We start from the raw sequence: 57671 nt of genomic DNA on the forward strand, positions 1-57671 counted from the left end.
ATACCTCCGGTGTTATCTCGTCTGCCTTGATATTATCCGCGTTGATAGAAGCCGGCGTAATCGTAAACCGTTCCTGATGTGTTCCTTTATAATTTCCCATTCCGCGTACAATAACCACTGCACTGTTCGTTCCTACCTTCACATTCCCGCTGTACTCAACCTCGTAGTCCGTTCCCTGAATCAGAGAGGCGCCATCTCTTGTGAGCACCATAGGCGGGCATAAGGCTGTTCCATCATATGGCTGGTCTGCTATGGAGGAAAATGTAATTGAGGAATCTGTAATACTTAAAGGCACAATGGAAAATGGGATTTCTACACGGTTCCCGAAATTCCCTTTTCCTATAAAAATTGCTTTTGCGGTTCCCACATTCATATTATCGCTGTACTCAATCTCATAATCTGGTCCTTCTTCAAGCTGTCTGCCATTGAAGTATACCTTAGGCTTTGGCCGAATGGCCTGCCCGGTATAGGTTTGCTGGCGGATTGTCTCTACCGTAGCCTTCTCTATGGACTGGCCTGTAACGGTTATCTCACCACTGATCGCCTCCGCCCCGTTATAATTCTGCCCCTCACTTACCTGGGCCTTTAATCTGATGGGCTCAGCCTTTGTAGGGGTAACCTGTATACTGCCGTTAGACAGCTCCTTAATGGTTCCTTCCCCCTGTATAAACTGCCATCCAGTCACCGGATTGCCTTCCGTATTACCTTCGACACTTGCGATAAAGGCCGCTCCAAACTCCACATGATCCGCAGCCTGAATACTCGGCGTGATATCCCCCTTTGTGATATCAAAATTAAAGGTTTTGGAGCCAAAGGCCGTGTAGGTGGTATCCGTTAAATTCTTCTGATTATAGAGCCCCTCGATTTTTACTTCTGCCCGCCCTACGTTTTGGTTGCCTGAATATGTATAAAGAAAATTCTTCTGTTCAAGCTTCTTTCCGTTCCAGTAAACATCAGGCTTCGGAGTGATGTAATGGCCGCTATATTGCTGTGGATCTATGGAATCTACCGTTATCTTGGAATCGTCCATATCGTAGATGGTAATATAACTGTGATCATCCGGTTCGGAATCTGCCAATTTGGAATGATTAAAGATTTTGCCATCCTGTATATTGCAGGCCGTTGTTAACCATACGGCCTGGCCGCGCATTCCCGCACCGCCGCACTGTCCCCCCTTCGCAGTCTTACCTCCATTATCACCTGAAACCTCATATTCATTGCTCCTTGCGCCGTTTACTCCCGACCCACCGCCTGATCCGCCTCTTTCATAGAATAATTTAACTCCATCGAAGCCGGCTCCGCCGCCGCCTCCGCCTCCTCCGCCACAGCTTTTGCCGGAACCGTTATACCCGTATCCCCCATCACCCCCGTATCCGCCTCCCCTATTCTTGGTTAGCCCAGATAAAGCTATATCCAAGTTACTACCATCTGCCCCATCTCCGCCTCCGCCTCCGCCTGCTCCTCCGCCTCCAATCGGAGCCGCGGCAAATCCTCCTGCGCCGCCTCCGCCTCCGCCTGCTCCAGTTTTCAGGCGGGTATACAGGACAACGGTAAATGAAGCGCCCTGGCACCCGTTTCCTCCTTTACCACCGGTTCCACCGGTTCCGCCCTGGACATCGAGGCTGTTCAAACCATAAATGTAAATACTGCCGGCGGACTCGCCAGCCCCTCCGTTTCCAGTTGAGAAATGGCTGTAAGCAGAGTATCTGCTTCCCCCAGCTCCCCCATTACCGCCAATTCCGGCTCCGGCTCCGCCACCGCCATTGCCTCCCCGTCCTCCAATATTTTCGGAGCCTTCAATGTAGTTGCCAGTTGCATCAGCGTTAGCACCAGCGGTTCCGTTGGCTGCGTTACCGCCAATCGCGGTCAGATTTCCATTTCCTTTCAAGATCAGTGTTGAACCGGCCGGAACTCTGATCGCCGCACTGCCTGGTGTCGTTCCGCTGCCGTTGCAGCCTTTCAGTTTTACCTTGCCGTCGATGTACAGTGTGACCGTACCATTGATGGAAACCGCCTCCTTGGAGGTCGACGTGAAATCAATATCTCTAAAATGGTACTCTCCTGTCGACAGATATAACGTCCCGCCTTCCACAGGCCCGCTGGTATAATAGTATTGATCGGCCGCATGATACTGTATACCGGTGGCAGCCAGAGCTGTCATACGATAGGTGGCGACATTGGCCGTCTGAGCGGAATCCCTAACACTGTCGGTACCGGACGCAGGTTCTTCCAGCGGGGAGGAAGGGGCCTCCAGCCCCTGTTCCTTTTCCGCAAGACCGTATATCTTCTCCATCAGTTCCATCTCTATAGGACCGGCTTCTCCGCTGAATTCCTGTACTTCATCCGCATCCGTGGACTTCATAGCCTCAAATGCGGCGTCTATGGAATCCATCAGGTCCTGCCAGCGCTGCCTCAGAGACTCGCCCTTAGCCGAATCAGATGGCGTGGCCGTGGCCGGCTGCTCTATAACCGCAGCCATCACTTCCACAGCCGGCTGTGCGCTGAGCAATACTGCCATCAGCAGCGCTGTCAATTTCAACCATCTTCTTCTCATTATTTCATCTCCTGTCCGCCATCTGTGGCGTTTTCTTCATCATTGTTCCTGTTCAGGCGTTTGCGTCTTCGGTTTCTGCGCTTTACATTTTCGCAGTACGCCGTATAGAGCAACACACCTGCCAGGCATACTGCTGCGATGATCAATATGGGAATCCAGTTCCATAAGGTATGGATTGTATCATTTTGAAGCGCAGTGTCTGTCTGAGCAGCCTCCCGCTCATCTTGCGGCCCGCCAAACGCAGCCGGCTCGTCTTTTTCCTGTTCCATCTGAATTGCCATCGTGTCTAATTCATCCAGGCTTTTGTTGCTGCATACCAGGACATATTCAGAGAAACAATCCGTTGTTATGGACAGCCTCTGGCCCTCCTCCTGGATAACCGGCCGGATTGATGTGATTTCATCCTCATAGAAGCGCAGCACCCGGTAATCCTGATAACGCTGCTCCAGACCGAAGCTCAGATGAATCTCCGTCTCCAGCCTTTTGACCTGTTCTCTGCTGGTTCCACCATGCACGGATTCCTCTTTTATCAGATAAATATCCATTGGTCGTACCACCGTATCATCCGGCATATATGCTTCCAGCCCCTCCATGGATTCCCGGCCTTCTTCTGACAATCCTTCCGTCTGCCATAATTCCAGTACCACGCTGATCCCCTGCAGGTCCTGTCCGCCGGACAGCTCCGCCAGATTCAGGCACCCCAGTATCTCTTCCCGATCCACTGCGGGCATAAAATCGCCTCTGGCTTCTACCTTTATATCCGCCAGCTGTATCTTAAGTTCATACTCCTCCTTCGTGTCCTGATGATACAGATATAGAGTATCTTCTCTTGTTCCTGCCGGTATGGTTACCTGGAATTTCCCGTCCTGTCCCGTTTCGACCTGCGTTGTACCGGAGGCGGCCTTTAGCTTCCAGCTATTCCCCGGTTGTTCCGTATACAAGGGCCGTATATCCAACCGGGCTGTCAGCCTTCCATCCGGCTCCCGGTAGGCCGGCGCCGTAATAAAGCTGTGCTTGTACGCCAAGCTGCTGTCCGGTTGCGCCGTCAGGCTGATCTTCCGGTTGCGCCGGCTGTCGCCGGATACGACATCAATGCTGTATCCGCTTATACTATGCGCAGTCTGCTTCTCTCCGGTCGTAAAGGACCAGCGGCCCAGCCCAGCCAGAGCCTGGCTGGCATTGCCTGCATAATCTCTTGCGAATCCACTGTCGACCTCCACATAATAAGTTGTATCTTTCTCCAGCGGACCTGGCAGTACCGCGTGGACAAGCTTATCTTCATCCGTCAAGTATACCTGGCCTTCCATCTGGGGATTCATACTGGCTACCAGCGTGCCGTCCATGGTATACAGGTTAATCAATCCGTATGCAAACTCCAGATCAAGTCCGCGGTCCGCTCTTAGCACCAGTTCCGTATTGACAGGCACATCCTCAGAACGATGGATTGGTACAACCGGTTCCAAAAGCGGTGCTTGCGTATCGCGCAGCACACTGATTTCCCGGCTGACCGCCGTATTGCCTGCAAGGTCTTTTACTTTAAAGCAGCACTTCTGAGACGGCAGACGGTCTGTCTCCAGATAAAACTGGTTATCCTCCTGCCATGCCATCCACTGGCTCCAAGTTTTCCCTCCATCCACAGAGTAGCTCCAGGCGGTCAGTTCTGTTCCCCTGGGCTCAGCATCCACGGACACCACGGGGTCCTCATCGGTCCACCACTCCGGATCGCTTTCTATGGACAGGTTCTCCGGAGTCCGGGTATCTACTTTAAATACTCCTTCAAAGCTCTCCGTCCGTACATCCAGGCTGTTCCTGGACCAGACCTTTAGATGCCAGATTCCATCCTGATCCACGGAAGGCCATGTTTCCGGTCTGCCCGTCTCAAAATGTACCGCGGTTGCTGTATCTGGTACTTTGGATGGTTCCTGCCCCGGTACATAGTCCTCACGCCAGAGGATATACCAGGTTTCCAGGGAGATCACCCCTGTATGCGCCGGCTCTTTAATCGTAATCTTTGGTCTCGTCACATACCAGCCGTTCTCACCGTCCGGAGCAGATGGCTCTACCGCTACGGAGGCTTCCTCAACCTGCGCGGTGTCTATCACCTCCACGGTTCTTGTGGCTACGTCTGAAGCATTGCCTGCCATGTCCCGTACCTGGAACGTATAGGATCCGTTTTCAAGCATTTCAAATGTACCAGTATAGTTCCTGGTTCCTTCCACCGGCTTCATGGTAACGCTCATGACATGGATTCCATCCTTTTTTACAAGCAGCGTATCCGGATTTATTCCGCTTAAATTGTCTTCCATATGGATGGTTACCATATGGGCCGCATTGGTCAATTTGTCCGGTATCCCTTCAATTGCCGTGATCTCAGGCTTCGTCTTGTCCAGGCTGTAGGAGCCGGTTACTGTGGATTTATTCTTTGCAAGATCTGAGGCTTTTGCGGTAAAGATCATATCCTCCCCCTCTATGCTCAATGTATCCTTCCACTCATAGGTATCCTGTGCCTGTGATGGAGTCGCAATAAAGTTGGACTCTACTTCCCCTCCCTTGGCTGCATCTCCTGATTTGCTACCATCCAGCGAGACAATTCCTTCACTGCCTTCGACCCAGCCTATTACATGGGATAAATGGCTGCCTGTGTCTTCTGCTGTTACGGTCAGCTCCACATCCTTCCTGTACCAGCTGCCGGAATCCGGCCCCCGGTCCGCTATGGGACCTGCCAATATGGGCGGTGTGTTCTCAACCCGCCAGAAATGATTGCTGCCATCCCCGGAAAGTGTCATAACCTGTGTCTCATTGCCCGCCATATCTGTACAATAGAGGAAGATATACCCCTTTATTCCAAGCGGGAGTGTGAATTTCTTATCTTTTATCTCCATGCGTTCGGACTCTTGCCCGCCTTCCATCTGCACCGTATAGGCGAGCGATTGGATTCCACTCGCGGACTCCCGTCCAAAGTGATTGAGGTTCGTGTCCTCAATATGCAGATAAACCTCTACCTCCTTGTTGAAAAAGTTGCCGAATGTCAGCGTATTGCCGAATTCCGCCCAGCCGCTGTCATTCCTGATCGCGTAGGTCACCGCAGGATCGCCGTATACCGGACAGGTTCCATCATAGCGCAGGGTTGCCGCCACAGCGGCCGTGCTGTTCCCGGCTTCATCTTGTGTATAATATTCCAATGTATAGATACCCTCCGCTGCCGACTGATCCGGTCCAAGCGATGGGGTTCCGTCCATATTCCAACTGCCCTTTGCAGCCTCGTCTTCTGCCCCCAGAGCATAAAGTCTCCAGTATACATGATTATTTGACGCATATATACCGGAATTCTTCACACTTAGCGATATCTGCGGAGGTGTCTGACCAGTATACCAGCCATCCTCATCCACAGGGCTCACACCACTGGATATAACTTCCAGGTCTGCCGCCGGAGGCTGGCTCTTGTCCAGTTTCAGTTCCAGAAGTTCACCTCCCGCGGCCTTTGTGGTATGTATGTTCCCGGCATGATCCCATAACTGTATGACCAGTTGTCTGTCCGCACTGCTGTCATCCTCCGCTCCGTACACGCCTTCCTTGTCTATGGTAAAGGTGTTGGCCTCATCCTCATCCGCAGCCCAGACATAGTCCCCGGACCAGGATGTTCCATTGTCAAGGGAATAGCGGTAACCGGCTATTCCACTGGTCTGTGCCAATGGATCCGTGCCGCTTCCCGGGCCGTCTTTGGCCATAATGGTTACTGTTACATCCCGGTTGATATAATTCCCGTAATTCCATTCGGACGGCAGATCTGTCGTCAGGGATATGAGCTCTGGTTCCGTCTTATCCAGAAGGAACTCCTGCTCCAACCAGGATGTATTGCCAGATCTGTCCGCTGCTTCCAGCCGTACGGTCACCTTTCCCTCTTTGGTCAGGGTCTCTCCCCAGATATAGGACAGCGTATCTGTCTGATCCCAATCATCGGCGCCGCCGTCCGTACTTCTTCCATAGACAGACTCTGCCTTCCCGTCAATCTGGTATGTCAGATCTGATAATCCGCTTTCTTCGTCCCTCACCTCAGCTTTAAGCACAATATCGCGGTTATACCACTGCGCAGCCCCCAGACCCTTCTCCGGTGTAATTCCTCCAATAAAGGGCGGTTTATCCTCTACAATCCATAACTGCCCATTTTCAGTACCAAGTACCTGAACCTGCGTCCTGTTGCCAAGGGTGTCCGCCGCCTGTACATACACGAGGGTCTTTGTTCCCACCGGCAGTGTAAATGTGTAGGCATGGTTCAATTTGCTGCAATCTGCGGTCTGCCAGGTCACCTGGTCAAATGAATACTCTACCCCGTCCTGGCCAATGCCGCTCTGACCATCTGATACATGAACCGTTACCTGGATTGCTTCATTAAAGAAGCTTCCATTTGACAAGTAATTGATTGCTTTTGATACCGATGAATCATTCACCGGCTTAAAGGTAAATGCCGTCGCTTCATAAACAGGCGAAGTCTGATCCCACCGGATAAACCGGCTTTCCTCCTTCCCCTTGTTTCCCGCCTCGTCCTCCACATACCAGGTAAGAGAATAAGCGCCTTCCTTGGCAGGTTCAAACTGGGTCTGAATGTCACTTCCGCTCTGGGTTACCGCGGTCCAGCTGCCGTCTGCGGCACTTCCCTCGTCATGAAGCTGGTAATACAAGGTAAGCCCTGCTTCGGCAGCGGTATCTGCTCCCGGAACCATGAAATGGATAACCGGCGCATTTCCGCCATACCACCCTGTCTCCTGGTTATATCTTCCATACCCATCTATATAGACCGAGGCCTCCGGCGGCATGGATGTATCTTGCTTGATTATGCGGTCAAGCGGGTATATAACTTCCTTTCCTGCCGTATCATACACACGGAATGAAATATCCCCCTTCTGATAAATACCATCCTCCAGGTTCAACTCAAACCGGACTACCTGCTGAGGTGTATCATATGTTTCCTCTCTCCATGAATCCCAGTTATTAACGGTATATTGTATCTTCTCGACACCGCTCTGCCTGTCGGCTGCTTTTAATGTCAGGATAACCGGCTGGCTGCTCCAGCTATCTCCCTCATATCCGCCGGGCGATGTGATCTGCACGTCCTCCACTTCAGGCACTGTATGATCCAGTACCCATTCAAAGGTTCTCTCCGTGACATTTCCCGCGTTATCCGTGACCTTCACAGTCAAGCTGTTTGCGCCTTCTGCGCTAATCGTCCTAGATACGGTATGGGATTTGACCTGGATGCTGTCATTACCCAGATCCTCCGTTTGGATTTCGGGTCCCCCGGCATCCTTCTGAGTTGTAAGGCTGGTAGTGACTGTGCGTAGCCCGCTGTCCAGATCAGAAACCCGTATCTCCACGTGAATCGTTCCAGGATATATTCCGGTAGAGCCTGCGGCCGTGCCACCGACAATAACCGGATTGCCCACAGCCGGCGGCGTATCCTCCAGCTGCCACTGTGTATCGCCAAGATTGACCAGCACCTCATTCGTATCATTTCCAGCTTTATCCACCGCAGTCAGTGTAATGGAACCGGTCGTACCCACAGGAATCCAAAAGGTACGGCTCAACGTATCAATCTCCACGGCCGGGCTTCCATTTATGCTGTAGCTGAGTGAAGCCAGCCCGCTTCCTTCCTCTGTGATATCAGCCGTCACCTTAAGTTCCTCATTATGGAACACGCGGTCATAGAGACCAGTTACCACATTGCCGTCCCCATCAGATACCTGGAAGCCTTCCACCCGCGGAGCCGTATGATCCCATCGGATCAGGCTGCTTCCTGTTCCCGAACGGTTTCCCGCCTCATCCTGGGCATAATATTCCAGCGTCCATACACCGTCAGCTCCGATACCTGGCACGGTTCCGGGAAGGAAATCACCAGGCGTCTCCCCGCTTTTATACACGCGGTACCACACGCTCACCGGCGCTTCCTGCTCTGTGTACGCAGGTACGGTCAAACGGACTGCCGGGCTGTCATTCCTGTACCAGATTACGCCCCGGTCTTCTGCCTGGCCATATGGCTGGATACTGCATTCCGGCGTCTGGGGCGCTGTGCGGTCCAGAAGGACTGTGATATCTCCTGTTTTTGTAGAGACCTCATTTCCTGCTAAATCCTTTATGCGCACCTGGATATCATCATACTTATATGCGCCCTCCAGGCTTACCTGAAGGGAGACAGAAGCGATACCATCTATCCCGGTCTGCTCTCCTTCAATGGGTATCTCCGCAGACCAGTTCAATCCTCCATCTGTTGTATACCTCCAGGAATCCAGCCCGCTCAGTGCATCCTCCACCCGAAGCGTGACAGATACTTCCTTTCCGTTCTGCCAGCCGCTTTCACCGTCCACACGGATATCATGTACAATCGGCGCCGTGCGGTCCAGCATTACATGGATCTCGTTCTCCCCTGTCGTGTCCAGGGTATTGCCCGCGCGGTCGGACGCTTTAAAGATTACATGGTAATCCCCCTCTGTCAGTTCGTTCACTGCAAAGCTTCCATCCGTATCCGTCCGTATCATCTGAGGCTGCCCGCTTCCGCCTATCCAGCTCACATACCGGTCCGGGATTCCCGACAGGCTGTCTCTCACAGTACCGCGGATAACAGGGCGGCCATTGGTCCACAGTCCGTCAGCACTGTTCCCATCCTCTTTCATATACTCCAGGGCGATTACGGGCTGGTCCCGGTCAATGACAATCCCGTCACTGCTGTAATAGTCCACATTTCCTGCATAATCCTCCACACGGACATAGACAATACTATGGGCTGAGGACAGTTCAAATTTACAGGAGGACGCCCGCTCATCCAGCAAAGTCCAGTCACCGGCCCGTTCCAGCTCCTCGCGGGTCATCGCCTCCGTTCCAATATCATCCACACGGTAAGACAACCGGCGTATTCCGCTGGTGTAGTCCGTGCCGGTGAGGCTGACAGTCTGGTTTTCCTTAAAAAATGTGCCGAAGGTAACTTTATTCCAAAACTTATGCCACACCTTCTGGCCGATTATGATATTGGCTGACGGGTTTGTTGTATCCTGGCGCAGCGGGCGTTCTACGCCGCCTACCGTACTGCCGTTCAGGGTCATATCCACGGTTATTGCCTTATACTCCGCGCTCGAACTGTCATTGTTCCTGAGATAGTAGGTCACCGGATTCTTGGAATAATCGCCATCCGTGTAAGCAACGCTGTCTCCATTCCATGTGGCAGCCTCCAACACGTCCGTGCGGCTGATCAGGTAATCTGCCGGCGGTTCCAGGAGTACGGGGCGCTTCCAATACCATTCTGTATCCGGATTCCATTCTCCGTCCACAGACGCCTGAATTCCGGTTGGGCTGTATGGTTTAATCGTGAAGATCTGCGGTGCCAGTTTCAGCTGGTAATTGCTGCTGACACTGTCATTCTTAAGAGCCAGGGTTCCCATGTTAATGGCATAAGTCTTGACGGATTCTCCCTCCGCCCGTTCCAGCTCCCCGCCGTCCGCCGTATTTAAGACTGGACTTTCTGCGGTTCCCGCAACTACAATCTGCCCGCTTACATCATAAGTAATCGTTGCCGGGTCGTCCTGGCCATAATACTTCCATTGGCCCGCGGACGGAGTGATGGTCAGCGTAGCCGGTGAGATGGCAAAGCTGTCCTCTATGGTGCCTCCAAAATTGCCTTTTCCGGTGATTTTGATGATGCTGCCCGCTTCTCCCGTTACATTTTGGTTATCTGAATAGCCAAGCTCATAGTCTGTTCCTTTGACAAGAGATATCTCCTGGCTATTTCCGTTGATATAGGCTAAGGATGGTTCCGGTTTCTGTTCCTTTCCGTTATAAACAACTGAGTCGGCATGGTTCTTGATATGGACTGCCGCGTCCAGTTGGAGAGGATTGATTGTAAATTCTACTTTCTTTTCGCCTGTATAGTTCGTCCCTTCCCCGGTTATGTACATGACAGCCTTGCTGGATGGAGTTGTGGCGTTCCTGTGATTCTCATACCGGTCAATCTTGAAATCTGTGTTCTTGGTGAGAGTTACGTTATTCCCGGCATTGTTGGTATATACTACAGAACCCACATCCTGCTCCTGTTCAATCCCGTTATACGTGGGGGCATCCAAAAGCGTAACCGATATCTGGCCGTCATTTATATTCTTCGGATTAATTTGGAATATATTGGAAACTGTATATTCCGTTTCGGCAATGCAGGACCCCTTCATTCCTTTTAGGGTGAGAGAACTTAATCCAGCGTTCACGTTATCACTGTATTTACTGATCGTATAGGTAGATCCAAGCTTCTGAACCAGTTTCTGCTCTCCGACCTTCAGCGTAATGTCACTGTCCGCGAGACTGATCGCCTCTCCCTGATACGTCTTTGGTGTAACGCTGATGGTTGTATTCGTCTCGCTTAGAACAATGGGGTTGATGGTAATCGGTCCAACGGTATACGTTTTATCATTATAATTGTTCCCACCTTTTACTGAAACCGATATGCTGAACGATTTACAGTCCACAGCTGTTGGGGAGATCTTCACTCCGGTGACATCATCCGATGAGGTATTGGTGGATTCAATCTTAGCTGCCGCCGCGGTGTCCGCCTCCCAGTCTCCCAAAGTCACCTTAACCCGTTTATTCGCTGTGGCAGGCAGGCCGGTAATATTTGCGCTTATGGTATCGGCGTAAGTAATGGCATTGGCCGTGACGCCCGTCAGTGACAGAGTGCCTGTCATATCGGCTTTCTTGATTGTAAATGTGGTATCGGCATGGCCAATCCATAAGGGATCCGTCTCGCTTTCCGTCACTGTGACTGTGGCCGTACCAGCTTCCACGTTGTTGGAATATGTACTCTTATACAGACTTGATGATACTGTGGAGCCTGACACCGCAACCTTAGAAACTCCTGGTTTTTGTTCACTTCCGTTATAAGTTGTCTCCGTGAAGGACAGGGTAACGGTCGCGGTGGACAGGTCTGTTATATCTGCTTTAGCGGTTCCTGCCTTGCCACTGCCGTTGGACGAACCCGCGTTACTGATTGACATTCCTTTTGTGTAGTGGTAGGTACCGCCGGAAGCAGAGTCTGTGTTGGCTGGGCCGCCGGAACCGCTGTCGTAAACGGGGTCGGCACCTGCTGAACCATCCCCCGGCCCTTGTGCTCCTTTCTGATAGCCTTCTCCGCCACCAGCTCCTAAAACACTGCCGTTTGCCGGACTTCCCGCTCCCGCTCCTCCACCTCCGCTTCCACCGTTTCCTCCACTTCCTATACCAGCTCCTGGATATCCGCCTCCGCCTCCGGCCCCACCTAATGACATGGTTTTGATAGTACTTATAAATCCCTCTTTAATTACATTTTCACCCGCACTACCACCGCTTCCGCCTACACCTCCCTTAGCAGTTATTTCTAATTTGTTTCTTTCTCCCATGATATATACTGTTCCTGATGAATTAGCCTTTTCACCCTTCTTACCATCCGTTGCTGAAGTAAGCACTTCCGTGGTGATATCAAAACCAGTTCCTCCATTTCCTCCAACACCTCCTGAAGTACCGATTCCAGCTCCTGCTCCACCGCCGCCTGCTCCACCATCACCTCCTGGTCCCATGATTACATAAGCTTTAGGGTCCCAAGAATCATAAGTTTCTCCTTTAACTCCTGACGCAGCGTTTCCACCATATACATATAGATGATTAACCTTATCCAGTGAAGCCGGTCTGATTTTCAAGGTAGCGCCTGAGCGTACCTCAATACCAGCACCTCCACCAGTTTTTCCGCTACCATTTCCCCCATAGATATAAACATCACCATCAATTTTAAGCGTAGCCGTACCGGAGGCCAGAGTAATTGCACTTTTGCCTGACGCCGCCTTGTAGGTTCCCGCGGTCAAGATAAAGGTTTCCCCATTGGAAAGCGTTTTAGAATAATTATTCTGTGTGGCAGCCAGACTGACTGCTCCCCGGTTCTGCTCCGCGGAAAGTACACGATTAGCCGGAGCTTCCGGAGCTGACGGTAATTCTTCCTGGATTTCCTGGGTTGTCGGGGTCTCCTGCGGTATTTCCGTTTGTTCTGCTGTTGTCTCCAATTCCGGCGGGTATTTACCGCCTTGATTCTCTGCCAGCTTAGAAGCGATACCAGTAAACACTCCTCCCCCTACTTCTTCCGACAAAGCCTGCTGTTCCTCCTCATCTGCAGTAAACCATGCCGCGATAAAGGCAGTTGCCGCCTGAATAAAATTCCTCCATGCCCTGGAAAAACTGGTGTGGCTTTTGTCTAAAGTGGCACTTTCCTCGGATATAGAAACATATTCCGGGTTCTCATGGCTATACATTGCATACAGCTGAGGGTAAACTTCGCCTGTCACATACCACGCACCAGACAGATCCACTGCCTCCATCTCTGTCAGTTCACTGGTGACCGCGCCATATGCAAACGCATCCTCACATCCGCTGATTTCCTTATCATATACACAGTCATTGATACTGCGGTTTGCCGCGATCCAAGAGCGCAGCGCTCCCTCCACCTGGTTCTCCAATGCGTCGGATGGCGTAGCATCGGACGGAATGGCCTCAGACGGGGTGGCGACAGGCGGCGCTACGGTCGTCTCTCCGCCAGGGATATCCGGGGTTGACGGTTCCGATGGGGCGTCATTGCCTGTGGACTCCTGGCTGGGGGCGGTCTCTGGTTCTGTCTCCTGACTCTGGTTAGCGTCTGTCTCCGGCTCCTGGCTGGGAGTGGTCTCCTGGCTCTGGCTGGGGGCGGTCTCCTGGCTCTGGCTGGAATCCGTCTCCGGCTCCTGGCTGGGGGCGGTCTCCTGGCTCTGGCTGGAGTCTGTCTCCGGCTCCTGGCTGGGGGCGGTCTCCTGGCTCTGGCTGGAATCCGTCTCCGGCCCCTGGCCCTGGACCGGCTCCGTTGCTTCATCTTCTGCTGGTTTTCCTGCGTTGTCATCGGGTGTCTTAGTATCTATATTGTCTGCTTTTTCTGTATGTTCGGTCCTGCCGGCTTCTTCTGCTTCCCAAACCGCCTTGCGGCCGGTTTCCACCGCTTCTGCTGTTGTCTGCGGTTCTGTCTGGGACGCCTCCTCCTGACGGTCAGACTCCTTCACAGGCTGTGTTGCTTCCTGTTCAGAAGGATCCTGCGAAGCCGTATGATCTTCTTCCGGTTGATCCGACGGTTCACTTTCTTCACCAGAAGCTTCGGTTCCTATCTCCTCTTCCTGCTTCCCGCTCTCTTCATTTTCCTCTTCTTCCTCATCCAACGCCTTCTGGCGGAGGCTCTCTTCTATGGATTCCTGTTCCTGCTCCACGGATTCCTGTTCTTCGTTTTCCCTGTGCAGTTCCTCCATGTCCACCCGATCTTTTCCTCTGGCTTCCGGCATCACGGACACAAATGCCGCCGTGTCCTCTCCCACCTGTTCCATAGTCACTGTGGCATAGCAGCTGGTGATTTCTCCATAGTTTCTGGCCGCAAATCCGCCCGCAATCCCTTTGGCATCCACAAATCCGGTGGCATAGCTGCTGATCACGCCGCTGTCACGGCCGATGACGGCCGCCATTCCTCCAGCCTCCACCGCCATATGTTCCCCGCCGTCCGCAGCCAGGGTCATATAGGCATAGCTTCCGCTGATCCGTGTCCCGGACATGATTTCACCAAACAGCCCACCCGCATAGAGACGCTGGGCTGAACTGTCCTTTAAGGTCCCTTCACCTGCCTTGGAACCGGACTTCACGGTGATTTCACCCTGGGCTGCGCAGTTCTCAATTACCGCGCCCTGGGCATAGGCCGCGATTGCCCCGGTTCCTGCCCGCAGGACAGAGCTTCCGTTTTCACGCACCGTTCCTTCCTCGCTGCCTTCTTTCACGGCATAGAGAACCGCACGTTTGATGGCTGCGTCTTCCAGCAGGAGATTTTCGACCCTGGCGCCGTTTCCGAGTACGCCAAACAGAGGCGCCGTCTGGTTGTGAATTACATAACCTGCGCCATCCAATGTTCCTGTATAGGGTTCCTCCATGGTTCCCGGGCTGACTGTAATGTCTGAAAAATCCATATCGCCTGCCAAGGTGATGTGATAGGACAGGAACCTGGTTTTATCCTCTTCCTCCGTTTTCCCAAAGAGACGCTCCCAGCCTTCTTCTGAATATACGGCGGCTGTCTTTGCCAGATCATTGACCAGAATCACATTTTCCTCATAGATTCCCCTGGCGGTTGGATATTCCTGTCCGCGGGCGGCAAACACATCCAGCTGCGGGAAATAGTATACAAACCCGCCGGGCTCGGTCATGGAAACGGATGAGCCTGCCTCGTTTGTACCTTCTGATTCTGCCGCCTCTGACTCTGTGGCAGTGCCCGGCCCGCCGGACGTACCTTCCCGTCTGTATTCTTCGCTTGAAGCGCTCCATGCCTCCTCGTCAAATCCCATATAGGAGACACAGTCCTCATCAATCATATGGACCAGTTCCGCCTTCTGGATTCCGGATCCATCCTCCTCGCCGTGGACTCCATTCCAGGCCGTTCCTTCCAGATACCAGAAGTTATCCACACCGCCGCTTAAGTTCCGTCCGGCGGCGGCTCCCAGCCCCCAGCCGTCATGTGCCGCTCCTATGCAGCCAATCTGATAGCTTTCAGAGATGGTTCCATCGTTATAGCCAGCGATTCCTCCTGCGTACCCGCTGATCCGGTCCTGCCCGGAAAAGGATTCCATGAAATCGCTCAGACTGATCCACCGTTTGCTTTTAGCGGCCGCTCCACTACGTACCTGGTCTCCCGGCTCGTAGCTGCCGCCAATGGTTCCGCTGTTGTAGGAGCGGGAGATATCACCATAGTTGTACCCTGCAATACCGCCTAACATATCCTTTCGTCCGTAGACGTCGCCGCTCTGAAAGCAGGAGTCAATGGAGCCATAGTTGAGTCCCGCGATTGCGCCCACATTCCGTTTGCCGTATATGGTGGAATCCGTAATCCCCAGGTTCTTGATCTGCGCCCCGGTTCCTACTACGCCAAAGAGACCTATATCCACACCATCCGGCTGGTTGATGTGCAGGCCTTTTATCACATACCCGTTCCCGTCAAAAATGCCTGCAAACGGATACCGTTCACTTCCGATGGGAGTCAGGTTATTCTTTTTTTCTGATTTGAAGTGTATATTCGCTGTGAGAATATAGCAGCTGTTGTTGTACTCATCATCCCCATCTGCAATCAGGTCTGCCAGCTGTTCCAGGTCCCGGACCGTACTGATTTCATAAGGGTCTTCTTCTGATCCTTCCCCTTCAAAGTAAGAGGCTTTTTTTACTTCTGTCACAATAATGGGAACAGACGGAAGTTCCTCCGGGGCGGCTCCGCTCCCGGCACTGCCGGAACCTGTGCCTCCCGCACCGGTATTGCCGTCATCCGGCGTCACTTCGCCATTGCCGGAAGAGCTGTCTCCGCTGCCGGGCTTGCTTCCGCTTCCGTCTTCTGAACCGCCGGCAGTGTCTCCACTTCCGCTGTCCGTACCGCCAGTAGTGTCTCCACTTCCGCTGTCTGAACCACCAGTAGTGTCTCCACTTCCGCTGTCCGTACCGCTGGAGTTCTCTCCACTTCCGCTGTCTGAACCGCCAGCAGCGTCTCCGCTTCCGCTGTCCGTACCGCCGGAGTTCTCTCCGCTTCCACCTTCCGTACCGCCGGAGTTCTCTCCGCTTCCGCTGTCCGTACCGCCAGCAGTGCCTCCGCTTCCACTATCCGCACCGCCGGAATTACCACCGTTCTCACTGCCGCTTCCGCCGTTGGAGCTTCCCCCGTTCTCTGCCGAGCTGCCGCCGGAATTTCCTCCGCTTCCTGCCGAGCCGCTGTCGGAGCCTCCAGAACTTCCTCCGCTCCCCGCCGAGCTGCCGCCTCCGCTTTGGTCCGAACCTCCGGAGCTTCCCCCGCTGTCCGCACCTGCTCCGCCGTTTCCGCCGGAATGATCTGCTGCCGCCTCCTGGCCTGCCTGGGCTGCAAAACTGATGGACGGCGATGAACCCGCAATCGCTGCTGCCAGCACGACTGCCGCTGCTCTTATCCCTAATGTCCTTTTTCTCATAGTGTTTCCCTGCCTTTTTATCTCTCTTATTCGTTCACGGACGGCTGTACGGACACAATGATGTCTGTCTCCACCTTCCCGATATATTCATAGTTATTCTGCCGGTACCCATATACATATGCCTTGCAGGGATAATCCCCTGGTTCCGGCACTGTATCGAGTGTTTCCTCCGCGATGTAATATCCCGGCTTAATGTATCCTGATTCATAAATGCTCTCTCCGCTGTCCAGCCGGCAGATTTCCAGTCGTACCAACTTCTGATTTTCCGCCGGATTCTCAAACAGAATGTTTCCCTTACCCGTATCTGCAGCAAACACCTGGTTGGTGTTGATTGAGAACAGGATTTCCGTCTCCTCCACCTGGGCCTGCACATTGTTGTGGTCCGCCCCGGGCATCTGGCCGGCAACCACATCCCGCTCCATCCGTTTTTTCTCCCCGTCTCTGTTTCCGGTCAGGAGGACAACACCGCCTGCTATGGCAAGAATAAACAGAGCCAGTATCACCAGCCTCCTGCTGCTGCGGATATGCCGTTCCTTTTGCTGTATCCGGCTTCCTCCCATCCTTTTCCTGGATCTTTTTCTGTTTTCCTTCTGATCGTCCTTCATTTTTTCCATATCCCTATTCCACCTGTCCTGTCCAAAATCTATTTCTTAATGCCCGCCCTTAAGACGGTTCTTTTGATACTCTTCCATATATTTCATCTGCTGCTCATCATCCGTTTTCCGGTCCAAATCTGTTTTCCCCTGTACAAGGTAAAATAAACAGCCAATCACCAGAACCGCTCCTGTGATACCTGCCGCAATCCATAACAATCCCATTCCGTGCCTTCCTTCCATCTATCTATTTTTCAACAATCAGGGTAATCCCTACTGCAATCTCTCCGATATAGCTCTGGTCTTCCAGCCGGTAGGCCAAAACGTGAGCGGTACATACATAACTGCCCTTTTTGAGCCTCACATCCAACATATCCTCCGCCACATAACTACCTGGCTTTAACAGTCCTGTCTCATAAATCAGTTCCCCGGTATCATCCCGGTACAGCTTCAGCCGGGTCAGCTTCCCATTCCGGGAGGGATTCTCAAACAAAATGTTTCCTTTGGAAGCCCCATCCGGGAATACGGGAGTGGAATTGATTGACATGGCAATCATGTTCTCCGACACCTGGCGGTTTAACTCCTTTTGCAGCTGCTCCTTTTCTGTCCCCGGCATGACTCCCGCCACTGCCTCATCTTCCCAGCCATTTCCCGGCTCTGTTCCGGCCGTTAAAGCCACCCGTTCCCGGCTGCTTCTCAATGTCACAGTTACCGCCAGGACTACAACGCCCAGTACGGCCAGAAGAATCACTCCAGCCACAACCGCGGCTGTGTGCCTTCTGTGCCATCGCGGTTCGTCCCCTGTTTGTCCCGTCCTTTCGGGTTCTGCCCCTGGCTGTCCTATCCTTCCGGGTTCTGCCCCTGGCTGTCCTATCCTTCCCTGTTTCGTCCCTGTATATTTGACTTCTGTATGATTCTCCCGCATTACCGTGTTTCCTCATGTCTCTTCCGCCATACCAGCCAGACCGTCCCCAAAAGCAGGACAAGCAGAGCCGCCGGGACCGCAATCACCCACCACCATAGATTGCCTGTCAGGGCATAGCTGGAACAGTGGGTCATTTCCCCGATTGTGACAAAGCCATCCTTGTCAAAGGACAGGTCCCGGTACAGTACGTCCCGGCCCGCGTCCTCATCAAATGTCAGAAAGTCCACCTTCTCATTTTCTCCAAATCCGAACTGGTCGCGGATCCGCAGGGTTGCCGCGCCCGGCAAAGGGCCGTGGTGGGTGATGGATAAGGGCTGTGAATGTCTCCACCAGAGATAGTTCCCCAAACCGTCCCCGTCCGGTAACTCCGGGGATATGTACAGGTTCGTGTCCACTGCGTTCTGGCGGTCCATATTCTGGGGAGCAAAGGACCATTCATACCACAGTTCCTCCTGATCCTCCGGGTTATAAATCCGGGCCTTTAACGGCAGCTTGTGTTCCGAGGCATAATCAAACGCCGCCTTGGGCGCAGTCAGGGACTGCTCTGCGTGTGAACCTTTCAGGGTGTACAGCAGGCTGACCGCGCCTGTCTCAATGTCGTGCTCAACTCCGAAATCCAGTCTGCCGTAGGTCTCATGGATAAACAGGCCGGAGGGGAGCAGAAGCTTCTGGTCCGTTCCCTGGATCACCACCCGGATATCTGCCGGCCACTGGACGGCTGCTTCTGAATAGTTATGTGGGACATATGCCTCCGACTTCCCGTCCGGGCGGTCCGGCACCTGGATCACCAGCTCTACGCCGTTCTCTCCGCTCATAACCCATAGCTCGCTGCTTCCGTATAAGCTCTTATCATGGTCGGTAAAAGGCGGCAGGGAGACTTCTACCTGTTTCCCATCCGGGGCAGTCAGCTCCACCACAACCATGGCATTTTTCTCTATGGATTCTCCTACCACCGGATCCTGGATCTGCACCGCGTTGACACCGTAAGGGGAGGATATATGGATGGGCTGTCCCTGGACGGGCGCCTGTCCCCCACCGGCTTCTCCAGCCTGAGGATTTTCCTCATAGCCAGAGGGAAGGGGCTGCCGGGCGGGCACGTCCGCCGCCGCTGTTGTCCCGTCTGCTATCTCCGGCCTTACCAGGGAGGATGGGGGCTGTTCTGCGGTTCCGCCCGGGACCGTCTGATCCGCGGGTTCCTGGGACGGCGCCGGGTTGCCTGGGCCATAGCCTCCGCTTGGCTTCACGGCGCTGCTGGGTTTACTGCTGTTCTCTCCGCCGCCGGAGGAACGTCTCCGCAGCATCAGCGTGACCGCCCCTTCATCCTCTGTCACATGGTATTCCAGGCTGTTTGAGCTGTAACCAATCAGGGAGGCCTCTATCTGATGGGTCTCTCCTAAGTCAAAACCGTCAAATTCTACGGTCCCATTGGGTCCGGTGGTGAGGGTCCGTTTGTCCACAGTGACCGCGGCTCCTTCAAGAGCGCTGTTGTTCTGATCTGTCACGGTAACCGTAACCTTACAATCCGATATGGACACGACTTCCCCGGACAGAACAACGGGGCTCCCCGTATCCGCCAGGGCGGTTACGGGCACAAGCGCGCACATTCCCGCGGCCAGGGCTGTTGACAGCTGCTTCTTCCATTGCTTCATCTCTATCTCAACCTTTCTTCATGTTCTTGTATTTCTTCATGTTCTGGCATTTATGCTTCTGCATGGCAGAGCACAGGACCGCCGGTGGAACCTTCTCTGGGTCCTGTATTCTGCCATGCAGGCGGAACGCATCCGCCCGCACATAAAATCTATGTATAAGGCTTCACGGCTACCGTGAAGGTGGGGGTGATGGTAAACTGGTCTCCGGCGCTCCAGCCCTGCCCGATCTGGCCAAAGATCTTCATGGTGACGGAGTTTCCTGTCTTTCCGGTGGCCGCCAGCTTTCCCTGGCTGCTGTCAAGATAGTAATTGCCGCTGATTGCACCGGATTTCAGCCAGTCTGTTGCCGTGGAAAAGTTGGTCGGTTCCGTGGTTTTCAGCGCAAACATCATGTTCTGATCACTGTCGACCCATGATGTAACCAGGTTCGGTGCTTTACCCCCTGTACTCGCCGCCACATCCACATTGGAAACCTTCACGTAAATGGGAACAATAGATTGATTCGTGATGGTGATGTTGCTGGACTGGGCCGTAACCTGGCTGGAGGGCTTTGCTGCCGTGATGGTGGGGTCAATATCGAATCCGACCGTGGTGGGCACCGTTACCTTTAACTGGGTCGCCACGATGGTCCCGGTAATGGTGGTTGTGCTGTTTCCCTCTCCCGCTCCCTTACCGTTCACTGTGGTTGTGGACTTACTGTCGGTGACGCTCATTGTCACATCGGGTTTCGTTGTCGCGGCGGGGTATCCTCCGTCTGCCCATGCGGTTCCTCCCGCTGACAGCGTCAGCGCCATGGCCAGAGCCATAAGCTTTGCGTTTCTGTGCTTCATCTCGTTGTTACCTCCTGCTATTTTTTGTATTTTTATTGCATTTACCAGTCTTTTATAATGGACTCACCTTCAGGTACGGTGTGACCTGGAAGCTGAAATTCCCAAAACTGCTGCCACTCATGAGCCGCCCATATATTTGAAGGGCTGTTTCTTCCCCCGGTTTAATCTCCGCCACCAGAACGGGCAGATTCCCGGCCGCGCCGCCAACCCCCAGGGGCTCCGAATCACCGGGCAGAATCGCGTACTGTTCAAAGGCTTCCTCTGTCTCAAAGGTCTCCCCGGCGCTTCGCAGGGCCATGATGGCGGTTCCCGGCTCCGATACCTCGGCCAATGTCCCTACCAGACGGATTTCCTGGGGCGCTCCGGTTACAGGATGGTTCCTGATTTCCGATTCCACCGGATCCACCCTTATAATCTCCACTTTGACCGGGACAATGGAGTTGTTAATCACCATGGCCTCCGTTGGGCCGGTGAACTGGGACGAAACCTGGCTGGTGACCGTGTCCTCCTCCCCCTCTTTCCCCGGCTCCACACGAAATCCGATCCGGCACGGAAGCTCCACGGACAGGATGCTGGCCTGAACGGTTCCTGTGAATTCCACGGAAGCGCTTCCTCCGTCCGGCAGTGTCTCATCCCGGAGAGACGCCGGCTCCTCCGGGATATCCGGCGCTTCATCGGTGCCGGACTCCTGGGGTGCGGCTTCCCGGGCCTTCATTTCCCGGGGGCCGGTTTCCTGGGCGCCGGCCGTCAGGGGAACGGCGCCCACAAGCAGGAGGGCCGACACTGCCAGAATGCGGATCCGTTTCCTGATATTCTTTTTTCCGGTAAACCGTTGCATTTATGCGGTCTCCTCCTTTCACTGGACCAGGGTCAGGGTGATTTCCGCCGCTGCCTGTCCGATATATTCCTCTGTGTCCATGTTGTAGGTGTAAAATATAGCGGTGCAGTCATAACGTCCCGCTTCCAGGGAAGACTTCAGGGGCGCGGATTCCACATAGGTTCCCGGCCGCAGGGCGCCTGTCTCATAGATCAGCTCCCCGTCCTCAAGCCGGATCTCCACCCGGATCAGTTTTCCCTGGTTGGACGGATTCTCAATCAGCCAGTTGACCGCCCCGCCGTCTGTTCCCAAGCTTCCAAAGGGCGTTGCGTTCACGGACATGGATAGCATTCCCTCCGCCACCACCTGGTCTAACTCTGCCTGCCGCTCCTCCATGCTCTTTCCGGGCAGGTCTCCAACAACCACATTGGCCTCGTAGGCAAGCCCTCCTGCTGTCCCCTCCTGCTTCCCATGTCTCATCCACAGGACGGCCAACGCCAATACGGCGGCAAGCAGCAGGAACAGGAGCGCATAAACCATCCGTCCTCTTCCCCGCTTTCCATCCGGGCCGTCCCGTATGGCCTGGGGTATTCCCTCTGGGGTAGTTCTCTTTAATTCCACGGTTTCCTTCTCTCCTTAGGATGTATTTAATTCAGTATGTAGACGGTTATCTCGGCCGCGGCCTGTCCTATGTAGCTGCTGTCCGTGAGCCGGTACGTCTCAAATACGGCGGTGCAGTCATAAATGCCCTTCTCCAGCGCCACATCTAACGGGGCTGATTCTATATATTGTTCCGGGTCCAGATAGCCGGACTGGTAAATCTTCTCCCCCGTATCCTTCCGGTATACGGCCACGGTAAAACGGTTGTGGTTTTCCGGCGGATTCCCGATCATCAGATTGCCTTCCGACGTTCCATCTGCAAAGCAGGGGGTAGCGTTTACGGAAAATGTCACAAGGCCCTCATCTACGATCTGATCCAGCTCCCCCTGGCGTTCGGCCGGGTCCTTTAAGCTGCCAATCTGTACATTGGGGTCCGCCGCCAGCACCGGCTGTGGTACTTCCCCGGGTTTTCGAAGAAGCCATACCGTACAAAGAGCGGCCGCCGCCAGCAGAAGGATGAAAAGGATCCGCCATGCCGCTTGGCTGTTTTGTTTTTGTTTCACTGCGTCCCACCTCCTGTCTCCGTAACCCGGATGTTGATTTCAATCTGCAGGCTGCCCGCAGGTTCCTTTCCCGTAAACAGTTCAATACGGGCAATGACCGGATATTCCCCCACCGGCAGCTCCTGGTTTAAATCAAGGGTTTCGATGTACTGCCCCGGCTTCACCAGCCTGGTATTGCCCAGAAGATCGCCGGACTCCTTCAGATACAACCCCAGACGGCTGGAATATTGGTTCCCCTCCGGATTCTCAAACTGGATGTTGCAGGCGCGGGTCTGGCTGGGAAATGTGGGAATCTGATTTAAGATAACCTGATAGCTCCCCTCCTCCACCTCCCTGCCCTCCTGGGCATGAAGCGTCCCGTTTTTTGCCCTGCTGTCCGGCAGAATGTCCATCTGTGCCTGCAATGGATCCGGCAGGCGCAGAATGCGGTAGTAGGACGCCAGGAAGATTCCGCCCGCCGCCAATGCGATAAGTAGCGCCGCAAGGAGAATCCGCCTCTTCCAGGTCCCGGCCCGCACTACCTTCCGGGGGCTTCTGCGGCTTCTTCCGGTTCTTCTGTTTTCATTTTCTTCCGATGTCATGTTCCTCTCCTGACGTCATCTTCTATTTTGCCTCAACCTTAACTGATGCATTATCCGCGTCCTCTTTTGATATGCTGTACTCATACAGCACATCGTAGCCGAACTTCCCGTTGTTATCCGACAGGACTGCGCCGTAGTCCATGCAATACTGATAGGAAAAGACTCCGCTGGCGCCCAGTTTTCCGCCGAACGGTATGGTTCCCTTTGCCGGATCGTAATAATATTTAATGCTTGGGTAGATGTAACCGCCATAGCTTACATTGCCCAGCCACAGGTGCACATTTTCCTTGTATGCTTCATCTCCGGTCACTGTCACGCTTTGGGCTACCGGCGCCAGCTTATGAGTAGCGCCGTTGGTTCCCTTTTCCCACGGTGTGACCTTGGATATGTTGAAATCTATGGGATATGGGTTCTCATTCTTCCACGTCATGGTGGCAGAGCTGGCCTGATCCTCCTGTCCGGGCTTGAGCTGCATGGTAGCGGCTACCGGCAGGGTCACGTTCAGCGTCTTTCCGGTGACGGCATTTATGGTTATGGTATACTCGTATACCGTCCCGTCCTGGTCTATTCCAAGGACAAAGTACCGGGGGCTAGAGCAGTTGTAGGCGGCCGCGTTATAGAAACTGAGCGTCGGGCTTGCGCTTACGGAATCGTTCCTGTTAGCAAGGCTTAATTCTTTCCCGGCCAGACCGAACGCCACATTTTGATTGGCATTATCCGTGCCGTATTTGTAGTAATTTGCAGTGATATCCGTCGTCCGTCCGAGGGTGAGTGTATCATCACTCCCCAGGAGAGCCAAATCTGCGCTTCCCACCTGTTCCAGATACAGGAACATACCTCCGGTTACCGTTGTGGTTCCGTAGGAAAGAGCTGTCCCCTCCACCGGTGTAAATGCTTTTGCCGCCGCCTGAGTCGCTACAAAGCAGGGATAACCCAACGTGGGTGAATCATCGCTGGCGGTATACCAGATCCGGCCGGTTCCGGTGTGTTCGCTGGTGTTGAGCAGCTGGGTGGCCCGGAAGGTCTTCATCTGGGCCGTGGTCCTACCGGTGACGTTGGATACGGGATTGCTGTTCGCTCCCGCTTTATCCGAATCATAGTAGCAGGCTGTCACGGCGGCGTTCAGGCCTCTGGGAGACACAATGTGGCCGGAACCTGCGCGGTATGTGCTTGTAGCAGCCGACGCGGCGGCCGCGTTATAACAGCCTTTCACGGTTGAACCGTTCTCGGCGCTTCCGGCTATTCCTCCGTTGTGGAGCGCATTGGTCCAGTTTGAATCTGAGATGTCCGCAAAGTTGGCGCAGTATTCCACCGTGGACGCAGTAAGCTGTCCTACGATACCGCCTGTGTAGTTATTCCCCGCCTGTCTTGCAGCACTGACCGGTATCCAGTTCATACAATACCGGATACTGGCATTATTCTGGGCCCGGGCAACGATCCCCGCCATGTGGTCAGTCTGATCACCAGTAGCGGTGATTTTGCCCCGGACCGAAAGTCCGCTTACGCTTCCCCCGTTCAACACCTGTATAAAGCTCACCGAAGTACTGCCGCCCGGTATATACAGATTGTCCAGCTCTCCATCTGCCAGGCTTCCTGAATACGTTCCAATGGGGATCCAGGTCAGGGCCTTGGTTACGTCCCCCGTGTTGGCGCGGCCTGAAAAACGGCTTCCGAACAGATCCAGCTTGTTCTTTCCTATATCCGCATTCCGTTTGCTGTAGTTGCTGGAATCCGTGTTCACCTTGTATGCCAGCCAGGCAAGCTGCTCCGGGCTGGTAATCTTATAAGCGGTTGTGCTGCCGTCTCCTTCGGGTTTCGTCCCATATGCGTCCACCCAGGCCCCAGGCTCGCTCCAGTTAGCTGCCGCGTCCATCTTCCCATTGGTTTCCGCAAACACCGGATAGCCGTTATTTTCACTTTCGCTTGCTGCCTCACGCCAGACAGTACTTGATACGGCGCTTAGATCCGGCGCTCCGTTCAGCTGATAGGCCAGGCCCCACTGCTTCATCTGCGCGGTTGTGCGTCCTCCATGCATAAAGCTGTCCGCGACGGCGGTCGTATTCAGCTTGTCCTCATCAAAGAAGTTATTGCTGGCTGTGCCGCCATTTTCTAATCCGAACACGCCCTGCGATACACTAGAACCCATGCCCGCCCCACAGGAGTAGTTGCTGGTAACGCTTCCGCTCGTGATTGTGCCTGCCACACCGCCGCAGTATACCTTGTTAGATCCGCCGGTGGTAGCGCCCGTGTTGTAATTGTTTCGTAATGTACCTCCGTTTACGATTCCCACCAAGCCTCCGGCATAGATAGTATTCGTGCTGTTCCCAACACTCACGGTTCCTGTATTATGGTTCTTTTCTATGGTACCGTTCGACAGCCTGCCCAGTATTCCTCCAACATAATTATTGGTAAGCATCTGTGTAAGCCCGACTGCCCCGGTATTTTCACAGCCGCTTACGGTACTTGTTCCCGTAGCCTCACCCGCAATCCCTCCGGAGCGGACTGCATTGGCTGAGCTGCCGGCATTTACCGGACCTGTATTCTTACAGTCTTTTATTGTGCCTGCGTTTACATACCCGGCAATTCCTCCGGACCACTCTCCATCGCTAACCGTTTCCCCATTGTCACAGGAATCGATTGTGCTGATTTGTAACAGTCCCGCAATCCCTCCGGAGTAATAACCATATGTAATTGTTCCGGCATTGGAACACCCCGTAATCCTTGCGCTTTCCAGGACATACCCTGCGATACCTCCGCTTATTCCCCAATGCGTACTTGCCTCGATAATACTACCCCAGTTCTTGCAGCCGGATATCGTTCCCCCAATCATGGTCCCTACAATTCCGCCTGTTCCATAGTCTGACGAACTTGACGTACACTTCACGGTTCCATAGTTCTCGCAGTCCGTAACTTTGCCGTTTTTTACCACTGCCGCGAGACTTCCCGCTGTCTGCCTGTAACCCCTTTGTACACGGCTGTGTCCGCCGACTGTCAGATTGGTGAAACTGGCTCCTGCTGTGTAGCCAAACAGCCCGTTATACATTCCGGTCCCGTCCACACGCAGATAATCGATGGTGCGCTGGGCCGCCGCTGTGTTGCCCGAGCTGTTCACACCCTTCACAGAGCCTTTATAGTAAATTTCCGGAATGACCGTGCTCGCACCACTCGCCTCTGTGCTTGCACCCGCCGTATATCCGATGGGCTTCCAGGCCAGGGCAGCCGCCGCGTCGTTGGCTGCGTTTCCTGTCTTGGTCTTTCCAGTGTACTCTCCGCCAAACAGATCAATATCCGCCACAATCAGGGCGTTATAAGCCTCGCTGGACGCGGAGGCCGGATGGTTGACCTGGTAAGCCAGCCATGCTAAGTCCCCCGGGGAGTCGATGACGTAATAGCTTGTCCCTCCCACCGATGATACCGGCGGCTTGTCCGCCATCTCCCCTACGGATTCCCAATCTGCAACCGCACCAAGGGTGCCCCATTCCGGATACACGCCTTTGGGCGAGCTGACGGTCCAGATGGTGCCGCTGCCCGTCTTTTTTCCGTTCATCAGGTATGCTCCATACCAGCTTTTCAGCTTGTCCGCCGGAAGGGCTGTACCTAGATCGCTTTGAGTATAGGTGGGACTTGTGCTTTCCTGGTATACGCAGTTGCTGACTGTGATGCCTGAGTCATTCCTTGTAATGCCATAGCGTCCTGTCAGTGATGTAGACATGCTTCCGGAAAAATAGCAGCCTGTAATAATCGTTTTGCCCGCAAAACTGCTGTTTACATATGCCACTCCGTGTCCGGAACAGCCGCCGCCCGTACTTATGGTCCCATCTCTGTAATAGCAGTTCTTTATCTCCGCTTTCGTGGTTGTCCCGGTAATATAGCCGACGATTCCGCCAAGAGTATTACTGGCGCCGCTGCTGCTCAGGTTCGCGGTAACCCCGCAGTACTCCACGGTTCCATCCCCCATTTTTCCGACAATTCCTCCGGCCCATACTGAGCTTGACACCGCGCCGGCGTTCAGGCAGTTGGAGACCTTACCGTCAATCATTTCTGTAATCAGGCCTCCGGTCCCGGTGATCTTGCAGGTATTGTCCTGTATGACTCCATCAACCGTTCCGTTCAGATAGCCAAATAGTGGATTGCCGGACAGATAGGAAATCGTCCGTTTCCCCCCTTTAAATGTTCCTTTATATGCATTGGCTTCACTTACTCCTATGCTGACCCAGGGTACCGGGCTTGACGTGGTTCCTCCCCGGCTGCTTCCCGTCAGGTCTATATCCACCGTCACCGTCCCATTTATTGTGGTCTTTCCGCTGTTAACCTGGGACATGAACCAGGCAAGATCATCCGCATCTGTGAGCTGGTAAGCGCCGGACGTCTGCGTCGGCGCTTCCACGGTGGCTCCGTATGCATACCAGTCCTTTATTCCAGATACAAAATCGGGGAAGCCGTCGTTTCCAACCTTAGTTGTCCCGTCTGATTTTGTCTGCTGATTCCATACATGATTCGGATAGTAGCGGCCTGAGGCGGGGGTACCGGTCGCATTCAGCTGCCAGGCAAAATCAGCAGTGCGCATCTGGGCTGCGGTCTTTCCCGTGCCATTTCCATTAGGAGCCACAGAAGCACTAAATTTAGTGTCATAATAGCAGTCTGTGACACATGTTCTGTTGCCGTTCATTCCTATAATGTATGCCGTGTATTTTGTTCCCTGGGCGTTATTATTGAGAGCGACTGACGTATAGCAGTTGCTGACTCTTGCTGTTGTATCGCATTGTCTTCCGGCAATTCCCCCAACATAGGTAGCTGCGCTGGCAGCCACTCCATTATTATTTGTAATCCCGCCTCGGAAATAGCTGTCCGTTACGGATGAAGTGCCCCGCAGATCCCCCACCAGACCGCCAAAGGCACAGAAGTAGTTGGTGCTTCCCTGCTTTGTTAAGTATGTATTTCTAGCTCCGCAGTTTATCAGCTTTGTATTTCCTGCGGCATAGCCGACAATGGATCCAACGGTCTCGTGGGGCCCGCTGCTGGTGGTGGATGTGATGTTTCCCTTATCTAAAATTATGTTTTTAATGGTAGCATTCTCTGTTATTGCAAACATCCCAAGGGCTGCCTTGAACGAATTGCCGCCGCTAAACGACTCATCCATCTTCATGTTGGATATGATATGATATCCGCCGTCAAAGGTTCCCGTATATTTCGAAGTTCCTATGGATACCCAGTTGTAGGCGGACAAGTCAATATCCGCCAGAACTTTTGCACATGCGCCTGTTTCTCCGCTGTTGACCTTCATCATAAAGGTAGCCAGATCCTTTGCGGACTTCAGCTCATAGGGGCTTCCCGCTGTTCCATCTCCAACAAGAGTGGCTGGATTATAGATAGCGTAATCAAACCAGTTATTAATGGTAACAGATGTTCCTGACAGATAAGGATATCCCCCTTTCGTATAACGCCATGGGGCAGAGCTTCCGGTTCTTCCGGCATTCAGCTTCGATACAATCTCCGCTCCAAACCGGGTATCGGCATTCAGCTGTGTTCCCCTCCTATACCCCTCTCTTCCGTCCACCACGTGCGCCAGTGTTACGTCCACATAACTGTTGATCGGGGCAGCACTCATTGCATTGACAATATAAGCGCCATGATCAACGGCGGTTACGAGTCCTGCATTATAGCAGTTCTTGACGGTTCCACGGTCTGAAATCCCTGCCGACCAGCAATTACCCGCTTTTCCCTTGGAGTCCACAGCACCATAGTTAATACAGTCCTCAATGGTTCCCCCGCTGCCCACGATTCCTCCTTGTGTGAACGGACTCCCAGCCGTTACGGTTACAGTGGCTCTATTCCAGCATTTGCTGACGGTTCCCGCATTGCTTCCCACAATGCTCCCAATCGGCAGGGAATTGGAGCCGGCCGAAATCGTGCCGCTCTCAATCCCTAACTGCGTGATAAGGGCAGTAGAAGCAGTAACACCGAACATACCATTGCCTGTTGTGTTCAGATTTGTAATTTTATGCCACGCACCATCAAAGGTACCCGCATAGGGCTTCGCACTTGTTCCAATCGGAGTCCAGTTGGACACGCTTGACAGGTTTATATCCGCGGTCAGTACTGCATTGGTATTCGTATAAGTACCGTTATTCACCTTTGTTGCAAAATCTGTCAGCTGGGCTGCGTTTCCAATATTCACGGTCGCCGCCCTGGTATCTGCCAGAGGTGTCACAGACAGGGAAAAACTCTTTGAGATTCCCCCAAGCTCGGCAGTCAGGCTGCCGGATATGGATTGATTCTCTGAAGGCAGAGACTCCGGTTCCTGCGATTCGGACACCGGTTCTTCCGGAATACTGTCTGTGGGCGGGGTCTCCTCCGGTACACTATCTTCCGGCGCGCTTTCCTCCGGTACACTGTCTGCCGGTGCGCTTTCCTCCGGTACAGCTTCCTCCGACCGGTTTTCTTCCACCAGCGGTTCTTCTATTCGGATTTCACTGTCCGGCTGTGCCGCCAGCGCGCTGACAGGAGCCATGCCTCTCAGCATGCCTCCTGCCAGTATCACCGCTATCAGACAGAGCACCGGGCGGCTTATCCGCTTATATTTCATTTTGATCTGGTGTTTTCTCGATTTCATCTTCCAGACTCCTTATTCTAAAGTAACATTTGAGGTTTCATCCGGCGGCACGGTTTCCGGTGGTAAAAGGTCATCTGCAGGTTCCTCTTCCAGCGTGTTTTCTTCGGAGCCGTCCAGTTCAGACTCTTCTATATGATCCGGTTCATCCGCGGTCATCCCGGTTTCATCCGGATATACCTTGGACTCCTCTGTAACCCCTCCGCCGTTTAACGTCTCCTGCGCTGCCGAGGAAGATTCTTCCTCATCATGCTCTGCGTCCGGCATTTCCGCGCGGCTATCATCCGATGGCAAAACCGCGGTCTCTTCTTCCGAATCTTCCGGTGCCGCTGTCTCTTCTGCCAGGTCTTCTGACTCCTCTTCCTCTTCTGCCGGCGCTGTTATTGCCTCGCTGCCGGAGGCATGAAAGACCGCCCGGTTGTCATCTGTAATGGATACTGCGCCGTCTGCGCTCCACTTGATTTCCTCCCCATCAATCTCCGCAGGTAAAGCAAAGCCGGTTTCTGCCGCGGTCAAGGCATCCGTTAAAGTGATATCCTCCGGCAATACCAGGGCTATGGCCGAAGCGCTGGACCGCAGGCGGAAGGTTTCATTCTCATGATTCGCAAAATAGGATATTTGGGGATACGCATTCTCGGTATAATGCCAGTTTTCACCGGACAGTCCGCTTTCGTCCCCAATGATCCGGATCGTATTCTGTCCTATGGCAGAAGCATCCTGTGCGCAGGCAATCTGCCGGTCATAGACACATCCGTTCAGGATTCCTGTCTCCTCCCGGCTCCTTCCTACAAATGCATATGGCTCCTCACAGTGTTCACCCATGATACAGGTAGAAAAGCAGTCCTGGAGTTTTCCTGCATGAATGCCCACAAAACCTGCACTGATTCCACTTACATCCACAATGCCCGAAGCATAGCTGCTCTCCACACGGGTATCTTCCCCCAGAAAGCCGCAAAATCCCGCTGCCAGGACCTCCGCCTCCAGAGTGTCCGCTTCCTCTCCACCCATATTCATGAAGGAAAAACATTCTGTAATCAGGCTCTTGCCATCCATCTGTGCAACCAGACCTCCAGCCACAATCTGCTGTGCTGTCACCTCTATAAAATAGGCGTCTTCGTCTTTTTCGATTTCAGGTTCTGTTTCCTTAGGAAGGATCTCTTCCGGCAGGGTTTCCTCCGGAAGGCTTTCCTCCGGGTCCGCCAATCCAGGTTTGCTTCCGCCGGCCCCGGCTCCACCCTGTGTATTTCCTGAATCTTTCGATTCTTCTTCCTGGGATGGCGTATCAACCGTAGGCTTCTGCTCTGATTCTGTCTCTTCCGGTACATCGGTTCCTTCTTCACTGCCGGAAGGCGTTTCTGTATCGGTTTTTCCTTCTTCTGTGCCAGGGGTTTCCGGCTTCTCTGAATCCGTCGGTTTTTCATCGGGATTGCCGGAGCTGGAGCCGGTGCTGTCTCCACTGCCGGTATTATCACCGGTACCGGAATCTCCGCTGCCAGCGCCCTCGTCTGTGCTGTTGTTATCTCCGCTGCCGGAACCGTCCCCTGTGCTGGAACTATCTCCGCTGCCGGAACCGTCCCCTGTGCTGGAACTGTCTCCGCTGCCGGAACCGCTTCCTGAATTGGAACTGTCTCCGCTGCCAGCTCCGTTTCCTGAATTGGAACTGTCTTCGCTGCCGGATCCGCTTCCCGAATTGGAACTATCTTCGCTGCCGGAACCGCTTCCTGTGCTGGAACTGCCTCCGCTTCCGGTTCCGCTTCCTGAACTGGAGCTGTTTCCGCTTCCGGTTCCGCTTCCTGAATTGGAACTACCTTCGCTGCCAGAACTGCTTCCTGTGCTGGAACTGTTTCCGCTGCCAGAATCCGCCCCTGTACTGGAACTTCCTCCGCTGCCGGAATAATCCCCCGCGCTTGAACCGCCTCCTATACTGGACACAGTCATTACACCCGATTCCATGCGGCCCATTGCATAAAACGAACGCTCCCGTCCTGTGGCAAAGCTCCTGACAGGACTGTAGGCCAGCGGAACCAATTCATCCTCTACCTCGTGTTTTTCTACTTTATCAGACACGGAATCCGTCTGCTTTTGAGCACGATTCTCTTTATGAGTCTCAGTCTCTTTTTCCGGCAGCCTTGGCTTCTCTGTTTCTTCTACGGCTTTTGTTTCTTCTATTTTTGTTTCTTCTATTTTTGTTTCTTCTATAACTATGTCATTCGGTGCTGTAGGTGCCTCTGTCTCCGGCTGTTCCGTTTTCTGCTCTGTTGTTTCATCCTGTGCTCCGGTCTCGTCTGTTCCCGGTTTTGTTTCCAGATCTGCCTCGTTTTCCACATCAGATGGATCCGCCTCTGTGGTCTCCGGGGCTGCCTTACCGGCATCGGATGGGGTCGCCTTACCGGCTTCAGACGGCGTTGCTGTCACCGTATCATCAGAGTCCAACACCAGCATGGCCGGTTGGGGTGTATCTATGTATAGTTCTCCCACAGTCCCGCAGGAGGTTATCTCCGTATCTACTGCGTAAGCAATCAGAGCCGCATAGCCGTCCACCGCTTTCTCTCCATCGTAATAGGTATACGGATGCTGGATGCTGCATTGATCAAGCAGAAGATTCTCAATCTTCGCGCCTTTTGTGACGCCAAACATCGGGCGGTCCAGTCCTTCCACCACATGTCCGTCTCCATCCATCCGGCCGGTAAATGGGCGATAATTCGACCCGATGGGCCAGGAACAGCCGGTCAGGTCCAAATCCGCTGTCAAACGGTACCGCCCTCCCAGATCATAATCCGGGCTGTCCTCATCCAGCAGGTACTGCTCCCATTCCTCCGGCGATGATATTTCAATCCACTCCCTTGTCCTGGCGCCGCTCATGCCGACTCCCATCAAAAGGAGAGCCCCAGTCAGTCCCCCGATCACTCCCAAGCTGACAAGGAATGGAACATGTCTTCTAGTTTCAGTTCTTCTTTTGCTTCTTCCGCGATTCATCTCTTATTACTCCCTCCAATGGATCACAATCATCTATCTTCTTTTTCCTGCCTTTGCGAACGGTTTCTCCGCACAATCATAGTAACCTTTCCCAATATGTCCTCTTTTTTTACCGTACCGACCTGTGAATACCGGCTGTCTAAGGATTCCCCACGGTTATCCCCCAGAACAAAGTAGTGTCCGTCCATCACAGTCAATGGGGCGCTTTCATTCCAGCCTCGGTCCGGAATTGTCACATATGGCTCCCTTACCATCCTGCCATTGACAATAATCCTGCCATCCTGATCCACTGAAACGGTGTCCCCCGGAAGTCCGGCCACCCGTTTCACGGTATGCCCCTTTGTCCCCGGCTGGGTAAATACGATGATGTCCCCGCGTTTTATGTCCGTATCTGTACGTGAATAAAGAATGACATCCCCTGCCTGCAGGGACGGATACATGGAGTCTCCCTCCACCCTGTCGATTCCAGCTGTTACAAAAAGAACCGCTGTCAGTCCTGACAATAAGAGGAGGGCTGCTGTCAGCCATAAAAAACGCCGGTGTCTGCGGCGTATATTCAGCCGTCCATGTTCCAGATCAATCCGGTGGGACAGATTTGCGATTATATCCTGCAATCTTCCCTCCCCCCAGCCCATATACAAATGGAAAAACAGGACTGCGGCCAGAATACCGCCCTGCAGCATCCCAGCTCCTTCCCCTTCCATTCCATTGTCTGAAATGGAGTTCCCATGGCCCGCGGCTGTCCGGAGCTCTTCCAGTTTTTTATCCTGTTCCCTGATCCGCTGTTCATATCCCTCATACTCTTTCTCCAAATGATCCTGGAGTGCTGACAGGTACTCCAGAACCTGGGTCTCATCATAGCCACCAAGCATCCGTATCTTAAATCCCGGTACTTTCCTGCGGGAGCGTCTTCCCGCCCCCATCTTCCGGCCTTGAAACGCTTCCTTTGACACGGCCGCTCTTTCCTTTCCCCTCTGCTTTCAGACAAAATAAAAAGCTGGCATGGACAGCCAGCAGCACATATCATGCAACTGGCTGACATACTGCCTGATTGCAGGTTAGTCCCTCTAGTTTTGTGTCCTTACCTTTCAGTAAGTATACCGATTCCCTATTTAGTTTCATCTGGCACATATTTAATATTATGTTCTAAAAAAAGAAAGCAGGATCGTCCTTACCACGGACCATCTGCCATTTATATTCATTTTCCGGCAGGAAAAACTCAGTTTCGATGCCTCCTGCCTGTTTTATATGCACAAAAAAAGGAGATTGTTAAAACATTTATCCCCCTCTCTTAAAAATAGGTAAAATACCCCCTTATTTATCCAATTTTCGACAGTCTGTATGATAGAAAGAACTTGCTTTTTACCCTGTCTTGTTGCATAATGAATATGTATTAACATTTTCTTAATTTTTTTAGGACATAATATTAAATATGTCTTATTTTTTTACTCAACTGCTAAAACACAACCCCATTCTCGTAAGACTTTTTATATATTCCAGGTTACTTGTAGCCGTATAAATCCGGGTGGTATCCACCGATGCGTGTCCCAATATATCCGCCAAACGGACAATGTCTTTTTCCAAACGGTAGTAGGTCAATGCAAACAAATGTCGGAGATTATGTGGAAATATCTTCTGCGGGTCCACATTGGCAGCAGCGCTTAACTGCTTCATGGCCGCCCAGATATTGCCGCGGCTTAACGGCCTGCCGGTACGGGTGATAAATATGGAGCCGGAAAAAATATGCCGCTCTTTACAATAGCGCCGCAGCTGTATAACCAGCTGTTTTGAAAGCAGTACCTGACGCTCTTTTCCCTTGTTTATCACCAGCGCCACCCCCTTCTTCAAAGCCTCTGTGGTAATATATCTCACTTCTCCCACCCTGATTCCGGTGCTGCAGATGGTTTGTAGTAAAAGGTTTAAACGCTCATCCTTTTTCTCCATCGCCGCTTCCAGTAACCTCTGGTACTCCGTTTTTGTCAGTTCCTTCTCCACCTCACGGAATGTACTGTGCTGCACCCGCAGCAGATTAACCCGGCAATCCTGCCATCCCAAAAAGGAAAGGAGTCCATTGATTGACACCAGCATGGAATTGGCGCTGGTTCCCTTATAATTCGTTGATAAATACGCTTTATACTCCATCACACATGCTTTGCTGATTTCCTTATTTTCCGGCAGGTATTCATAAAATGTCCGGATATCCCGCATATATTTGCTGATCGTGTTCTTGCTGCACTCCCGTTCCATCAAACTGATCTGATATTCCTCTATGTGTTTTAGTGATAAACTGTATTTTTGATCCATCGTTTTGTTTACTCCTTCGATTGTCCTTTTATTGACAGGCTATAATACAAAATTCCCAGACCATAGGATGTCTGGGAATTTTGCCTGCTATGGATTTCACCCCATATTTTGGTAAAAAGTTCGAGTTTTTATTCAGCTTATCACTATTTTTTCAATCCGACAATAAGGGGGGGATATATCATACTATACCGGTTCATCTGCAACCCTTATTATTTTATTCCCTGCCACTAAAGTTTTCTTAAAGTGATCCCTTCTATACCTACGCCACCATGACATATCCCATACCCCACAAAAATGACAGAGTTTCTCCCTGGCGGCAGTTTGTAAATCAATCCGTTATATTGGCGGCGGCCTCTTCTTTACCTGATACAGCAGACTGCTCCTCCCACCATTCGTTCTCCATCGCTGTTCTTTTTCCACCAGTCCCGCCTTTACTAAATCGTCAAGCGCACGCTCTACTGTCCTTCTGGAAAGCTGCAGCTCCCTGGCGATGGTTCCTATTGATGGATAACACATCCCGTTACGATCGGACCGGTCCTTTAGATACATATAAACTGCCTTAGCCCGATGAGGCAGGTCCATCGAATAGATTGTTGAGAAATATCCTATACCTTCACCCCCTAATCCGTCCGTATTGGCGGACGCCATGGTTTATTTGCAGTATGCTTCTCATCTTCAAAGTCTTCCAGCGGCATGTCATCTACGTCTTCTTCCTCTAACTGTCTCCGGATTATCTCCTGTTCCAGCTCCAATCTGTCCGCATAGTAAACCGGCCGTGCAATATGCTGCTCCATTTCATATTCATCTTCAAACTCGATCCCCCATTTGAAGAACAGGCGTAACTCTGTGCACATCGGATGACAGCCTGTCTTGGCCAGTATAAAATGCCCTTTGGGAAGCGCCTTGAGTTCATCCGGCGTCATAAGCGGACGCCCAATCATCTGGAGGCTCTGGCTGGGATCATTCTTTCCCCGGCTAATGGAACCTGACAAGACTGTCTTATTTCCCAATGCCTTAGATAAAATCTCTGCACTTTCCGAGTTAGGTGCAAAACCCCCAAACAAAATTCCCTGACAATTATCAATAATGATTTCACTCCCCTCTTTTCCATAGTTTCTTTGAAGCTGGGCAAAACTTTGTATGATCGGTACCATACTGATCCGCCTGGAGCGTCCGGCCGAAAACAGCATCTCCAGCGACTCGATTTTTGGTATGGTCCCGATCTCATCTCCAAAGATAACCACACGGTTTGGAAGCTTTCCTCCATGTTCATCTGCAATAGACAGCATTTCCCGGTATACCTGCTGTAAAAACAGGCTTACCATAAAATACTTTGTATTGTCCTCCTCTGGTAATACAATAAAGATGGCAGATTTGGAATTGCAAAATGTCTCAGTGTCCATCTCGCTGTCAAAACACAGGAATAGCGATAGGTAATCCCTTGATGTTATCGTAGGATTTTCCCCCGCTCCACACCGTGCGTGCGAGTTTCCCCGCACACGGCGTTCCATCACTTTAGAGTTGTATATAAACAGGATATTTCTCGAAACTTTAGAAACTGTCAGATGGTGGCGTTACCAGCCATCTGCCTTAATTTGTTGATTTTCTTCAGCATGGTTTGAGTGGGGCTGATTCTGCTGAGATATGCATTGATTGTTTCGAGCTGGACTGCATGAAATAAGGTGTGTACATCTCTGTACAGGATGATTAGATTGCTGTACCTGTCTGTTCCGCCATTTTCTGTCGGAACCTTATGATGACAGTCAACTCCATGAGCTTGTCAAAAGTAGCACCATTTTTGCTTTTCTCATAACGGCCGTCAAGCGTTTCCTGCAATCCGTAATACTCGATATTTCTTAGTTTCTTTTGTTTCGTCATAGGCATCATCCTCCTCTCGGAGCATGATTTTCTCAGGCTCAATCGCCTTAGTCATACCAGAAGCTACGAAGAATATACCTGTTATCTGTTATTCTCTAAAATGACTTGTGGCTGTTGCTCCATCTTCATTACAAAGACTTCATCGCTCATGCCACTACTCTCACTGCAATTAAGGAAACTTATTTATTCGCTTCCACCGCTTCATCGGTACGCAATTACCTCTGCGTTTGCAGCTTTCCACGTTCCGATAATCCTATCTTTCCCATATACCCGTAGGTGCTTGCTTTAAGCCTGTGCGCTGGACGGAGCCTGTAACTCCGCATGGTATTTCATAAACAAAATTCTTACTTTACCACACGCACCCTCAATGAAGGATATACATTTCTGCATACTAATGGTTTAGACTCGTACATTCGCAAGTTCGTCAAATTTCTCATTCTCACCATAGGTACTTTATAGACCCCCGGCATATAGGCAACACCATCCACCTCTGGACAGTTTTCCACAGCTTGACCTGTTTGGGTTACTCTCTGCCGACTTCTCCGAGCTTTACACACAGCTGTGATTGCGTTTACTATGCATATCGGAGTATTAGGGCGGCGTTTCAGGGCGTTACCCCATCATTCCACCTGTCGAATTATCAGTTCTACAAGTTCGTAATTGTGAAACTCCTTTCAATTTTCCATTGATTTGACCTTGTGCCTAACCTTTTCAGTTAGGAACGTGTCGCACTCTGCTCCATCTCCGAATCCAGAAATGCATTTAAGCGTGACATGGCGGTGGAGAGTACGGAGGACATGGCCTGATCCGCTGTGTTTAACGCTGCTCCAGCAAACCATTTTGCCTTATGGTCTGCCGGCAGCTTCTGCATCAGCAGTTGAAACTGGTTCTTTCCCTTCACCGGCGATGGGGCAAGCAAATCCTGAATCAATTTAAATACACTCACGATATGACGCTGCTCTCTGGGACAGTATTCGGATATCAGCAGAATCACACTGGTGAGCAGTCCTTCCGCTGCATCATAGAAAAATGCATTCTGACCATAAGAGGAGGAATCCCCTCCCCCGGAGCTGATGATGGTTTTGGCGGTTATCTTCGCATACTTCTCTGCCTTGGCCTTGTTCGCCAAGTTTGTCGGTTCCTCCAAATACAGATCCATATATTTGTTTACCATTCCAAGGATATTGTCTCCGTCCGACCTGGTCGGGTTTCTCAAATCCAGAATGGAGATATTGTAGCCATAATATTTTCTCGCAATATTGGCATAGTTTCTGTACAGATCTCCCTTTGTATCGGTACAGATAAAGCTCATCCCGCTGGCACAGGCATATTCAATATTCGGGTAAAGAAAATATGCTGTCTTACCCACACCTGCTGCTCCAATCATGAGTGTATGGACATCATCTGTATCAACCAATGCTCTCACTCTTTCTCCTTTGAAGATTCCCCCTACAATTAATCCCTGTACCTCCGGCAATCCCCGTCCCTTCCTCCATTCCTTTGGAAGATATTCAACGTGGGTGAATGTCTTGCGGATTTCCTGTTTTGATGCAAAACGGGCGGTTCCATGTTGACCATCCCCTACCGTTTTACTTTTAATTCCATCCAATGTATAATGGCAGGATATCATTGCAATCCCGCCAATCACCACAAACATAAAGAGCCCTATGACAATGAGCAATGTCACACCAGAACCATACACGCCATTCCCCTCCTATCCTCCAACACATTCCATGCCAGCATATGATATCTCCCTTCCTAATTCCTCCCTCTTTTTTTCTGCTGTCACATTTATCTGGATATGGAGTCTCAGACAAGCAAGGGTTAATTGTTCGAGAGAATCCTTGTTTATTTCAACCCCATCTCTGCAGGATAGCTGTTTATCACAATGAAGGAGGTGTTCTGCAATCCTTTTTAATTCCTCAGATTTGGCCCGCATCTTTCCTCTGTCACGATGTGGCTGGTAAGACCTAAAAACCTGGTTCGCAAGCTGTTCTCTGGTATAAGATGGTTCTTCCATCCTCTGAATTTCCAATAACCGCTGGAATCCAGCTGCGGCCATATCCTCCAGACACATAAGAATCTCCGCTCCATGGTCTTCCTTATATGTTTCCTGCCGCTGTGTTGCCATCCTTAAGTGATGATGGGAATCATGAATCTGTTTTAGAGTTTCCTCTTCTGTGCATGGCCGGTCTGCAAGGTTTTTCAACCAAACACACAACTTCATGCACTGTTGGAGTTTGGGATGTTCTCTGGCTGGTACCGGCTGAATTCCATGCATTTCCTTCAGGTCTTCATTCCAGTCCTTATTCCTGGGTGCCAGACGTGATACCTTATCATACCCCTTTCCATTCAGTATTTCCTTTAACCGATAGCATCCCTCAATACCCGCAGGATCATGGTCTAAGCATAATATGATTTCCCGTATCTGCGGATGACTGTAAAGAGCCTGGAGCATTGCATGTTCAGCTAATCCATCAAGACAGACATAAGTCTGCTGCGTCCATCCACAAGGATAAAGTGTGAGGAACGACAATAAGTCAATAGCTGCCTCGAATACATATAGCTTTAAACCTTTTCCACTGTATCCGAATCCATAGGCAGGGTCTGAACCTTCCAGATTGAGACGGAAGCTTTCACCATTTGTATAGGTCCCTTTCATATGGGCATGCCGTGCATTTCCTTGATTGTCAAAGCCAACGAACACAACATTGTGCCGCTTCTTTTCTTCATAGATAATCCCCTTATCAATAAAGAACCTGAGTATTCCATAATCAATGAAACGTGTCCTGGAAAGATAGGCCATGACACGTTTCGCATTCTCGTATGGCTCCGGAAGTTGGAATCTTCCCCTGTTTTTTGTTTTTAAGGGTATACTGCCACCTTCCCTGATGACCGGCTGATAGTTACCTTCCAACAGAGACTTCATTGCCTCAACATAAGTCATGTCATAAAACTCCTGCAGGAATTGAATCGGAGAACCGCCATACTTGCAGCTATGCCGGTACCAGATGTTATCACGCACCGTCACACTGTCATGACGTTTCCAACGCCATTCGCTTCCAGACGGTTCCATCTCCTCTCCCTGGCGGGTAAGGAATTCCACCAGATTGACAGCCCCGGCCCGTTCCTTTTCTTCTTCTGTGAAAGCGATGTATTCCAATCAACATCCCCTCCTTATCCACGGATTCCTTGTGCCATTTTCTTTGCTTTGAGTTTTTGTCTCCTTTTAAGGTCAATCCATTCCATGTTTCTGCTCTGGTCCTCTTTTATCTGCTCTTTAAATATTCCTGACAGATGGTGGAACAGACGGATGATGCCTGATTGAAGCTGTACCCTGACCCATTCATCTTTATGCGCCAGAAGGTATGCTGCGTATGGATTCCCCTGGTCCATACTTTTCTGCAGCCAGAACATGCCGCTTTTCACATCCCTGACCATCGGTTCAAACAGATAAATTTTACCCAACAGATACTGGGCATTCTGATTATCATGTCCTGCACTGTGGTTTAGCCAATAGATGTATGCTCCCAGATTCCTTTCTATGGCCTGTTCTTTATAGAACTTAGTTCCAAGCTTATATGCCACATTCGGATTCACCAGTCCCGCACTCTGTACGGCATCCCCATTTTCTATGGATTCTATCTCATAGAGAATATCCTCCTCTGTCATAGCACCTTCCGGAAGCTCAGGTCCATCTGCTTCGCTCTCCATATTCTTCACAATCGTCCGGCCCATATCATCCATCTGCTGTTCCAGGTTCCATGTTCCGGCCGGTTCCAACTCCATAGCCACGCGGATAATTATGTTCTTGATTTGTTTGAATTCTTTCTGCTTGGAAAGCGGCGGCGGCTTCGGCATCTGGTCTGAATAGGTGTGTAAGATTTCCAACCTGAAATCATACCATTTTTGATAACATTCAGCTACGATAGGATTCATGGCCAGTTCATCCACAATCCGGTTCACCTGTTGTTTCACCCTCGGCGGAAGATAACCATATACCTTCTTTCCTTTTGTCCGTCTCAGGCTTACCGCTAACTGCAGCAACAGCTGCTCCAGATTGTCACCTCCTTCCCATGCATCCTCAATCTTTTTGTACAATGTTTTCAATGTATCCTCACCTGCTTGTACCAGTTCATTTCGCTGCAGAGTCTGCGCTTGATACAGTTCATACATATCCTGTTTAAATATTTCTTTTGCATACACCGCACGCATCTGCTCAATTCCTTTCTGGGTGACATAGCCCTTTCCCGGGTCGTGGGAATAGGCAATGATGTGGACATGAGGATGATGTCCCTCATTATGGAATGCTGCATACCATACCAACTCCTCCGGCGGGATTTTCATTGCTTCCGCCATCTGCATCCGCTTGCTGCGCAGCAATGCTTCCCAGCTCTTTACAGAATCATAGCCAAGTCGTCCGGCATCCTCCCGCCGGATAGATAGGACGAAGGTCCATACAGGTCCTTCATGTCCTGCCACCTCTTTCTGCACCTTGGATAACATAACCGGAACCCCTGCATCCGTAAACAGACCATGTGTACCAACCTTCTCCACACCTGGACGGTTTGCAATATAATCCACATAATTTTCCTTCTTGGCTATCAGGTCAATGTTCTGCTCTATGCACACGCTTATGAACGCTGATACATTACCCATAGTCGGATTCACTTGATAGTCCTGGTACTCATAAGTTTCCCGAATCTCCTGAAACATTTGGACTAATTCAGCTGCCAACTGCTTTTGTCTGGCAGTTGGCGGAAGATGTTCGTGTGTATTTCTGGCTTTCTCCGTCCCCTCCCGTGTTGCAATGTAGCGTACCAGATGAGCCAGATGTGCCTTTTCGTGTTTGATATAACAGCACTTCAATATGATTCTTGGCATCCAATCCTCCTTGTCTCCGAATCATCTCCTGCTGTACTATTTCCCCTTCTGATATTCTACGACAGATGCAAGATTCACCGAACCGTTCGTATGCTTCACATCCTGGATACACTTACCCCTCAGTTTTTCCAAGATCTCCTCTCCCACATCATTCTGAGCCGCATACAGATTCATAAGCATGGAAAGTTCCACTGCAAGTTTGAATAATAACCTGGACGTCCGATTCTCAGACGCTTCCACGATACCGGACATGGCCGAGGTAAGTATAACCGGCAGATAGGGGCTGCTTTCCTTTGATAAAAGATATCCATTATAAAATGACAACGCCTTCTCAATGTATTCGCTCCGGCTTTTACAATTTCCCAAGTTCAGGCTCTCATCCATCCGCTTCACGGTCTTCGGATATAACCAGACCGGAATTCGTTTCTTCGTGTCGTCCTCCAAACACTCACCTCCATTTCAAGATAGCGCCTTCAGCTCTTTTTGTTTCACCCCATCCTTATTTACAAACTGGAACTAAGGGGAATTTTAAGTCAAAAAAAGACCATCACATGATGTGACAGTCTAAACTGTAGGCTTATAAACTTCTTTATTTACTCTATGCATAGAGCAGACGGCCCTTCGACTCTGGTATCTCACGCTTATGGTTCTTGCCGTTTCAATCCATTTATCGATTTCATCCAGTATCCACATACCTTGTCTGTATATTTCTATTCTAAATCACCTCCTTTTGGATTCATAATCTATATATCGTCTTCATCAAACGTATCCCATCCTTCACCCCTTCCTCATACAAATAGAGCTGGCATGCCAAATTCTCTTCCAGCATATCATCAATGCAGTCTTCAATCCCATCTCGTTGTTCCCCGCTAATCTGTTTAAACCACCCATCCAAACGCTCGTTCACCTTTTGCTGGATGACACGTTCTTCCGGTGTCTTGTTTTCCTGCCATTGACTGTCCAGTATTTCAACCATGAATGCCAGGATCTCCTCTTTGATTTTCCCTGTTTTCTGTCTCATCGGTATCTCTCCTTTTCATTTGACACCACAATACCGATTATCCTGATGAAAGTCCATATCCATATGTTATAAAAAACAAGGGGCATACCTGTCAGAACCACCTAAAAGGTGCACCCAAAAACAGTCTAAAAGCCTTGAACATACGCTATATTTCATGTGTTTAGACCACCTGAAGGGTGACCAGGCCTCCAAACAGGTGCACCTTGGCGGAAGCAGAAAACGCCCGCATTGCGGGCGTTTGTGACTGGGAGGGGAGCCTTTAGGTGCACCTCCCTTTAACCTGCACACAAATCGAACGCCGGAATTACCTCTGAAGTCTGCATGCTGATGGTCCATGATATCCCTGTCTCAGTACTTGATTTTACGCTGTTTTCTCAAATCCGCCCAAATTCCGTCGCTTTTTCCTAACATGCTCGGTACTCCCACTCTCCTCTGTAAAAGCCCACACGCTGGCTTACCGTGCGTCACAGGCCTGGTTTATCCGTACGCTGTCTTACGAATTCTCCGTGCTCCATGTTCCTTCCCCTGTTTCCAGTATTCCCTCATTTGCCCGGTTGGCAGTGTTCCGCCGTTCCTGGCTCCTCACGCCAGTCCTCCCTTCACATGTTTCCCGGCTTTCAATATATTCCCTGACGGCCGGCGGCACATATTTTTCATATAATTTCTGCAGGGTATGCAGAAGTTCCACCTCCAGATCCGCCTCTTTCTTTATCATATACTTTTCCAATGCCGACAGTTTCTCTTCATCATATTTCAGTTGGATGATTGCCTTTTTCAAAATAAACCTCCCTCGTTCAATAAATACTTCTTGACTTAACTCAAAAAATCCATCCGTCCCATATCCGGTCCGCCATTTATATCAGCGTCCATTTCGATTTCCTCGCCTGCCTGATGGATGGACAACTCCTGTTTCTGGACATCATAATAGTAGACGTGGTCTGATAGGACTTCCTCTTCTCCCACCTCATTTTGGTTCACGAATCGGACTATATCTTCTAAACCATCGTATATTCCAACATCAGGTATAACAAGCCATTCATGAATGGATGATGGCAGAAGGAAAAAGTTTCCTCCCTTGGCGGCAGCAAGCTCCTTCACTGCTTCCGGATATAGGATGCAGGAAGCACCAAATAATCCATCCTGTGATGTCAAAACGCTACAATCTAAAAACGAATCCAAGCCATCCTCTTCAGGAGTTTCTTCCATTCCCAGGCTTTCGTTTAATCCATGAATGACATCCTCTAGGTTCCAGATGACGTATGGGGCATTTTCTCTACGGTTATCCATGGCCATCTGAAAAAGCTCATCTTCATGGATTCCCATTCCGGCAATCATATGGTTGGTCAGTGTTGCATCGATTATCCCCTCTCCCGTATCCTGAATGATATATTTATAAATGACTGCCAGGTCAGCAACCATCCGATGTGGTACATGGGATAGGAGTTCCCGATTCCGGTCCACATTGATCAATTCCATACGGATATTCTTTAAGATTCTGTCCTTTGTAAAATAAGAACCATTCAGCTGGATTCCCAAGTTTTCCTCCTCAACTGTTTTCATTAGCTGGTCAATAATCTCGTCCATCTTCTTTTTTCCTTTACTAAAATCAGCATAAAAGGAGTTCATTACAATGCCTGGTTGTTGTAGCTGGCCTGGCTTTTTTACGACAATTGAACAACTATTTTCCCGGTTCACCCTCTCCCGGTTCTTAATTGTCACCGAATAATCCTGTCCCATCTCCTTATATCTTTCTTCCATTCTCTTGGCTACTGTTGATATGAATTCCTGAAAAACCATGTTAGTTACCCCTCCTTCCACAGTAATATCCTGGTATCATTCTGCCGCATCTTACATCCCCATCTGCATGCCAGGGCCGTCTTCCTCCTGTACGTCTTCATCTAACTTGGGCGCATCTGGTTTCTGTACAACCGTCTGACCGGTTTGGCGTTCCTGCCGTTTATTCCGTTTTGCCTCTTTGACTGTTTCCTTTGTTCCTGGTGTGTTTTCCTTCCCTGCTTCCTGATTTTCCTCTGTTTCAGTTGCAAGCTCGCCTGTCATCTGGAACTGAATGAAGTCCCTGGTCTGTTTCGGTACGGTACGGTTATACAGTCTGTCCAGCTGTTCTTCTAACAATGGCTCCAGATTCTGCTGCTCACGATTTAAGAAATATAACAATACATTCAGTTTTTCCTCCGGGAATCCAATTGTGATATTCTTCTTTGCCATGGTCATATCCTCCTTGCATTTCTATATTGGTTTGTGTTCGTTTCTATAATTCTCCTGTTCACTTTTTCCGGCTGTACTGAGCAGAGCCGGACGTCCATATAAAACCTGTTTGTCTGCATCGAACAAGTTCCTATAAACTACTTTGCCACGTGAGGAGGATGCATCGACGACCATTCCGTTACCCGCATACATTCCCACATGGGTGATGTTCATGTATCTTCCATTCGGTTTATGGGACCAGAATATCAGGTCCCCCGGTACAAGACTGGCCCTTGTCACCACCAGTCCACGCTCCACACAGTACTGCGCCTGCTCCGCTGCCGTGCCTGGAAGACAGACACCCAGCTGCCGGTAGGCCCATAGGGTAAGATAACTGCAGTCCGTATAGTCCCCCTGTCCGCGCTTTGCTTGGGAATATGGATCTCCCAGTCGGGTCATGGCAAGCTGCACAGCCAGACTTCCCGCCTCCCCCTCCGGCAGATCACTACAGATAGCCTCGTAGGCTTCAGACGACAAGGTCCCATTCCATTCAGACCATTCCCCGAATCCATCCCCCTCCGTTGGTGCGCCTACTCCATACACCATCCGGTAATATATTTCAATCGCATTGGCCTGGTCTATGTCATTTACTGCCCGGAGGCGTGAACGGATGTTGCTGTAAATCTCTGTCTGGCTGGTAAGCGGAACCGCCACCAGATAGGTTTCCTCTGTTGTATTCCCATCATCATCTGTCTCTTCCCTTGTCCGTTCTTCATATCTCACGAAGCAGTCCACGAATTCCTGTATCACGGATAATGAAACAGGGAGGCCCTCATAATCATAAAAAAGGGAATAGAAGATGGACTTTACCATCATTCTATCTATCTCTCCTTCCTCAATCATTCCGGTAACTTCGTCGATTACATTTCCTATCCGGTTGAAGCTGTTCTGCATCCCTACAATGAATGCCCGATATTCCTCCGGTGTCTTTTCCGGTAACTTTCCATTCTCGAATACGGTCCTTACCGCATTCTGGTTATGTTCGGTCATCCCGGAAAGCATACCCATTATGAGTAGAATAACCACGAGGACAGGGGATAGAATGAGCCCAAATATGGTCGCCATCCGTTTCCTATGTGATTCATCGGCTGCCGCCAGGATGGATGCCTTTGCGATGGCTGCCAGCACAGGTGCTGCCATACTAACTTACCTCCTTCCTCATCATCTGAGGGAGTCCATCCCTGTCATCCCTTCCTGCTGTCCATCCTCCTGCATGGCCAGCCGTACTGAATCATTGACAGCCGCCTCCAGGACCACTGGGGCAAACCCTGCATTACGATAGCCTTCCCGGATGATATTCAGGTACCGGGATGATGGTCGGCCAAAGGATTGACTCGGAGTCATGACATATACCATGGCCTCCATCTGCTCTCTTCCCATGGATACCTCCACCTGTTTCTTCTCATATAGGTGGGGATAGCCCTCATATCGGTCCAGTGCCAACTCATCATCCCCCTGGATTCTCCATATCATGACAGGTACACAGCTGCCCTGTTTAGGCTCGATGGTTGCAAACGCATTTTCCCGACGGCCTCTGAAGAGCAGCTCATAATCCATCAGTTCCGCCAGCCCAACAACCCTGGCGGTGGGACATCGGCGTCTCATCTGTGTCAGGCTCAGGTTAGAGCCATATGCTACATATAACTTTCCCTCTTCCATTTTTTCCTCCATTCCGGTTTTCGTCATAGGATTCGATACGTCTCTTCCTTCCAAGTTTTCCTTTCCTTCCTGATTCGCGTTCTCCTCCATTTCACGTCTGGCCCGCAGACGCTCCTTCTGCCGCTCTGCCTGAGCCGGGTCCTTCCACGCGATACAGCCGTCCAAATGCTCAAGCAGATGCTTTCTGGTGTTGGCGAACTCCTCCCCTATCAATCCCAGGCGAAGCAGCCAGGTACGGAAGGTATATTTTTCATTTGTGCTTGTGGTCTTCCTTCTACTGGCACATTTCTGGATAAGCGCCTGATAGCTAATGGCCAGGCATAGATGGATATATGCCTTTACTTTTCCGGCGTGGGTCGTGGAATTAAACAGTCTAAACTCAATCGTTCCCTTTTGGAATACGGAGTGCAGATTCAGGCAATGGTAACGTGTCTTATCGTAATGCTTGCTTCTCCTGCTTCTTCCCCCATACCAAATCAAGCTTACCTCATCCATATTTCTCGGCTTCTTCCGGTTCATCTCATCTAAAAAAGTCTCATCCACTGGTCGGCAGTATTGGTGTTTCCGTGCCACCTCAACCTGCAATGCCTTATAGATTAAGTCCTCCTTGCTGGCCATGATGTTCGTGATATTCCTCAAAGTCCGTGCATTGTGAGAGGTGGCATCCACATGGATATGAATACCGCAGGACTTATTAGCGATGGCCCCACCGTGTCGAAGTTGGCGAACAATCTCCTGTATATCCGGAATATCCGGGTATCTGCAGATGGGACTTACCACCTCCACCTTGTATTCGTCATTGGCAATTCCACTTTTGCATTCTACTTTTATACTGCTATCTAACACAACACGCCACTGACGCCCTTCCCTGTCCGGTATCTCATAGACGTAATAAAAACCGCCAATATAAACTGGCGTGGTTCCCATATAATTTCCAATGATATCAGCCGCCGCCCTGCGTGTAAGCCCGGTCAATTCTATCTCAATGCCGAAGCGCTGCTCTCGCATCCCCGGTACCTGTTTGTTTTCCTGCTGCTTTGTCATCGCCCTCCCGCCTTTCCGAACAGTCTGGCCTTATAGGGTGGTGCCTGGACCATCAGGTTATAACGTTCATTCCCGCATTTATAAAGACATACGCCCCTCTGAGGATACTGAATCAAGTTGTATTCACTCTTTTCTAACTGGAGGGTATCCATATAGAAACCTGCATCCACGGCCCCTGCGTTGAACAGGAAGCTGTGTGTCGGGATAGCGAAAAGCGGCTTGGTATATTCGGCAATTCCCGGCAGGTTGTAGTCTTCCAGGTTCTGACTTGACAGGATAACAGCGCTGTCCTTCTTACGGACCCGTTTCATAAAATTTCTGACGTACTCGACCGCCGTCAGGTTGCTGAGGAACAGATAGAACTCATCAATGCTGGCAGCCGTCCTGCCGTTGGTCAGGAGCGCGTCACTCATATAGGATAGAATGTTGAACAGCATTGCATTGCGTATGTTCTTGCTGGCCTGCAATAGTCCCTTGACACCGAACACGATGAAATGGTTATCCGTAATATTGGTATGCCCATCAAAAAAAGGAGCCTCCGCTCCTCTGCACATCGAGTGAAGCCCCAGAAGAATTTCCTGAAGGAGTTCTGCTGTGAACAGCTGGCGCCTGGTATCATCAAATCCCTGGTATTCCCCCTCAATCAGCTGGTATAAATCAGAAAGAATGGGATAATCCATAGGTTTCAGTCTCTTGAAATCAGTCCTGTCCGTAAAACCAAACCGTTCATACAATCTCCCAACCATGATCTCAATGGCGTCAATATGCTGGTCTGTAAAATCCTTATAGGACCGGAAGAAATCCTTCAGGAATGAAATGTGCTGACTCAATCTGCTGGTCTGGCGGAATGCCATGGGGGCTCCTGTGTCATTCGGGCTTCCATCCTCGTCCCAGCACCGTATCTGCAGCAGATTGATTTTGTACTCGCCTGTCATGAGGTCAATGTAACAGCCGCCCAGGTTTTCCGCCAAATCCTGGTACTCTCCTTCCGGATCCAGGCATATGACATCCATTCCCGCTTCACGCATGATGCACAGAACCAGTTTTAACAGATACGATTTTCCCTGACCGCTGTTTCCCAGAATAAGGATGTTGGCATTGGTCTTATCCTCCGCACGCCGGTTAAAGTCCACGATGATGTTGCTCCCAAACTTATCCCTGCCCAGGTAGAATCCATTCGGATCCGTCTTCCCGGAATAATGGAATGGGTACAGGTTTGCAACACTGCTGGCCGGGAGCACCCGTTCATACTGTTCCCTGAACACGTTCCACCCGGATGGCATCACACTGAGGAACCCCTGCTTCTGTCTCATGAGCAGACGGTCCACATTCAACTTGGAACGCACAAGTTCTGTCAGGACTTCCGTCTGTAGCAGCTTAAGCTGTTCCGGATCCGCTGCCGTCAGTTCAATATATACAGCTGTATGCAGAAGCGGCTCTTTATTCCGATGCATCTGTGAAACAATGTCGGCCACATCCTGCAGGTTATTGCCTGCTGTGATGGTATCCTGAAGGTTCTCCGTACTCCCCTGCCGCATCCGGTTCTTATTGGCAGCATTGCTGATGATTTTCCGTTCCTCTGCCGGGGAAACCTGCCGGGTGTAGATGCGCAGGGTCACTCCATCTTTCTCGCCCAGGTTCCGTAGGATGGCCTGCTCCTCAGTACTGGTCGGGTACTCCCTGAGTGCCCATACACACCGGTAGGTGTTCCCGCACACATAATGGTCTATCTCAAATTGGATGATGGAAGGGCTGACCATGTCTATAAAATCCTTCACATATACCTCATCATCCCTCCGATTCATTCTTTCTCTTCCGATTACTGTTCCCTCCTCCCCATCAATGGTCATGGAATATGACCCATCGCTCACCATCTGATTCCTCGAACCGCTCCGTGGTCACGTTCTGTTCAAAATACACAGCCAGAACCCTGCGGATGTCATCTCCATTTGCCCTTCTTGTGGTGAATCCCTGGTCATTCAGGGTCTTTTCAATTCGATTCAGATACGGGACTACTTCCTTCTCTTCCTCTCCCGGAAGCCGCACAACAAGAATGAACTCCCGTGCCGTGGCCATCTGCACCTGGATCTGGTCCAGGAACTTCAGGTCCGCCTCAAGAAGTTTTCGGATGGCAGAATTTTCTTCCTCCTCTACCCGGTCCTGAATAAATTTCTTATTATCCTCAAAGTTCTCTTTGCTGTTCAGGCATAGCATCTCAAGCTCTGCCATTCCTTTTAGGACCGTCATGAGACCATATATTCTGGCAGCCAGGCTTGACTCCGACAGGACAGACAGGTTACTTGGATGAATCAGGAAAAATACCAGCTCACCATGTTCCATTGTCCGCAGGCTATAGTCTGTTATCTCCTGGATACCAATTAGCTGCCGTGTCCCTTCCTTCTTCTGTCCCGTCTTTTTATCCTTTTTTTCCTTCTTCATCTTCTTCTCCATTCATAGGTCTGCTGCCGGGTCACAAAAAAGGCACATGCATATAGGATAAAATCCCGGATGCGTGTGCCATCAAACTGGATGGAAAGGAAACCATATACGGTTGTCAATACCATAGGTACCAGGATATCACTGACCGAAAAACAGGCGATGGAGAACACGGCTCCTATACCTATAAATCCGATATCCCTTAAATCCCACAGCCACAAGGTGGCCCTTGCCCTTAGATGATCCGGATATAAATAGGTCATCTCATTTACCTCCTCCCTCCATTCATCCTATCTCCATTCCTGTCAACATTTCCTGCCTTTCATTTACCGATGCAGTAATTTCATCCCGTCCCACGAACCTCACCTCCTTCCCAATCCCATTGGCAAAAGCCAGTTCCTGCTTCATTCCTGCGGATATATGCTCCCCACATATCCATACACAGTCGCAGACTTCCATCAGCCTTAATCCCATTTCTATTCCCAGTCCGCGTTGTGCCGGATCTGTATCGTCCAGGAACGCAGGATACATCATATGTGGAATCACAGGTATGCCGCCCTGCATCATACAATATCGGCCTGCCTGCCCTGCAAAGGTAAGGTTAGCCTCAACATCCCCCGCATAAGGGCTTGCTATATACACCAGTCCTGTCATCATTTTGGTATCAGCGTCACCACCGTTCTTGTAAGATTAATTGCACTCTGGGCAGCATAGACGGAGCCCATCAGATTGGCCCTTGTACTTGTATCCATGCCGAACTGCCCCGCTATCCTTGGTACCTCACCACTGGCCAGCATAATTCCAAGCCCCAATAAGGCATGCTCTCGGATGACCAAAAGCCCTGCTGTCAGAAGGGTTGCCTGCAGGAAGGCTGTGAGACACAGACCAATCACCTGTTTGCACCAGTTCATGAAACCATCCACATATCCCCTGGGAACGGAAAACATATATAAACTCCCTACCGTAATCTGAGTGAGCAGGATTCCCCCTCGTTTAAGGTTGGCAAAGAACACCTTAATGATTGCATACCCCATCATGATGATAAGGAAGATGGTAAAGATTCCGTTTCCCGCCGGGTCCAGTCCACCATATAGGAAGGACAGGTCTGCCTCCTTCAATGAACCTGCGGATGACAGGTTATCCATGATGCCTGCGGCAAGTTCCGTGACTCCAACACCCTGTCCTGATATGGCAGCGCTTACCTGTACCTGAAGTGTGATAGCCAGCCGGTACAACTCCACCGGCACACTGGAAAATAATCCTACTGCCATAAAGCCTTTGATTGCATTGAGAGCTGTATCCTTCACACTTCCCCGTCCGGTCTGATATTCAATGGCACATTCAAATACCGCCACCACCAGCCCGGTCACATATAACGCCCAGGCAAGATAGACAAAAAAATGGACAATCCCCTGAACCCATACCAGATCAAATATCTCTGCGCCCATGTTTCCCATCATACCAAAAAACGAACTCAGAAAGCCTATCAGCTGTCCATAAAACCATTCAATGATATCCTCAAATACCGTATCTACGACAAAATCCCAAATGAACAACTCGTCTGCCCACACCTTTCCATCCGGAAGGCCGGATTATCAACACATCTGCTGGCCTTGTATTGGTTCTTGGAATGTCTCCACATAGGCCCTAACCGCATCAGCAAGCTTTTGGTAATCATCCTTGTTCGGCTGGTACACATACCACTCGGTTTTTTCCCGGTACCTCCATATATGGGGGCTAATCCCTTCCCCAAAGTTAGGATTTCCTGTCTTTTTTATTCCCCACAGGTCATGAAAATGCAGCATCATGTTATCTATCTCACCCTCATTTCGGTTCAGCAGGGTGACTTTTAATGCTTCATATTGGTCTGCAACACCACATGTCGTAAAACGAATTTTTATCCGTATATTATTGTCCAGTCTTCCATAGCAGGCATTCCCAATAAAACGTTTGTCCATAAAAGCAGTATCATCTGCAAAGAGTTTTTTAAGTTCCTGTTCAAAAAAAGTCATGCCATCCTCCTTTAATCCTAAATACAGTTGCGTATTCACGCTGTCCTATGATACATTCTAACCTACAGAAATATACACACGTTCCTTCAAATCGCCCCCTTCGGCCCGATTGTGACCGATAAGAGAAGCACCTGAAGATGTCCTGCCAGGTCTGTCATATATTCCTGCCAGCCAGTCCAATCATCTTCCCTGAACCAACCACCTCACTCCCATCTTATGATGCCATTTGTGAATTCCTCCTGCTGTACCTAAAGGTGTCTGCTATATAATACCGGACACATTGAAAGATTCAAAATCGTATTTTGGGTCTATGATTTTTACAATCGTAGCATCATATCATGTTCTTCACCTAATAGGGTGATACTGCGATCTATCTTTGAACACATATCCTTGACTCAGATAATATCAAGCTGCCAATGAGCTGCAATGGCATGTATTGTATCCTGCACAAGCTTGATTTCTTCTATCGCATCCAGTCCTTGCATATTTACCATTTCAGTGCGTATCGGTATAATCATTCATTATTGAGTTGAAAAACTAAATGGGTAGAATTCCGCACGAATCCTACCCACTATTTTTTGCCCTTTACAGTTTTAAGCTGTCTATAATTCATCAGTTTATTCAATGACAAATTTTTGCATTACCCTTCCATCTACTTCTGAAGCACAGCAGTGTACGGTTACAGTGCAGCCGCAGATTCTCCACATAGGATGGCCGGCCGTCAGGGGATTGAATCAAAATTCCTTCAATCCCTTCTGAATCGTTTTATTCAAAAACTCCTCTACCTCGCCAAATGGGATCTCAAAACGAATTGCAATTTCTTTATATAAAAACGCTTTCGCCCTATCCGCGTATTCAACTTCAAATTCATCATACCGCTTTTCTTTCATCCGCAGGTATACGCTTTTAATGATTTTTACCCATTCTATATCATCACATTCATCTAACGCCATTTGATACCGTTCTTTACGGAATTTGCTGTTTGGAGCTTGAAGCGTTTGAATGTAAGGTATTCTCTCAATTAGATCTTCCAATTCCTCTTTCGTACTGATTTCACGCACAACGCTGCCCGATGCCTCGTCTTTTTTCATAATTCCATCTGTTGTAATAACATATGTTTCTTCCATGCTAAACCTCCGTAAAAATATTTTCCTGCAGTTGCTTTTCCGGAATAGCGCTGCCAATTTCTTCCGCCACAGGTACTGTGGTGACTACATTCCCGATGCTATCAGCCTGCAAATGATAGTGTTCTCTGACTTTCTGCTCTACCTGCACCATAAAATCAGGATGCTCTTTCAGATACTCTTTGGTAGCTTCCCTACCCTGCCCCAGTTTCATATCATCAAAAGAAAACCAGGAACCGCTTTTATTGATTACATTAATTTCCACAGCCAGGTCAAGAATATCTCCCTCTCTTGATATACCTGTGCCATACATAATGTCGAATTCAGCTTCTTTAAAAGGCGGCGCGATCTTATTCTTTACTATCTTTACTCTGGTTCTGTTTCCGACACGCTCTCCGCCAACTTTTATCTGGTCAATTCTTCTTACATCAAGCCTTACGGATGAATAGAATTTTAATGCACGCCCTCCCGTAGTTACTTCCGGATTTCCGTACAGGATACCGATTTTTTCTCTGAGCTGGTTAATAAAAATTACAATGCATTTTGATTTACTTACGGCCGGAGTCAGCTTTCTCAATGCCTGTGACATCAAACGTGCTTGTAAGCCCATATGTACATCACCCATTTCTCCTTCAATCTCAGCCTTAGGCACCAATGCGGCAACGGAATCTATCACGATAATATCAATTGCTCCTGAGCGTACTAGCATTTCCGTTATTTCTAACGCCTGTTCTCCGTTATCCGGCTGTGATATGTACAACTCATCAATGTCTACACCTATATTTTTGGCATAATTGGGATCAAGTGCGTGTTCTGCATCAATAAATGCCGCTATGCCGTCTCTTTTCTGGATTTCCGCGACCATATGCAAAGACACCGTTGTTTTTCCGCTTGACTCGGGGCCATAAATCTCAATTACCCTACCTTTCGGTATTCCTCCCAATCCCAACGCAAGATCAAGACTTAACGCTCCGGAAGGCACAATCTCTACATTGCTGATTGCGTTTGGATCTCCAAGACGCATAACCGCCCCTTTTCCAAAGTCCTTTTCTATTTTTAATATGGCTGCATCTAAAGCCTGTTTCTTATTTTCGTTCATCTTCCTATCCTTCCTGCATACTGACAAAGAGCTGATTTCTACCAGACACATCAATACTCTAATACCAGCTGTAAGGCCTGCAGCTTTTCTTCGCTGCTGCTTTCCTTGCATTGATAGCTTTTGCCGTTTTTTCATGTATAAGTCTTAACTGTTCTTTTTGCATGATTCCATTTTCAACTTTCCACTGCTCCAGGTCCTTTTCTGCCTCTGCCTGTTTTTCATCATTTTCCAATCTCAAAAAGCCCTGAATACATGATGGATATAGAAACCTGCTTTTCTTATTTCCTTTAAAGAATTCTACATCCAGATATTTCCCATCAGCAGAGTTTATAACACCTTTGCCAAATGATTTATGTACCACATTTTCATCCAGCAACATACTGATTTCCATTATAATGCACCTCTCCATGTTTTTACGTGCGGAGCTCATAAGCTCGAAAGGCGTAAGTTACGGGATACCCGTAAGGGTATACTTAAAAGCGTGCATTTATCCTAAAAAGATAACTGCACGCTTTCGATACAAACATTACGTCTAATCCAGATAATTTCCTACCGGAGATGAATTATACTGTTTCCTGATCTCAATTATGACAGAGCCATCACTCTGTGTTTCTTCTGAAAAAATCTTGTATTTTGTCATACTTCTATCCAACTGTCCCTTGTATTTTTTCACTTCTTCTCCAACAAGTTTTACAGCATAATCATGGCCAACATCATCCTTTAACATGAAATGCAGTGTTTGCGTAATACACGCTGATTTTATCCTTTTCATGATATTCCTCCGTAAATTCAAAAATTTTATGTAATTAAATTATAAGCAAATTTTTTTTTAAATGTAAGTGATTTTTTTCGTTTTTTGTATATTTCGTCATTTTGCTGTTGTTAATCCTTAATTATATTGTTAATTTTTACCTATCTTTTGTATTATGTAAAAGGTTAGACGAAAGCTGTTTTGGAGAATTCATGATTCTCAGCCCAAAAAATATTGACAATTCTCATTTTTTTGTTATGATTATGTAATCAAGCAGCCAACAGCGTAGAATTTTGATTTCTATGCTGTTTTTTGTTTGTTTTAAGTTTTTAAGCAGTTTTTGTAATAAGGATTCCTTATGATAGATGAAGAAAATGGAGGTTATATGATGTAATTAGGAAGCACCTTACCCGAGAAAAAACACATAGTTAATGATAATACATTATGACATAATAGGTTCAGCGTAAAATCAATAATTGTAGATTTTATGCTCTTTTTTAGGAGGAATGATTATATGGATTTTTTTATGAAATTACCGCGTAACAAAAAAGAATTTGCTGTATTTATGGGGATTATATCAATTATTTCTGTAAATATTATAGCTCCTTTAATTACCTGTTTTGAAGCAGGATTTCATCTTTATGTCTGGCAGGATGTTTTAACGGTACTGCCTTTTATCTGGTTAAGTGTCCTAGCTATTGTTCTGCTGACATATATTCCGGCGGAAAAAATGACTGCTGGGATCGTTGCGCAAGATGACAGTTTCCATTCTCATATTGTAATAAATATTTTATGCACTGTTTTTCTAATGTCAATTTTACTGACTGTGATTGGGACATGGATTGGAACCCGTTCCATTACTTTAGAACCGATACATAATTTTTTTTACAAATGGCCTCGTAATTTCGCTATTTCATTATTCGTTGAAATGTGTATTGCGCAACCAATTGCAAGATTTGTGATTTTCAGAATACACGTATGGTGTGATCCACAGAAAAATATATTAGAAAAAACGTACAATTAAAAGAGTGGTTTACGGTTTATTCTATAAAATTTTAGTCTGTGCTTGTCTGCTTACTGTAAAAAAGCTCATACAAATATAATGTTTGTATGAGCTTTTTTATTGCCTGAATAGCAAAAAAACAGCTCAAAAGGCCGTATAGAACTTTATAGCGTCACGCGGAAAGCCTTGATTTCATGCGGGTTTGCGAATATCCGCCCCATTCTGTGTTAAAAGTTCTTGCAACATACTTTTGTAAAGTTGGGCGGGATTTGGGCGGGATTTTATCGCTTACATAACGGGAAAACCCTGCGCTAAAGTTTCGCATATGATAGCCGTTGTCTATCTTTGGAAGGACGGCGTGGGGTAAAGAGCGGTTTGCGAAAGCGGAATAATAAGGCCTCCAAACCCCTGACAGAATGGGCCTCTGCGGACGCCAAACCGAGGGGGCCTGTATCATTTCACCTGAACCCCCGAAAACGAGCTTCTATCGTTCCGCACCCCCACCCCGGTGTGAGATGTAACCCCGTCTCATGCCGGGGCTATTTTCATGCGCGACGGGAATCCTAATCCCACCGAAAACAATCATGGCAAGCAGGGAAGGAGTATATGCACTCCCGCAAAACGCTTGTTGGGTACTGGAACCCAAACCCCGGGAAAGAGCCGCCAACGGCGGCCTTTTTCATCGCCCCTAACGGGGCGGCTGCGCGTCCTGCCGGACGCTTTCAAACATGAAGCATACTTCCCAGCCGGTCAAGTCTCCCGTATTCAGCGCCCGCAAGGGCGCGTAGCCTTGTAGCATGGCAAAAACTGCGGGTAGGGGGCAAGCAGCCCGGCCAGCTCCCCGAAGGGCAGACGGAACCGGAAAACGCCCCGCCTGTCGGTATGGATTTGGGTATAATGCTCGTCCTTGTCGCACCAGAGGATTTCACGGAGCAGCACCTTTTCATGTTCCACCCGGACAAACCGGGCGTTCCGTATCTTCTCCACCCCGGCCAGCTCCATTGTCTTTTCAAAGTCGCCGTAGTCGTAGGGCTTAACCAGATACCCGCAAGCCCGCACCCCGTAGCTCTCGACGGCGTGGCTAACGCTTGTGGTAACGAACACCAGCGCCGCCAGCTTGTCCCGTTCCCGGATTTGACCGGCCGTGTCAATGCCGGAAAGCCCGTCCATGTACTGGTCGATGAAAATAACGTCCCACGCCGCCGGCTGGAATTGGGACAAAAAATCTTCCCCGCTGAAAAACTCCTCCACGGCGGGCGTTTCCCCGGCGTAATGTTCGTTTAAGTATTGATGCAGGCACTTCCGTAACTCCTCCCTGCACGATTTTAGGTCGTCTATGATTGCGGCTCTCATGTCAAAAGCCCTCCCTCCGCATCACAAAATTTTTTCGTTGTCAAGACCATTTTACCTTAAAAATCCCGTTTGGACAATGCAAGTTACGGCCAAAAATGTCAAGTTGCGGC

At 50.1% G+C, this 57671-nt stretch carries 38 protein-coding genes, 2 pseudogenes and 1 riboswitch (1 of these 41 cut by a window edge); of the genes and pseudogenes, 1 reads left to right on the forward strand and 39 read right to left on the reverse strand.

Features of this window, described 5'->3' with window-relative positions; all coding sequences use genetic code 11:
• The 38 genes and pseudogenes from LI015_RS09930 to LI015_RS10120 form a co-directional block, all read right to left on the reverse strand.
• Nucleotides 1-2554 carry the beginning of an Ig-like domain repeat protein gene (locus LI015_RS09930; protein ID WP_227124803.1) on the reverse strand. It extends 7925 nt beyond the left edge of the window, so only the first 2554 of its 10479 coding nucleotides appear in the window; the start codon lies at nt 2552-2554; the stop codon falls past the left edge of the window.
• Nucleotides 2554-16584: an Ig-like domain repeat protein gene (locus LI015_RS09935; RefSeq protein WP_227124806.1), complete on the reverse strand. Its 14031-nt coding sequence runs from the start codon at nt 16582-16584 to the stop codon at nt 2554-2556. Before LI015_RS09935 ends, LI015_RS09930 begins: the two co-directional genes overlap by 1 nt.
• A gap of 26 nt (nt 16585-16610) precedes the next feature.
• Entirely contained in the window at nt 16611-17198 is a 588-nt protein-coding gene (locus LI015_RS09940; protein WP_227124807.1) for a hypothetical protein, read from the reverse strand.
• 36 nt (nt 17199-17234) lie between these two features.
• On the reverse strand, nt 17235-17402 hold the full coding sequence (locus LI015_RS09945; protein ID WP_227124809.1) for a hypothetical protein: 168 nt from the start codon (nt 17400-17402) through the stop codon (nt 17235-17237).
• 22 nt (nt 17403-17424) lie between these two features.
• On the reverse strand, nt 17425-18102 hold the full coding sequence (locus LI015_RS09950; RefSeq protein WP_227124811.1) for a hypothetical protein: 678 nt from the start codon (nt 18100-18102) through the stop codon (nt 17425-17427).
• Entirely contained in the window at nt 18102-19751 is a 1650-nt protein-coding gene (locus tag LI015_RS09955) for a carboxypeptidase-like regulatory domain-containing protein (protein WP_227124813.1), read from the reverse strand. Before LI015_RS09955 ends, LI015_RS09950 begins: the two co-directional genes overlap by 1 nt.
• A 149-nt stretch (nt 19752-19900) precedes the next feature.
• Nucleotides 19901-20581: a hypothetical protein gene (locus LI015_RS09960; protein ID WP_227124815.1), complete on the reverse strand. Its 681-nt coding sequence runs from the start codon at nt 20579-20581 to the stop codon at nt 19901-19903.
• 52 nt (nt 20582-20633) lie between these two features.
• On the reverse strand, nt 20634-21419 hold the full coding sequence (locus LI015_RS09965) for a hypothetical protein (protein ID WP_227124822.1): 786 nt from the start codon (nt 21417-21419) through the stop codon (nt 20634-20636).
• A gap of 18 nt (nt 21420-21437) precedes the next feature.
• A complete protein-coding gene (locus LI015_RS09970; RefSeq protein WP_227124824.1) occupies nt 21438-22019 on the reverse strand; it encodes a hypothetical protein in 582 nt (193 codons plus the stop codon).
• Nucleotides 22020-22045: 26 nt separating this feature from the next.
• The gene (locus LI015_RS09975; protein WP_227124826.1) at nt 22046-22561 is read right to left on the reverse strand and encodes a hypothetical protein; all 516 of its coding nucleotides are present in this window, start codon (nt 22559-22561) and stop codon (nt 22046-22048) included.
• Nucleotides 22558-23142: a hypothetical protein gene (locus LI015_RS09980; RefSeq protein ID WP_227124828.1), complete on the reverse strand. Its 585-nt coding sequence runs from the start codon at nt 23140-23142 to the stop codon at nt 22558-22560. Before LI015_RS09980 ends, LI015_RS09975 begins: the two co-directional genes overlap by 4 nt.
• Nucleotides 23143-23164: 22 nt before the next feature.
• Nucleotides 23165-29755, reverse strand: coding sequence for a hypothetical protein (locus tag LI015_RS09985; protein ID WP_227124829.1), 6591 nt, complete (start codon nt 29753-29755; stop codon nt 23165-23167).
• A 12-nt stretch (nt 29756-29767) separates the two neighbouring features.
• Entirely contained in the window at nt 29768-32728 is a 2961-nt protein-coding gene (locus tag LI015_RS09990) for a hypothetical protein (protein WP_227124831.1), read from the reverse strand.
• 29 nt (nt 32729-32757) lie between these two features.
• On the reverse strand, nt 32758-33681 hold the full coding sequence (gene lepB / locus LI015_RS09995; protein WP_227124833.1) for a signal peptidase I: 924 nt from the start codon (nt 33679-33681) through the stop codon (nt 32758-32760).
• A gap of 70 nt (nt 33682-33751) precedes the next feature.
• A riboswitch (cyclic di-GMP riboswitch) is annotated at nt 33752-33840 on the reverse strand.
• A gap of 337 nt (nt 33841-34177) precedes the next feature.
• Complete coding sequence (locus LI015_RS10000) at nt 34178-35032, reverse strand: tyrosine-type recombinase/integrase (RefSeq protein ID WP_227124835.1); 855 nt, start codon at nt 35030-35032, stop codon at nt 34178-34180.
• A 336-nt stretch (nt 35033-35368) separates the two neighbouring features.
• Nucleotides 35369-35641: a helix-turn-helix domain-containing protein gene (locus LI015_RS10005; RefSeq protein WP_227124880.1), complete on the reverse strand. Its 273-nt coding sequence runs from the start codon at nt 35639-35641 to the stop codon at nt 35369-35371.
• Nucleotides 35642-35748: 107 nt separating this feature from the next.
• A pseudogene (locus LI015_RS10010) lies at nt 35749-36453 on the reverse strand (type IV secretory system conjugative DNA transfer family protein); the annotation flags it as partial.
• Nucleotides 36454-36739: 286 nt separating this feature from the next.
• A complete protein-coding gene (locus tag LI015_RS10015) occupies nt 36740-36910 on the reverse strand; it encodes a hypothetical protein (protein WP_227124837.1) in 171 nt (56 codons plus the stop codon).
• Nucleotides 36911-37643: 733 nt separating this feature from the next.
• Nucleotides 37644-38567: pseudogene (locus LI015_RS10020) on the reverse strand (type IV secretory system conjugative DNA transfer family protein); the annotation flags it as partial.
• Nucleotides 38568-38624: 57 nt separating this feature from the next.
• Nucleotides 38625-39857: a DUF3991 and toprim domain-containing protein gene (locus LI015_RS10025; RefSeq protein WP_227124839.1), complete on the reverse strand. Its 1233-nt coding sequence runs from the start codon at nt 39855-39857 to the stop codon at nt 38625-38627.
• Nucleotides 39858-40087: 230 nt separating this feature from the next.
• A complete protein-coding gene (mobP3, locus tag LI015_RS10030; RefSeq protein WP_227124850.1) occupies nt 40088-41794 on the reverse strand; it encodes a MobP3 family relaxase in 1707 nt (568 codons plus the stop codon).
• Nucleotides 41795-41830: 36 nt separating this feature from the next.
• Complete coding sequence (locus tag LI015_RS10035; RefSeq protein ID WP_227124853.1) at nt 41831-42238, reverse strand: hypothetical protein; 408 nt, start codon at nt 42236-42238, stop codon at nt 41831-41833.
• A 292-nt stretch (nt 42239-42530) separates the two neighbouring features.
• A complete protein-coding gene (locus tag LI015_RS10040; protein ID WP_227124854.1) occupies nt 42531-42815 on the reverse strand; it encodes a hypothetical protein in 285 nt (94 codons plus the stop codon).
• 493 nt (nt 42816-43308) lie between these two features.
• A complete protein-coding gene (locus LI015_RS10045; protein ID WP_227124856.1) occupies nt 43309-43593 on the reverse strand; it encodes a DUF6103 family protein in 285 nt (94 codons plus the stop codon).
• Nucleotides 43594-43628: 35 nt separating this feature from the next.
• Nucleotides 43629-44612, reverse strand: coding sequence for a DUF5688 family protein (locus LI015_RS10050; RefSeq protein WP_227124858.1), 984 nt, complete (start codon nt 44610-44612; stop codon nt 43629-43631).
• Between the two features lie 51 nt (nt 44613-44663).
• Nucleotides 44664-45041, reverse strand: coding sequence for a DUF6103 family protein (locus LI015_RS10055; RefSeq protein ID WP_227124860.1), 378 nt, complete (start codon nt 45039-45041; stop codon nt 44664-44666).
• Nucleotides 45042-45062: 21 nt separating this feature from the next.
• Complete coding sequence (locus LI015_RS10060; protein WP_117626429.1) at nt 45063-46220, reverse strand: C40 family peptidase; 1158 nt, start codon at nt 46218-46220, stop codon at nt 45063-45065.
• Between the two features lie 21 nt (nt 46221-46241).
• Nucleotides 46242-47783: an amidoligase family protein gene (locus LI015_RS29000; protein WP_330628623.1), complete on the reverse strand. Its 1542-nt coding sequence runs from the start codon at nt 47781-47783 to the stop codon at nt 46242-46244.
• On the reverse strand, nt 47780-49588 hold the full coding sequence (locus LI015_RS10075; RefSeq protein WP_330628622.1) for a helicase HerA domain-containing protein: 1809 nt from the start codon (nt 49586-49588) through the stop codon (nt 47780-47782). The genes LI015_RS29000 and LI015_RS10075 overlap by 4 nt, the downstream gene beginning before the upstream one ends.
• A 34-nt stretch (nt 49589-49622) precedes the next feature.
• A complete protein-coding gene (locus LI015_RS10080) occupies nt 49623-50222 on the reverse strand; it encodes a hypothetical protein (protein ID WP_227124862.1) in 600 nt (199 codons plus the stop codon).
• A complete protein-coding gene (locus LI015_RS10085) occupies nt 50219-50482 on the reverse strand; it encodes a hypothetical protein (RefSeq protein ID WP_002570011.1) in 264 nt (87 codons plus the stop codon). The genes LI015_RS10080 and LI015_RS10085 overlap by 4 nt, the downstream gene beginning before the upstream one ends.
• 22 nt (nt 50483-50504) lie before the next feature.
• Complete coding sequence (locus LI015_RS10090) at nt 50505-50876, reverse strand: DUF7768 domain-containing protein (protein ID WP_117626426.1); 372 nt, start codon at nt 50874-50876, stop codon at nt 50505-50507.
• On the reverse strand, nt 50873-51775 hold the full coding sequence (locus tag LI015_RS10095) for a conjugal transfer protein TrbL family protein (protein WP_038269142.1): 903 nt from the start codon (nt 51773-51775) through the stop codon (nt 50873-50875). The genes LI015_RS10090 and LI015_RS10095 overlap by 4 nt, the downstream gene beginning before the upstream one ends.
• Before the next feature lie 39 nt (nt 51776-51814).
• Nucleotides 51815-52231, reverse strand: a complete 417-nt coding sequence (locus tag LI015_RS10100) for a hypothetical protein (RefSeq protein ID WP_024725811.1) — start codon at nt 52229-52231, stop codon at nt 51815-51817.
• Between the two features lie 734 nt (nt 52232-52965).
• Nucleotides 52966-53358 carry a DUF3379 domain-containing protein gene (locus LI015_RS10105; RefSeq protein WP_227124864.1) on the reverse strand — a complete coding sequence of 131 codons (393 nt, stop codon included), beginning with the start codon at nt 53356-53358 and terminating at the stop codon, nt 52966-52968.
• A 1-nt stretch (nt 53359) separates the two neighbouring features.
• Complete coding sequence (gene recA, locus LI015_RS10110; RefSeq protein WP_227124866.1) at nt 53360-54454, reverse strand: recombinase RecA; 1095 nt, start codon at nt 54452-54454, stop codon at nt 53360-53362.
• A gap of 58 nt (nt 54455-54512) precedes the next feature.
• Nucleotides 54513-54845, reverse strand: coding sequence for a hypothetical protein (locus LI015_RS10115; protein WP_227124868.1), 333 nt, complete (start codon nt 54843-54845; stop codon nt 54513-54515).
• A 141-nt stretch (nt 54846-54986) separates the two neighbouring features.
• Nucleotides 54987-55226, reverse strand: a complete 240-nt coding sequence (locus LI015_RS10120) for a hypothetical protein (protein ID WP_227124869.1) — start codon at nt 55224-55226, stop codon at nt 54987-54989.
• Between the two features lie 493 nt (nt 55227-55719).
• Between LI015_RS10120 and LI015_RS10125 the strand changes: the two genes are divergently transcribed.
• Nucleotides 55720-56229, forward strand: coding sequence for a hypothetical protein (locus LI015_RS10125; protein ID WP_227124871.1), 510 nt, complete (start codon nt 55720-55722; stop codon nt 56227-56229).
• Between the two features lie 744 nt (nt 56230-56973).
• On the opposite strand, the gene LI015_RS10130 is transcribed toward LI015_RS10125, so the two are convergent.
• Complete coding sequence (locus LI015_RS10130) at nt 56974-57561, reverse strand: LytR/AlgR family response regulator transcription factor (RefSeq protein ID WP_227124873.1); 588 nt, start codon at nt 57559-57561, stop codon at nt 56974-56976.
• Nucleotides 57562-57671 lie beyond the last annotated feature (110 nt).

The sequence above is a fragment of the Enterocloster sp. 210928-DFI.2.20 genome (assembly GCF_020554465.1).
In the GTDB taxonomy this organism is placed as follows: Bacteria; Bacillota; Clostridia; order Lachnospirales; family Lachnospiraceae; genus Enterocloster; species Enterocloster bolteae.

Coding starts and splice junctions, on each gene's coding strand:
- LI015_RS09935 (WP_227124806.1), bottom strand. CDS start 16,584: ATGAGAAAAAGGACATTAGGGATAAGAGCAGCGGCAGTCGTGCTGGCA.
- LI015_RS09940 (WP_227124807.1), bottom strand. CDS start 17,198: ATGGAAAAAATGAAGGACGATCAGAAGGAAAACAGAAAAAGATCCAGG.
- LI015_RS09945 (WP_227124809.1), bottom strand. CDS start 17,402: ATGGGATTGTTATGGATTGCGGCAGGTATCACAGGAGCGGTTCTGGTG.
- LI015_RS09950 (WP_227124811.1), bottom strand. CDS start 18,102: ATGCGGGAGAATCATACAGAAGTCAAATATACAGGGACGAAACAGGGA.
- LI015_RS09955 (WP_227124813.1), bottom strand. CDS start 19,751: ATGAAGCAATGGAAGAAGCAGCTGTCAACAGCCCTGGCCGCGGGAATG.
- LI015_RS09960 (WP_227124815.1), bottom strand. CDS start 20,581: ATGAAGCACAGAAACGCAAAGCTTATGGCTCTGGCCATGGCGCTGACG.
- LI015_RS09965 (WP_227124822.1), bottom strand. CDS start 21,419: ATGCAACGGTTTACCGGAAAAAAGAATATCAGGAAACGGATCCGCATT.
- LI015_RS09980 (WP_227124828.1), bottom strand. CDS start 23,142: ATGACATCGGAAGAAAATGAAAACAGAAGAACCGGAAGAAGCCGCAGA.
- LI015_RS09985 (WP_227124829.1), bottom strand. CDS start 29,755: ATGAAATCGAGAAAACACCAGATCAAAATGAAATATAAGCGGATAAGC.
- LI015_RS09990 (WP_227124831.1), bottom strand. CDS start 32,728: ATGAATCGCGGAAGAAGCAAAAGAAGAACTGAAACTAGAAGACATGTT.
- LI015_RS10000 (WP_227124835.1), bottom strand. CDS start 35,032: ATGGATCAAAAATACAGTTTATCACTAAAACACATAGAGGAATATCAG.
- LI015_RS10015 (WP_227124837.1), bottom strand. CDS start 36,910: ATGACGAAACAAAAGAAACTAAGAAATATCGAGTATTACGGATTGCAG.
- LI015_RS10025 (WP_227124839.1), bottom strand. CDS start 39,857: ATGACTTATGTTGAGGCAATGAAGTCTCTGTTGGAAGGTAACTATCAG.
- mobP3 (WP_227124850.1), bottom strand. CDS start 41,794: ATGCCAAGAATCATATTGAAGTGCTGTTATATCAAACACGAAAAGGCA.
- LI015_RS10040 (WP_227124854.1), bottom strand. CDS start 42,815: ATGAGACAGAAAACAGGGAAAATCAAAGAGGAGATCCTGGCATTCATG.
- LI015_RS10050 (WP_227124858.1), bottom strand. CDS start 44,612: ATGGTTTTTCAGGAATTCATATCAACAGTAGCCAAGAGAATGGAAGAA.
- LI015_RS10055 (WP_227124860.1), bottom strand. CDS start 45,041: ATGGCAAAGAAGAATATCACAATTGGATTCCCGGAGGAAAAACTGAAT.
- LI015_RS10060 (WP_117626429.1), bottom strand. CDS start 46,220: ATGGCAGCACCTGTGCTGGCAGCCATCGCAAAGGCATCCATCCTGGCG.
- LI015_RS29000 (WP_330628623.1), bottom strand. CDS start 47,783: ATGACAAAGCAGCAGGAAAACAAACAGGTACCGGGGATGCGAGAGCAG.
- LI015_RS10075 (WP_330628622.1), bottom strand. CDS start 49,588: ATGAATCGGAGGGATGATGAGGTATATGTGAAGGATTTTATAGACATG.
- LI015_RS10080 (WP_227124862.1), bottom strand. CDS start 50,222: ATGAAGAAGGAAAAAAAGGATAAAAAGACGGGACAGAAGAAGGAAGGG.
- LI015_RS10085 (WP_002570011.1), bottom strand. CDS start 50,482: ATGACCTATTTATATCCGGATCATCTAAGGGCAAGGGCCACCTTGTGG.
- LI015_RS10090 (WP_117626426.1), bottom strand. CDS start 50,876: ATGATGACAGGACTGGTGTATATAGCAAGCCCTTATGCGGGGGATGTT.
- LI015_RS10100 (WP_024725811.1), bottom strand. CDS start 52,231: ATGACTTTTTTTGAACAGGAACTTAAAAAACTCTTTGCAGATGATACT.
- LI015_RS10105 (WP_227124864.1), bottom strand. CDS start 53,358: ATGGAAGAAACATATGTTATTACAACAGATGGAATTATGAAAAAAGAC.
- recA (WP_227124866.1), bottom strand. CDS start 54,454: ATGAACGAAAATAAGAAACAGGCTTTAGATGCAGCCATATTAAAAATA.
- LI015_RS10115 (WP_227124868.1), bottom strand. CDS start 54,845: ATGGAAATCAGTATGTTGCTGGATGAAAATGTGGTACATAAATCATTT.
- LI015_RS10120 (WP_227124869.1), bottom strand. CDS start 55,226: ATGAAAAGGATAAAATCAGCGTGTATTACGCAAACACTGCATTTCATG.
- LI015_RS10125 (WP_227124871.1), top strand. CDS start 55,720: ATGGATTTTTTTATGAAATTACCGCGTAACAAAAAAGAATTTGCTGTA.
- LI015_RS10130 (WP_227124873.1), bottom strand. CDS start 57,561: ATGAGAGCCGCAATCATAGACGACCTAAAATCGTGCAGGGAGGAGTTA.